Origin of the sequence: Bartonella sp. AP11XZML (genome assembly GCF_042196445.1) — a bacterium.
Lineage (GTDB): Bacteria > Pseudomonadota > Alphaproteobacteria > Rhizobiales > Rhizobiaceae > Bartonella.
In genome coordinates this window covers 173,014-230,684 of the sequence record NZ_JBHIQF010000077.1, presented here as the reverse complement: position 1 = coordinate 230,684, position 57,671 = coordinate 173,014, and the positions used below count along the sequence as shown (strand labels likewise).

At 37.8% G+C, this 57,671-nt stretch carries 48 protein-coding genes and 1 pseudogene (2 of these 49 only partly in view); 26 read left to right on the top strand and 23 right to left on the bottom strand.

What is annotated here, in order from left to right; all coding sequences use genetic code 11:
• The 3 genes from ACFIMG_RS08215 to ACFIMG_RS08205 all read left to right on the top strand — a co-directional run.
• A protein-coding gene (locus tag ACFIMG_RS08215; protein WP_375678795.1) for a formate--tetrahydrofolate ligase crosses the window boundary here: on the top strand, positions 1–1,611 show its 3' portion. It extends 63 nt beyond the left edge of the window; only the last 1,611 of its 1,674 coding nucleotides appear in the window; the start codon falls outside the window, past its left edge; it ends in the stop codon at positions 1,609–1,611.
• Positions 1,612–1,796: 185 nt separating this feature from the next.
• Complete coding sequence (gene rpsU, locus ACFIMG_RS08210; RefSeq protein ID WP_012754552.1) at positions 1,797–2,030, top strand: 30S ribosomal protein S21; 234 nt, start codon at positions 1,797–1,799, stop codon at positions 2,028–2,030.
• A gap of 1,618 nt (positions 2,031–3,648) precedes the next feature.
• Positions 3,649–4,209 carry an SH3 domain-containing protein gene (locus tag ACFIMG_RS08205; protein ID WP_375652410.1) on the top strand — a complete coding sequence of 187 codons (561 nt, stop codon included), beginning with the start codon at positions 3,649–3,651 and terminating at the stop codon, positions 4,207–4,209.
• Between the two features lie 46 nt (positions 4,210–4,255).
• Here the strand turns inward: ACFIMG_RS08205 and irrA are convergent, their stop codons facing one another.
• Positions 4,256–4,768, bottom strand: coding sequence for an iron response transcriptional regulator IrrA (irrA, locus tag ACFIMG_RS08200; protein WP_375678796.1), 513 nt, complete (start codon positions 4,766–4,768; stop codon positions 4,256–4,258).
• Between the two features lie 231 nt (positions 4,769–4,999).
• Between irrA and fabA the strand changes: the two genes are divergently transcribed.
• Genes fabA through fabI form a run of 3 tightly spaced genes read left to right on the top strand, consistent with a single transcriptional unit; the run spans position 5,000 to position 7,654 of the window.
• Positions 5,000–5,509, top strand: a complete 510-nt coding sequence (gene fabA / locus ACFIMG_RS08195) for a 3-hydroxyacyl-[acyl-carrier-protein] dehydratase FabA (protein ID WP_273722474.1) — start codon at positions 5,000–5,002, stop codon at positions 5,507–5,509.
• Positions 5,510–5,566: 57 nt separating this feature from the next.
• Positions 5,567–6,787 (top strand): beta-ketoacyl-ACP synthase I, encoded by a 1,221-nt coding sequence (gene fabB, locus ACFIMG_RS08190; RefSeq protein ID WP_375678797.1) that lies wholly within the window; start codon positions 5,567–5,569, stop codon positions 6,785–6,787.
• Positions 6,788–6,835: 48 nt separating this feature from the next.
• Positions 6,836–7,654, top strand: coding sequence for an enoyl-ACP reductase FabI (fabI, locus tag ACFIMG_RS08185; protein ID WP_375610038.1), 819 nt, complete (start codon positions 6,836–6,838; stop codon positions 7,652–7,654).
• Between the two features lie 1,845 nt (positions 7,655–9,499).
• Here fabI and gpsA read toward each other — a convergent pair.
• The 11 genes from gpsA to acnA form a co-directional block, all read right to left on the bottom strand.
• Positions 9,500–10,507 carry an NAD(P)H-dependent glycerol-3-phosphate dehydrogenase gene (gpsA, locus tag ACFIMG_RS08180; protein ID WP_375652409.1) on the bottom strand — a complete coding sequence of 336 codons (1,008 nt, stop codon included), beginning with the start codon at positions 10,505–10,507 and terminating at the stop codon, positions 9,500–9,502.
• 231 nt (positions 10,508–10,738) lie between these two features.
• A complete protein-coding gene (gene cyoD / locus ACFIMG_RS08175) occupies positions 10,739–11,407 on the bottom strand; it encodes a cytochrome o ubiquinol oxidase subunit IV (RefSeq protein WP_375678798.1) in 669 nt (222 codons plus the stop codon).
• The gene (locus ACFIMG_RS08170) at positions 11,407–12,075 is read right to left on the bottom strand and encodes a cytochrome (ubi)quinol oxidase subunit III (RefSeq protein ID WP_375678799.1); all 669 of its coding nucleotides are present in this window, start codon (positions 12,073–12,075) and stop codon (positions 11,407–11,409) included. Before ACFIMG_RS08170 ends, cyoD begins: the two co-directional genes overlap by 1 nt.
• Positions 12,072–14,090 carry a cytochrome o ubiquinol oxidase subunit I gene (cyoB, locus tag ACFIMG_RS08165; RefSeq protein ID WP_375611433.1) on the bottom strand — a complete coding sequence of 673 codons (2,019 nt, stop codon included), beginning with the start codon at positions 14,088–14,090 and terminating at the stop codon, positions 12,072–12,074. Before cyoB ends, ACFIMG_RS08170 begins: the two co-directional genes overlap by 4 nt.
• A 76-nt stretch (positions 14,091–14,166) precedes the next feature.
• A complete protein-coding gene (gene cyoA / locus ACFIMG_RS08160; protein ID WP_375611432.1) occupies positions 14,167–15,138 on the bottom strand; it encodes a ubiquinol oxidase subunit II in 972 nt (323 codons plus the stop codon).
• Positions 15,139–15,268: 130 nt separating this feature from the next.
• Positions 15,269–15,721 (bottom strand): type II 3-dehydroquinate dehydratase, encoded by a 453-nt coding sequence (gene aroQ, locus ACFIMG_RS08155; RefSeq protein ID WP_375611431.1) that lies wholly within the window; start codon positions 15,719–15,721, stop codon positions 15,269–15,271.
• 53 nt (positions 15,722–15,774) lie between these two features.
• A complete protein-coding gene (recF, locus tag ACFIMG_RS08150; protein WP_375678800.1) occupies positions 15,775–16,908 on the bottom strand; it encodes a DNA replication/repair protein RecF in 1,134 nt (377 codons plus the stop codon).
• 20 nt (positions 16,909–16,928) lie between these two features.
• Positions 16,929–18,050 (bottom strand): DNA polymerase III subunit beta, encoded by a 1,122-nt coding sequence (gene dnaN / locus ACFIMG_RS08145; protein ID WP_375678801.1) that lies wholly within the window; start codon positions 18,048–18,050, stop codon positions 16,929–16,931.
• A gap of 186 nt (positions 18,051–18,236) precedes the next feature.
• Positions 18,237–19,808 carry a chromosomal replication initiator protein DnaA gene (gene dnaA / locus ACFIMG_RS08140; protein ID WP_375648581.1) on the bottom strand — a complete coding sequence of 524 codons (1,572 nt, stop codon included), beginning with the start codon at positions 19,806–19,808 and terminating at the stop codon, positions 18,237–18,239.
• Positions 19,809–20,509: 701 nt separating this feature from the next.
• A complete protein-coding gene (rpsT, locus tag ACFIMG_RS08135; RefSeq protein WP_273790272.1) occupies positions 20,510–20,776 on the bottom strand; it encodes a 30S ribosomal protein S20 in 267 nt (88 codons plus the stop codon).
• 237 nt (positions 20,777–21,013) lie between these two features.
• Complete coding sequence (gene acnA / locus ACFIMG_RS08130) at positions 21,014–23,701, bottom strand: aconitate hydratase AcnA (RefSeq protein ID WP_375678802.1); 2,688 nt, start codon at positions 23,699–23,701, stop codon at positions 21,014–21,016.
• Positions 23,702–23,996: 295 nt separating this feature from the next.
• Between acnA and ccmA the strand changes: the two genes are divergently transcribed.
• From ccmA to ACFIMG_RS08105, 5 genes are read left to right on the top strand one after another with little or no spacing between them, the layout of a single operon-like run.
• On the top strand, positions 23,997–24,608 hold the full coding sequence (gene ccmA, locus ACFIMG_RS08125) for a heme ABC exporter ATP-binding protein CcmA (protein ID WP_375678803.1): 612 nt from the start codon (positions 23,997–23,999) through the stop codon (positions 24,606–24,608).
• An 11-nt stretch (positions 24,609–24,619) separates the two neighbouring features.
• Complete coding sequence (ccmB, locus tag ACFIMG_RS08120) at positions 24,620–25,285, top strand: heme exporter protein CcmB (RefSeq protein ID WP_375678804.1); 666 nt, start codon at positions 24,620–24,622, stop codon at positions 25,283–25,285.
• A gap of 46 nt (positions 25,286–25,331) precedes the next feature.
• Entirely contained in the window at positions 25,332–26,111 is a 780-nt protein-coding gene (locus tag ACFIMG_RS08115; RefSeq protein WP_375611426.1) for a heme ABC transporter permease, read from the top strand.
• A complete protein-coding gene (locus ACFIMG_RS08110; RefSeq protein WP_375628439.1) occupies positions 26,099–26,350 on the top strand; it encodes a hypothetical protein in 252 nt (83 codons plus the stop codon). Before ACFIMG_RS08115 ends, ACFIMG_RS08110 begins: the two co-directional genes overlap by 13 nt.
• Positions 26,325–26,918 (top strand): DsbE family thiol:disulfide interchange protein, encoded by a 594-nt coding sequence (locus ACFIMG_RS08105; protein WP_375628441.1) that lies wholly within the window; start codon positions 26,325–26,327, stop codon positions 26,916–26,918. The genes ACFIMG_RS08110 and ACFIMG_RS08105 overlap by 26 nt, the downstream gene beginning before the upstream one ends.
• Before the next feature lie 911 nt (positions 26,919–27,829).
• Here the strand turns inward: ACFIMG_RS08105 and ACFIMG_RS08100 are convergent.
• Genes ACFIMG_RS08100 through ACFIMG_RS08090 form a run of 3 tightly spaced genes read right to left on the bottom strand, consistent with a single transcriptional unit; the run spans position 27,830 to position 31,014 of the window.
• The gene (locus tag ACFIMG_RS08100; RefSeq protein WP_375678806.1) at positions 27,830–28,831 is read right to left on the bottom strand and encodes an Hsp33 family molecular chaperone; all 1,002 of its coding nucleotides are present in this window, start codon (positions 28,829–28,831) and stop codon (positions 27,830–27,832) included.
• Between the two features lie 36 nt (positions 28,832–28,867).
• On the bottom strand, positions 28,868–29,803 hold the full coding sequence (gene argF, locus ACFIMG_RS08095; protein ID WP_375678807.1) for an ornithine carbamoyltransferase: 936 nt from the start codon (positions 29,801–29,803) through the stop codon (positions 28,868–28,870).
• Positions 29,800–31,014 (bottom strand): aspartate aminotransferase family protein, encoded by a 1,215-nt coding sequence (locus tag ACFIMG_RS08090; RefSeq protein ID WP_375678886.1) that lies wholly within the window; start codon positions 31,012–31,014, stop codon positions 29,800–29,802. Before ACFIMG_RS08090 ends, argF begins: the two co-directional genes overlap by 4 nt.
• A 486-nt stretch (positions 31,015–31,500) precedes the next feature.
• On the opposite strand from ACFIMG_RS08090, the gene ACFIMG_RS08085 reads away from it, so the two are divergent.
• Positions 31,501–32,037 carry a GcrA family cell cycle regulator gene (locus ACFIMG_RS08085; RefSeq protein WP_375617530.1) on the top strand — a complete coding sequence of 179 codons (537 nt, stop codon included), beginning with the start codon at positions 31,501–31,503 and terminating at the stop codon, positions 32,035–32,037.
• A 529-nt stretch (positions 32,038–32,566) separates the two neighbouring features.
• Positions 32,567–32,816 (top strand): annotated as a pseudogene (locus tag ACFIMG_RS08080) (Arm DNA-binding domain-containing protein); the annotation flags it as partial.
• A 135-nt stretch (positions 32,817–32,951) separates the two neighbouring features.
• Here the strand turns inward: ACFIMG_RS08080 and ACFIMG_RS08075 are convergent.
• Both ACFIMG_RS08075 and ACFIMG_RS08070 read right to left on the bottom strand, forming a co-directional pair.
• Complete coding sequence (locus ACFIMG_RS08075; protein WP_375678808.1) at positions 32,952–33,542, bottom strand: Smr/MutS family protein; 591 nt, start codon at positions 33,540–33,542, stop codon at positions 32,952–32,954.
• A gap of 52 nt (positions 33,543–33,594) precedes the next feature.
• Positions 33,595–34,287: a Tim44/TimA family putative adaptor protein gene (locus ACFIMG_RS08070; RefSeq protein WP_375612823.1), complete on the bottom strand. Its 693-nt coding sequence runs from the start codon at positions 34,285–34,287 to the stop codon at positions 33,595–33,597.
• Between the two features lie 174 nt (positions 34,288–34,461).
• On the opposite strand from ACFIMG_RS08070, the gene ACFIMG_RS08065 reads away from it, so the two are divergent.
• Positions 34,462–34,956 (top strand): FxsA family protein, encoded by a 495-nt coding sequence (locus ACFIMG_RS08065; RefSeq protein ID WP_375612822.1) that lies wholly within the window; start codon positions 34,462–34,464, stop codon positions 34,954–34,956.
• Between the two features lie 142 nt (positions 34,957–35,098).
• Complete coding sequence (gene secB / locus ACFIMG_RS08060) at positions 35,099–35,575, top strand: protein-export chaperone SecB (RefSeq protein WP_375611417.1); 477 nt, start codon at positions 35,099–35,101, stop codon at positions 35,573–35,575.
• A gap of 68 nt (positions 35,576–35,643) precedes the next feature.
• Here the strand turns inward: secB and ACFIMG_RS08055 are convergent, their stop codons facing one another.
• Positions 35,644–37,944, bottom strand: a complete 2,301-nt coding sequence (locus tag ACFIMG_RS08055; RefSeq protein WP_375678809.1) for an NADP-dependent malic enzyme — start codon at positions 37,942–37,944, stop codon at positions 35,644–35,646.
• A gap of 195 nt (positions 37,945–38,139) precedes the next feature.
• On the opposite strand from ACFIMG_RS08055, the gene mutS reads away from it, so the two are divergent.
• Complete coding sequence (gene mutS / locus ACFIMG_RS08050; protein ID WP_375678810.1) at positions 38,140–40,884, top strand: DNA mismatch repair protein MutS; 2,745 nt, start codon at positions 38,140–38,142, stop codon at positions 40,882–40,884.
• A 1,029-nt stretch (positions 40,885–41,913) separates the two neighbouring features.
• Here mutS and ilvD read toward each other — a convergent pair.
• The 4 genes from ilvD to ACFIMG_RS08030 all read right to left on the bottom strand — a co-directional run bounded on the left by ilvD (position 41,914) and on the right by ACFIMG_RS08030 (position 45,432).
• On the bottom strand, positions 41,914–43,752 hold the full coding sequence (gene ilvD, locus ACFIMG_RS08045) for a dihydroxy-acid dehydratase (RefSeq protein ID WP_375678811.1): 1,839 nt from the start codon (positions 43,750–43,752) through the stop codon (positions 41,914–41,916).
• Between the two features lie 170 nt (positions 43,753–43,922).
• Positions 43,923–44,102 (bottom strand): hypothetical protein, encoded by a 180-nt coding sequence (locus ACFIMG_RS08040; RefSeq protein WP_375652402.1) that lies wholly within the window; start codon positions 44,100–44,102, stop codon positions 43,923–43,925.
• Between the two features lie 620 nt (positions 44,103–44,722).
• Positions 44,723–44,974: a DUF1150 domain-containing protein gene (locus tag ACFIMG_RS08035; protein ID WP_012754519.1), complete on the bottom strand. Its 252-nt coding sequence runs from the start codon at positions 44,972–44,974 to the stop codon at positions 44,723–44,725.
• A 26-nt stretch (positions 44,975–45,000) separates the two neighbouring features.
• Entirely contained in the window at positions 45,001–45,432 is a 432-nt protein-coding gene (locus ACFIMG_RS08030) for an Hsp20 family protein (RefSeq protein WP_375612819.1), read from the bottom strand.
• A gap of 120 nt (positions 45,433–45,552) precedes the next feature.
• Between ACFIMG_RS08030 and nth the strand changes: the two genes are divergently transcribed.
• The 10 genes from nth to ACFIMG_RS07980 all read left to right on the top strand — a co-directional run bounded on the left by nth (position 45,553) and on the right by ACFIMG_RS07980 (position 55,298).
• Positions 45,553–46,293: an endonuclease III gene (gene nth / locus ACFIMG_RS08025; RefSeq protein ID WP_375678812.1), complete on the top strand. Its 741-nt coding sequence runs from the start codon at positions 45,553–45,555 to the stop codon at positions 46,291–46,293.
• A 155-nt stretch (positions 46,294–46,448) separates the two neighbouring features.
• Complete coding sequence (gene rpmI / locus ACFIMG_RS08020) at positions 46,449–46,652, top strand: 50S ribosomal protein L35 (protein ID WP_183193590.1); 204 nt, start codon at positions 46,449–46,451, stop codon at positions 46,650–46,652.
• Positions 46,653–46,685: 33 nt separating this feature from the next.
• The gene (gene rplT, locus ACFIMG_RS08015) at positions 46,686–47,087 is read left to right on the top strand and encodes a 50S ribosomal protein L20 (RefSeq protein WP_375678813.1); all 402 of its coding nucleotides are present in this window, start codon (positions 46,686–46,688) and stop codon (positions 47,085–47,087) included.
• 94 nt (positions 47,088–47,181) lie between these two features.
• Positions 47,182–48,264, top strand: coding sequence for a phenylalanine--tRNA ligase subunit alpha (gene pheS / locus ACFIMG_RS08010; protein WP_375678814.1), 1,083 nt, complete (start codon positions 47,182–47,184; stop codon positions 48,262–48,264).
• Positions 48,265–48,296: 32 nt separating this feature from the next.
• Positions 48,297–50,711 (top strand): phenylalanine--tRNA ligase subunit beta, encoded by a 2,415-nt coding sequence (gene pheT / locus ACFIMG_RS08005; protein WP_375678815.1) that lies wholly within the window; start codon positions 48,297–48,299, stop codon positions 50,709–50,711.
• 290 nt (positions 50,712–51,001) lie between these two features.
• Complete coding sequence (locus ACFIMG_RS08000) at positions 51,002–51,910, top strand: metal ABC transporter substrate-binding protein (RefSeq protein ID WP_375611408.1); 909 nt, start codon at positions 51,002–51,004, stop codon at positions 51,908–51,910.
• Positions 51,907–52,737 carry a manganese/iron ABC transporter ATP-binding protein gene (locus ACFIMG_RS07995; RefSeq protein ID WP_273790252.1) on the top strand — a complete coding sequence of 277 codons (831 nt, stop codon included), beginning with the start codon at positions 51,907–51,909 and terminating at the stop codon, positions 52,735–52,737. Before ACFIMG_RS08000 ends, ACFIMG_RS07995 begins: the two co-directional genes overlap by 4 nt.
• On the top strand, positions 52,734–53,600 hold the full coding sequence (locus tag ACFIMG_RS07990) for a metal ABC transporter permease (protein ID WP_375611406.1): 867 nt from the start codon (positions 52,734–52,736) through the stop codon (positions 53,598–53,600). Before ACFIMG_RS07995 ends, ACFIMG_RS07990 begins: the two co-directional genes overlap by 4 nt.
• Positions 53,597–54,502 carry a metal ABC transporter permease gene (locus tag ACFIMG_RS07985; RefSeq protein WP_375678816.1) on the top strand — a complete coding sequence of 302 codons (906 nt, stop codon included), beginning with the start codon at positions 53,597–53,599 and terminating at the stop codon, positions 54,500–54,502. The genes ACFIMG_RS07990 and ACFIMG_RS07985 overlap by 4 nt, the downstream gene beginning before the upstream one ends.
• A gap of 409 nt (positions 54,503–54,911) precedes the next feature.
• Entirely contained in the window at positions 54,912–55,298 is a 387-nt protein-coding gene (locus ACFIMG_RS07980; RefSeq protein ID WP_375678817.1) for a YbaN family protein, read from the top strand.
• A gap of 1,465 nt (positions 55,299–56,763) precedes the next feature.
• Here the strand turns inward: ACFIMG_RS07980 and pncB are convergent.
• Positions 56,764–57,671, bottom strand: the 3' portion of a protein-coding gene (pncB, locus tag ACFIMG_RS07975) for a nicotinate phosphoribosyltransferase (RefSeq protein WP_375678818.1). It continues 397 nt past the right edge of the window; only the last 908 of its 1,305 coding nucleotides appear in the window; the start codon falls outside the window, past its right edge — the gene reads right to left on this strand; its stop codon occupies positions 56,764–56,766.

The window sequence follows — 57,671 nt, the reverse complement described above, 5'->3', positions numbered from 1 at the left end:
CAAAAAATTGGTATTTCACATGAAAATCTCATTCCCTATGGTCATGATAAAGCTAAAATTTCTTCTGAATACATAAAATCGCTTAATAAAAATCCAGATGGTAAACTTATCCTTGTCACAGCTATCAATCCCACACCTGCCGGAGAAGGCAAAACAACAACAACAGTTGGACTAAGTGATGCTCTTAATCTTATTGGTAAAAAAACAATAGCTACCTTGAGAGAACCATCTTTAGGTCCCTGTTTTGGTGTAAAAGGTGGTGCTGCTGGTGGTGGTTATGCGCAAGTCATTCCAATGGATGACCTTAATTTACATTTTACCGGTGATTTTCATGCTATTACAGCTGCTCATAATCTTCTTGCCGCAATGATAGATAATCATCTTTATTGGGGAAATACTCTAAACATTGATCCACGTCGCATTGTTTGGAAACGCGTTCTTGATATGAATGACCGTGTATTGCGCGATATTGTCATTTCATTGGGGGGCATAACAAATGGTTTTCCACGTCAAACAGGTTTTGATATTACTGTTGCATCAGAAATTATGGCGCTTCTTTGTCTCTCTGAAAATTTAGAAAACCTTACACAAAGACTCAAAAAAATTATTGTTGCTTATCGTTATGATAAAACGCCCATCACCGTTGCTGATCTCAATGCGGAAGGTGCAATGGCAGTTCTTCTCAAAGATGCTATACAACCCAATCTCGTACAGACAATTGAAAATAATCCTGTTCTCGTTCATGGAGGACCTTTTGCCAACATTGCTCATGGTTGCAATTCAGTTATAGCAACAAAAACTGCTTTAAAACTTGCTGATTATGTTGTCACAGAAGCAGGGTTTGGAGCAGATCTTGGAGCAGAAAAGTTCTTCAATATCAAATGTAGGCAAGCAGGTATTGTACCAAATGCTACAGTGATCGTCGCAACTATTCGTGCATTAAAAATGAATGGTGGTCTGGATAAAAATAACCTGACAGAAGAAAATATCACCGCTTTAGAAAAAGGAGCTGCCAATCTTTTACGACACATAGAAAATATGAAGCACTACGGTATTTCTTGTGTTGTGGCTATCAATCATTTTGACAGCGATAGCGATGCTGAAATAAAAACATTACAAAAAATAGTTGCAACAACTGGACACAAAGCTATTATCTGTAAGCATTGGGAACAAGGTGGAAAAGGCGCTATAGAACTTGCACAAGAACTCGTTACCTTGATTGAAAAGCACGATTCTGATTTTAAAGTTCTCTATCAAGATGATATTCCCCTCGTTCAAAAAATTAATTGTATTATAACAAAGCTATACGGTGGACGTGGTGCCATTATCTCAGCCCCTATTCTCAAACAACTTGAAACTTGGGAAAAAGAAGGTTTTGGCGTCTACCCTATTTGTATGGCAAAAACACCTTATTCTTTTTCTTCTGATCCCAAGCAATACGGTGCTCCTGTTGATTTTGAAATTCCCATACGAGAAGTTCATCTCTGTGCAGGAGCCGGTTTTATTGTTGTCATTTGTGGAGATGTTATGACCATGCCGGGACTACCCCATTATCCCACGGCTGAAAAAATTCATCTTGACGAAAATGATCAAATACAAGGACTTTCATAAGTTTATAATCATGAAATCTATCATTCATTATAAAAAGCATTTTATTACAAAAAAAATAGAATTTTTAAAAGCGATATAGACAAATGTCTTATTTATATGATATAAGTTTCTGTCCTTTTGGATATGCCTTTAAAAGGACGTAGGTTTTCCTATTATTTGTGACACTGAAAAAAGCAGGATAAATAGTGCAAGTACTCGTTCGTGATAATAATGTTGATCAAGCGCTCCGCGCGTTGAAAAAAAAGATGCAGCGTGAAGGTATCTTCCGTGAAATGAAAATGCGTAGTTATTATGAGAAGCCATCTGAGAAGCGTGCTCGTGAAAAAGCTGAAGCTATTCGTCGTACACGCAAGCTTGCTCGTAAGCGTGCACAAAGAGAAGGTTTTGTTAGTAACGGACGAACTGTTGCGGTAAAGTAATATACTTTATGATATTATATAATTGCATAAGCAATAGATAGTAAGCTACTAGAAAATTTTATCTTCATAGGCAATTGCGATGAATTGCTTGTGTAGGTTTTTATGTACAATGTTATCTAATATGTTAGTTATTTGAAAATAATAAGGTTTCTATCATAGAGGTGGTTTTTATTTCACTCTTATATTTTAAAAATAGATAACAAACTACACTTGAGATATTTAAGCGACTTTTTCCTATGTAAATTGAGTGCGGGGTGTTTTATTATCACTTTTCGCTATAATTTTCTCCTTCTGGATATCTCTTACATCACTGCTTCTTATGTGCAAATTTCATGATGAATTTCTTTTTGTCATTAAATATTCTACATCTTTCGATCATCCTAGGTCTGATTACAAAACAAAAATAACTATCGCAATATGCGATTGTGTGTAAAATATAATATCAAATTCATAATCCTCTTTCCCTTCAGTTATGTAACGAAACGATATAATTCCATAACTTTTTATATCTCTTGATTCTGTCTCTCTAAAGGATGACGAATTTCAACCACTGCACTATAGATTCTTTTTTCTTGATAAATTTCTTCTATTCATCACTTATGTAATTACCCTCATCAGTGTATCGAATAAGCCTTTCTATTTCATTCAACTTTCTTCTATACTGAGTTAGAGAAAAAGAAAATTGACAATAAACAGAGAAAACACTGTGTTTTAATATGGATGAATGTGCCTTTTATTACCATTTTTGATGGAAATGTTTTTAAAATTTAAATAACGAGTTAAGGTTTTTAACGCGGAGATTTGTTATTATAAGTAATCGTTTTTCATATTAAGTAATAATTCTGAATAACGTAAAGTTTCTCAACACTTTCTCATATTGAATCAATCAAGATTATCTTCTTGTACATCATAAGCGGGATTCGTACGCAAATAGAATAAAAGCTATTTAAGAAAAAACAAAAATGCTTCTTATGAATACCATAAATAATAGGAACTGCATAACATTGAAAGCTGGTAAATAGAACGATGAAGCCAGCTTATCTACCATACGGATAAGCATTATCATGGCGTAAGATTAGAGTGTAGAAAATTTTATAAATGAATTATCACGAAAAAGTGTCCTGTTAAAATTAGCCCTTCATATATCAATCTACTCTATAATGTTGCTCATATTTTTACGCTTAAATGTTTTATTTATCGTATTATTTTGTTCATTCAAAACTTCTTTTCAAGCCACACAATAATCCCTTTCTGAACAGCTCTTTGTTCATAGTATGCATACATGCACTTTTACTTTGAGAAACAAACTCAAAAAAGAGATGCAATACTTTAGCCCTAATTTCCTGTACAAAAACTGCCTATGGCTCCAATATACTTTACTGTTTTATCACGCTTACAGCTACATAAAAATCTAATGTTTATTTATATCTACCCCCTCATAAACAAGATAAGCACTAAGAAATACAAACCTTTTGTTTTCCTTATTTTGATATTTTTGTAGCAATTTTTTCATCGTTTAGATCTCTTTAACGAGCAATGTGTCATACTTTTTATCAGTTTCCAGTCTTATCTTTCAGATTTTAAATTTCCAATATATGACGAAATAAAGGAGTTCGGTGTGCAAAATTCTCGTTGGTTTCGCGTTTCAATACTCATATCATGTATCTTAATAGCAACAGTCATTGTATTGGGTTCACCTCATTTGTTGCATGCACAAACATTTAATCAAAATTTAGGGCCCAGTGGTTTACCACTTCCGCGATTTGCTTCGATTAAACCCACCAGCGTTAATGTACGCGTCGGACCAGGAAGCAACTATTCTATCATTTTCACCTACAAAAAGAAGGGCTTACCTATTGAAATCATTCAAGAATATGATCAATGGCGCAAAATTCGTGATGCAGAAGGCGATGAGGGATGGGTGTATCAATCGCTTTTATCGGGAAAGCGAACTGCTATAACTATTCCATGGCAAAAAGATAAAACAAAAAGGCTGATGCTACGAAAAAACCCCACCGACAACGCAGAACTTGTGGCGGAAGTAGAACCTAACGTCATTGGTAACATCCGCCAATGTGATGGACAATGGTGCGAACTAAACATTAATAATACGCGCGGATGGCTTCAGCAACCCCAGTTATGGGGAATCTATCCTGATGAAAAAGTAAAAGGTTGGTGAATACTCAAACTCAACAAGTTTAATTTTTATTCCTCATTAAATATCCTCACTGCCTATCACAAGATTGATTTTTTGGTTTCAATCGCACGATTAAATCAACATGTGAAATTTCCATACCTTCTGGTGGCTTAGGCAAATTTTTAATAATGGGAGCTTCTTCCAAATTATAAGGAATATCAAGAATACGATTTTCGCCTTCTATATAAAAATGGTAGTGATCAGAGGTATTGGTATCAAACCAAGTTTTTGAGCCTTCTACGGCAATAATCCGTAATAATCCCGCTTCCGTAAATTGATGAAGCGTATTATAAACCGTTGCTAAAGATACAGGTACACCTACCCTCACCGCTTCCTCATAGAGCTCTTCAGCAGTAATATGACGATTTCCTTGAGAAAAAATCATATGTGCAAGTTCCAACCGCTGACGTGTTGGACGCAGACCATTTTGACGCAAACGTTTTTCTAACATAGAAATGGAATAATATTGCACAATTTTTCCACACTCTTTTGTGAACTGCTGCTCTTCATTCATATCTAAATTGTCTGCACTCACTGACATATTACAAACCCAAATATATTCCTACTAAATAAGATCAAAATACAAAAAAATGGGAATAGTATGGTGTAATCTTGTATTCCATTTTTAAATAATTACCTATGTAGAATACATAAAAAAAGGCTTTTGTCATTAAAAATGATATAAAATCATTTCCCTCTCTTTAAAATTTGCTCTAAAAGTAGGTTGGGAAAAGCGCAGAAATAAAGATATATGCAAATAAATGGAGTAACAATGGCTGAACAAAAGTCTCGCTACACTTATGAAGAGCTTCTAAGCTGCGCTCGCGGCGAAATGTTTGGTAGAGGTAATGCGCAATTGCCAGCACCGCCAATGTTAATGATTCATCGAATCACTCAAATTAGTGAAACTGATGGTAAATACGATAAAGGAATGGTTCGCGCCGAATTTGACATTACACCAGACATGTGGTTCTTTAATTGTCACTTTATAGGCGATCCCGTCATGCCAGGATGTCTCGGACTGGATGGTATGTGGCAATTAACAGGTTTTTTTCTTGGTTGGCTAGGCGAACCAGGCAAAGGAAGAGCAATATCAACAGGTGAAGTAAAGTTATCAGGGATGGTAACTCCACAAACCAAAATTCTTGAATATGAAATAGATTTTAAGCGTATTCGACGTGGAAATTTAGTCTTAGGAATAGCTGATGGGTGGCTAAAAGCAGATGGAGAGACTATTTATAAGGCGAACGATTTACGCGTTGCTTTATTCAAAGAAGATTGAACGTTATTTCCGTCAGAAAGAACTTTTCACTATTCTGTATGGAACGAGGAGGTATGAATGCGTCGAGTTGTTGTAACCGGAATGGGAATTGTCTCCGCAATTGGAAATAACCCTGGAGCTGTTTTAACCAGTTTACGTGAAGCAAAATCCGGAATTTCTTACGCACCTCAATATGCTGAATTAGGCTTTCGTAGCAGAGTTTATGGCAAGCCCGATATTAATATAGAAGAACTCGTAGATCGACGTGCTCTACGTTTTCATGGGCGTGGAACAGCATGGAATCACATCGCCATGGATCAAGCAATTGCTGATGCGGGTCTAGAACCGCATGAAGTATCGAACGAACACACGGGTATTATTATGGGTTCTGGAGGTGCTTCAACACATTCAATCGTAGAAGCTGCTGACATTACACGCCAAAAAGGTCCAAAACGTGTTGGACCTTTTGTTGTCCCTAAAGCGATGAGTTCCACAGCATCTGCAACATTAGCAACTTTCTTTAAAATAAAGGGGATCAATTATTCAATCTCTTCAGCTTGTGCTACCTCCAATCATTGTATTGGTAATGCTTACGAAATGATACAATATGGTAAACAGAAGCGCATCTTTGCCGGTGGCTGCGAAGATTTGGATTGGACACTATCTGTTTTATTCGATGCCATGGGCGCTATGTCCAGCAGATATAATGACATTCCTCACAAAGCTTCACGTGCTTATGATATTAATCGTGATGGTTTTGTCATTGCTGGAGGTGCTGGCGTTTTAGTCCTTGAAGATTTAGAACTTGCTAAAGCACGTGGTGCAAAAATCTACGGAGAAATCGTTGGATACGGTGCGACATCCGATGGACATGATATGGTTGCCCCATCAGGAGAGGGAGCAGAACGATGCATGCGCATGGCCCTTGCAACAGTCGATAATAAAATTGATTATATCAATCCCCATGCGACAGCAACTCCTGTTGGTGATCCTCCTGAGATAGAAGCTATCCGTCGTGTCTTTGGAGCAGGTGATCAATGCCCCCCCATTTCCGCTACCAAGTCTCTAACAGGACATTCCTTGGGAGCAGCAGGTGTTCACGAAGCAATCTATACATTGTTAATGATGAATCATAATTTTATTTGTGAAAGTGCCCATATTGAAGAACTTGATCCAGCTTTTGCTGATATACCAATCGTTCGTGAACGACGTGATCATCAACAACTGAATACCGTATTGTCGAATACTTTTGGCTTTGGCGGTACCAATGCAACGCTTGTTTTCCAACGTTATGTATAAACAAAAGCTCTTAGTAATTGAAAAAAGTACGGTCTTACGGAGAATAATATGAAAGGTTTGATGGAGGGCAAACGCGGCCTTATTATGGGAATTGCGAATGACCATTCAATTGCTTGGGGCATTGCCTGTCAGCTCGCACAAGCAGGAGCGGAATTAGCGTTGACTTATCAAGGAAATGCTTTTGGAAAACGTGTTCATCCCCTAGCAGATAAACTTGGCTGCAAATTAGTGCTAGAGTGTGACGTTGAAAAAAGTGAAAATATTGATTACGTCTTTGAGCAACTTGAAAAAGAATGGAAAACAATTGATTTTATTGTCCATGCCATTGGTTTTTCAGATAAAACTCAGCTAAAAGGGCGTTACGTTGATGTTACAACACGTGAAAACTTTCAACGCACGATGGTTATTTCAGCTTATTCCTTTACTGAAATTGCCCAGCGCGCGGGTAAGCTTATGCCCAATGGAGGAACACTTTTAACTCTTACCTATGGTGCTTCACAGCAAGTTGTGCCTAATTATAACATCATGGGTGTTGCTAAAGCAGCTTTAGAAGCTATGGTACGTTATTTAGCAGCGGACTTTGGTCCTCAAAATATTCGTGTCAATGCGATTTCCGCTGGTCCTGTTAGAACTTTAGCAGGTAATGGTATTGCAGCTGCACGGGCAATATTTTCACATCAACGCCGTAATGCCCCATTACGGCGTACCGTAGATATTCATGAAATTGGAAAATCTGCTCTTTATCTACTCTCTGACTTATCATCAGGTGTTACAGGTGAAATCCATTATGTTGATTCAGGCTATAACATCATGTCTATGCCAATACTTGAAGAACTGAAAAAAAGTGACGATTCCCAAGAAGAATAAAATTTGTTTCATTGCACTAAAAAAGAAAATCAATCATGTACATAGTGCTTTAATCGGGTATTGAGTACTTTCTCAGCTATATAATAGTGTATTGACTTATAATAATATGACGTAAGGAATATGTGCAAATGTTTGTAAGAATAAGTCAATACAAAACCAGATGTACGATGCCTTGTTTCGCAAAATATTTTATAAAAGCCGGAATATTTCTTCAATCCATGGTTGATAAAGTGTGTATTTTATGACGTTATTTACCTTACTAAAGCATACGCTTTTGCCATTGCTTATAAATCAATATCCAACCCTCATGCCACCGCAGTTTGAAACAGAGATTAGAGAATTATTAAAACCCTTAGTTTCAGCTTTTGTGTAGCAAATTGAAAAAATATTCCTACCGTTTGATTTATTCTTGAAACGCAAATACAATCTAATTTAGGATGAATATGAAGGCGTAAAGAAATCAATCATTAATCTTACTATTGTTCTTTAATGAAAGCATTGCTCTGATGTGTCAGGTAAAATAGAACACCCAAAAACACTATAGCTGTTTCTCCTTCATGCATTTTTTAAAGATATCTCTCAATGCACGCCATTCCATTTCACAATGGTACCTGTAGAACGTATAAAAAATCCTTGTGAAGTACATAAAATCCTTTTTTTACCACCATTTTAATGTTTATACAGATGACAAACCGACACCGTCATTTTACTTGCCATGTTCTAATATTGAAACAACCCTTGACACTTGAGATGATTCATTAGAAGTATCTTTAATAATTTTTATCCACATACTAACCCGCTTGTGACAAGCAAACATATATTTTTAATTAACTCAATACAAAAATAAAATGAATCATTTATATAAATCAATTTTTTATCTTTATAATCACATTATTTTTCAGTTTAAATGACAGCCATAAACAAGTACAATAACATTTTTTCAATCTTAGACTTTCAAAGTTATAATTCCAAAAATCATTTCTTGCATATAAAAAACAGAATTGACATGTGAGAAAATAAAAGGCTTAAATATCTCTACTGAACAGCTTCAAGTGCCAAGAGCTGTCTCACAACATTTGGGGGTGTAATGATGCTCGTCTTCCTCCTTCATAAACATAAAGATGGGGATGTGCACAATAGCTTTATCGGTTACACTATTCACGGTCACCGTCGCAAATTGGACTTAGGATTTTTAAGAGAGGTCTCTTTAAAACAAGCACGTGAATATATAACAGCAATCGTGTTTTTTGGGACGTTCTATTTTACCTGACACATCAGAGAAATGCTTTCATTAGAAAATGAGAAAAATAAAGGTGTGAGATAATCTCCATTATTTAAAAGATATTGCTTTAGATAGCGTAAAACTGAATTTAAAAATGATTGTAGAAATGGGAACAGATTTTCAGCTTTAAAATTTCATCTTCTTCCCAAATTAGATTCTCTTCTTGTTTTAAAGAATTACAAAAACAGAGATTCACAATATCCCTGCCCCGATATTCTTAGCTTATACGTTACATAAATAAGATGCTTCTACCTAATGAGTCTTGTACTATTCTGTTTGCAAATATCATTGTGAGATGAATTTAAGAGACAATAAAAATATCTTGTTCATTACATTACATAAACATGTGTAAGTGGAAACGATAATTTATCTTCAAAGAGATAGCTCTGAGACAAAAGCCAAAACTTTTATATTTCAGCCATGTTTCATAAAGAATCGAATGATATGAATCTATAATTTTCTGGAATATGACCGCCTTATACAACCATCAATAAAATCTATTTTATATGTCTATCATAACATGTTTCTATTTTTTACGATTGGAATTATTAAAAAACAGGATATCATTGAATTTCGTCCTTGAGGGCGCGGCTTAGTAATGTGTTTGCCGCTTCAGTTATATTTTTACCACAATAGAGAATTTGATAAATTTGTTCTACAATGGGCATTTCTACCCCAATACGCTGCGCCAACGTATATACTTCCTTGGTATTTAAGTATCCTTCCACAACCTGACCAATTTGTTTTTCTGCTTCTTTTATATCTATTCCTTTACCAAGAAGTATTCCAAAACGGCGATTACGCGACTGATTATCAGTACATGTCAAAACCAGATCACCTAAGCCTGTCATTCCCATAAATGTGGAAAGCTCAGCACCCATAGCCCCCCCTAAACGACTGATTTCAGCTAGTCCTCGTGTGATAAGAGCTATTCGTGCATTTGCCCCAAAACCTATGCCATCTGATATTCCTGCACCAATAGCAATAACATTTTTGACTGCCCCCCCTAATTGAACACCAATCATATCTGAACTTTTATAAACTCTAAAAGTTTTGTCACAATGAAAAAGTTGCTGCAATTCTTTACCAAACTCAACATCAGAAGCTGCTATCGTCATTGCAGTAGGCCAACCAATAGCTAGTTCTTGCGCAAAAGTTGGTCCAGAAAAAACAGCTAAAGGAATTTTTTCACCTAAAATCTCACGAGCAACCTCTTGTAAGAAACGTCCAGTACCATGTTCTAAACCTTTTGTAGCCCAAATAACGCGTGAATGCTGATCTAAATAAGGCTGAATATTATACAAAACTTGATGAAATACATGGCTTGGAACAGCGATTAATATATTGTGACTTGCCGTTATTGCAGTTTCAAGGGAAGCTTCAAGTAATAAATTTTCAGGAAATCGAACATCGGGTAAATATACTTGATTACAACGTTGTTCCTGTAATTCTTTGATATGTTGAGGACTATATCCCCAAAGTAAAACATTATGACCATTACGGGCAAGAGCTATCGCTAATGCAGTACCAAAAGAACCAGCACCTATAACTGTCATTGCAACGGTTTTCATTAAATTTTCTGATTATTCTCTAAATTTTTGATTTCAATTGCATATTATTATTACAAATAATTTTAATGCTATACTAAATACCCCACGGACTTTCTCTTTTAAATTAAAAGTATATTCAAAATAATGATACTCATTCCACTGATATCTTGTACTTATCCCTGCTTTATATCCTACGAATTTCTTCTACGAAGCTGATACATGCCGCATCAGCTCCGTAGATATTTCTAACAACTACTCCACAGGAAACTGCGTATTTGGATCTTGCTCCATGGGCATTTCTGAACCAGGTGCTTGATCTACAGGAGTTTGCGTACTTAGACCCTGCCCCATAGGCATTTCTGAACCAGGTGCTTGATCTACAGGAGTTTGCGTACTTAGACCCTGCCCCATAGGCATTTCTGAACCAGGTGCTTGATCTACAGGAGTTTGCGTACTTGCACCTTGCTCCATCGAAACCTCTGAGCCCTGTATCTTTTCTGGCTGTTTTCTTACGGATATATCTTTGTTTGATAACTGCTCAGACACTGAAGAATCATCTCTACTTGATATTTCCGGTTCAATAACACGTCCTGAACCACCCATCATATTATAATTCAAATGAGAAATAGCCCACCAAGTTCCCCCAATAATAACAAAAACGCAAATAGCAGCAAACCACAACGCGCTTAAATTCCACTTGGCGTCTGGACCAGAATTCAAGTGCAAAAAGAAAACAATTTGTACTATAATCTGAATAATCGCCATCCCAATAAGATACGCAACCTTTGTACTAATTGCCCAACTTTCCATCATTCCATACATCACAGGAATAAAAGAACCCAAAGTGAAAAATACAGCCAGAATAAAACCAACCAAATAGGAACCAGTACTGGGACCATGTGTTTCATTTTGCACGCTCATCACAACGCTCCTAATAGATAAACCATGGTGAAAACACCAATCCATACAATATCAAGTAAATGCCAAAAAATGGAAAGACATGCTAAACGTGTTTTATTGTTCTGATCCAAGCCATTACGACGAAGATGAAAAAACATCACAACCATCCAAAGAAGGCCAACACTTACGTGAAGTCCATGAGTGCCAACCAAAGCAAAAAATGCTGACCAATAAGCAGAGAGAATTTCCCGTCCAAAAAGCTGTAAACCTGTTGCAGGATCAATACCCGCATAAGCATTTGGATCGAAATAAAAAACCTTACTCAAAAGTTCATGAAATTCGTAAAGTTCCATACCAATGAAGCAACATCCCAATACAAAGGTAATAGCCATCCATAAACGCACACCACTGATGTTATTTTTATGTGCTTGTGCCATTGCAAAGCCATAAGTGACGGACGAAAACAACAAGAAAGCAGTCTCAACCAAAACAAACTTTAAATCTATAAACTCACTGCCCGCTTTACCACCACCATAAGAAGCAGAAAATACAGCAAAACTTGAAAACAGTGTCGAAAACAGGATTAAGTCTGAAAGAATATAGACCCAAAAACCAAACGTCATTACCGAGCTACTATCGTGGTGAAGTTCATCTATAGTACTCGCGTTATTCATTGTTACAGCACTCATACTGTCACTCCTTGTTCTTTAAGAACAGCCGTAAAGGCATCTTCAGTTTTTTGCACTTCTTCAGCTGGAATATAGTAACCATGATGATCACCTGTTAATGAATGACACACAAGCGTTGCAATAAAACCAACCAGTCCAACCGCAACAAGCCACCAAATATGCCAAACAAGCGCAAAACCAACAACTAATGAGAAGAAGCCAGCAATAATTCCAGCCGATGTATTCGATGGCATATGAATTTTTGTAAATCCACTTGTCGGCCGTTGATAACCACTTTTCTTCATATTCCAATAAGCATCATCAGACTGTATCTTTGGAAGGAGGGCAAAATTATAAGAAGGAGGCGGTGAAGAGGTAAACCATTCAAGTGTACGTGCATCACCCCAAGAATCATTTAATGTTACCGGTAAGTGCCCTTTATGCTTAATACCGTACCAAATCGCCAAAACAACCTGTAGCACAAAACAAAGGATACCAAGTAAGATAATACAAGCACCCAATGCAGCAATAATAAACATCGGCTGCCAACTAGGTTCCATGTAATGCTGCAGACGACGCGTCGCCCCCATTAAACCAAGCGCATAAACGGGGAAAAAGGCAAGGTAAAAACCAATAAACCAACACCAAAAAGATGTAATACCTAGTATGCGATTTGGTTTATAACCAAAAACTTTTGGAAACCAAAATGCAATCCCCGCTAAGTACGCAAAAACCACACCTCCAATAATTGTATGATGGAAATGTGCTATCAAAAAGAGCGAATTATGAAACTGCCAATCAGCAGGAACAATAGATAATAAAACACCTGTTAATCCACCACCAACAAATGTAAAGATCATACCCATGCACCAAAGCATAGGAGGCTCAAAGCGAATCCGACCTCTATACATCGTAAGCAGCCAATTAAAAACTTTTACACCGGTTGGAACTGCAATAATCATCGTAGCAATACTAAAGAAGGTATTTACAGCTTCACCCCCACCCATTGTGAAGAAATGATGGCCCCAAACAAGAAGCGAAAGAATCAAAATAACCAACATGGCCCATATCATTGAAGTATAACCAAAGAGGCGTTTTGAAGAAAAAGTTGATACAACTTCAGAAACAATTCCAAAAGCAGGAACAACCAAAACATAAACCTCAGGATGACCAAAAACCCAAACATAGTTAATCCATACCATCGGATTTCCGCCACCAACATTGGTAAAGAAATTCATGTTCAAATAACGATCACATGCCAAGAGTGCAAATGCTACAGCCAAAACAGGATAAATGACTACAATAAGAACATTGCTGACAAAAGCACTCCAACAAAAAATAGGCATTCTCATCATTGTCATTCCAGGAGCACGCATTTTAATCATCGTTGCAATAAAATTCACTGATCCCATTGTTGTTGCAATACCAGAAAGCTGAAGTGACCATAAATAATAATCTACCCCTGTATCTGGACTCGTTTGCAATTCTGTAAAAGGTGGATACATCAACCAACCACCACGACCAAAATTCCCAACACCTAGGGATATGTTAATCAATATCGCCCCTGCAGCCGTAATCCAAAAACCTAGATTATTTGCAAAGGGAAAAGCAACATCACGCGCACCAATTTGAAGTGGTATAAGATAATTAAAAAGACCAAATAAAATAGGCGTGGCCATGAAAAAAATCATGATCGTACCATGCGCCGAAAAAATTTGATCAAAATGCTCAGGGGGCAAATAACCTGCTGTTTCACTCCCAAGAGCTAAAGCTTGATGCGTTCGCATCATAAGTGCATCCGCAAAACCGCGAACAAGCATAATAATTCCAAGAACGATGTACATAATACCTATGCGTTTATGGTCAACCGTTGTAATCCAATTTCGCCATAGAATCCCCCACCACCCAAGTACTGTTAGAGCAATAACAGCAATTAAACCAACCAAAACAATCGCAATACATGTATACAAAACGATCGGTTCATGTGCAAGCGCATGAAAAGCACCTGCCGTAGGATCTGTAAGTCTTCCAAACATTTCTCAACCCATTTCAAATGAAATTCAAGTTTAAAAGAAACCTTTGTTAAAAGGGCTCTTTACTTTATTGACTCTGTTAAATAACATCAGGATCAAATACTGAACATAGTGCACCCCATAGCGTCTGAGCAGCAGCACGTTTCATTAAATCTTCATTACATACCGTCTTTTCATCGACACATCGATTAACAACACGATAGTAAAGCCGCTTCTCAACAGGTGCAAAATAACGAACTTCAGCATCTTTTTCCTTCGCAGCAATATCACCCATACGAGGCGCAATAGAAAGTTGACGATAAGATGAACGATCAAGTACTCGACCATTAGCCCGAGCTTTTACAATCCAATCCTCAAAATCCTGCAAAGACACAGAATGCCACTTAAACCGCATACCCGAAAAACCATCACCACTATAATTTGCTGAGGCCCCTTTGAATACTCCTTGCTCTTCAGCGACCAAATGCAACTTAGCATTCATCTGCGGCATAGCGTAAAGAACTGTACCCAATTTGGGAACCCAAAAAGCATTGACAGAATTCTCTGACGTCAATTGCAATAAAACTTGACGTCCTTCAGGCGCATAAATCTCATTAATCGATGCAACACCGTATTCAGGATAAATAAAAAGCCATTTCCAATCAAGAGCAACAGCATCAATCTGTAATGGCTTTCCTTCACCTACAACTTCCACTGGAAGAGGATTTGTAGGTTCAAGCTTATAGGTATAATAAGCTGTTAATGAACCTAAAACCATTACAATTACAACTGGAATACCCCACATCAATGCTTCAATTTTATTTGAATGTGCCCAATCAGGAGAATAGTCCGCTTTCATATTCGATGCACGATATTTTATAGCTAAAAATACCACACTCACCATAACTGGGATAACAATACAAAGCATCACCACCACACAAACAACGATCAAAATGAGCTGTTGACGTGCAACATAACCTGATGGCTGCATAACATCAATTTTACAACCAGACAAAAGCAGTGCTCCCCCTAAAATCACAAGCATTTCTAATTGTCTAACAAAGCTTTTCATCTCTATTTACCCCCGTCATACGCACTAAAAACTGTCATAAATATATACCTCACATTGTACAGATTTGAAAATAATTATCAAGAGAATTAAATGCCTATATTACTCTTATTAAACGCTTACTCTTTACCTATCACAATTTAATTGTTTTGCTTAATTGTTTTGCAATATACTCAAGTGCAAACCGATATCCATCACCTCCACACCCAGTTATGATAGCGTCTACACCTGCAGATGTATAAGAATGGTGACGAAAAGCTTCACGCTGATAAATATGAGATAAATGAACTTCTACTTTCGGCCCTGAAAACATTTTTAGGGCATCAAGAAGTGCAACAGATGTATGACTGTAAGCCGCTGGGTTAATGATCAATCCAGAACTTGCCTCTATTGCTTCTTGTATCCATGCCACTAATTGCCCTTCATAGTTACTTTGATAAAAATTTATTATAATATCATTTTTTTTTGCCCATTCTCTGCATCTTTTTTCAATATCTTCTAGAGTTTCAGTTCCATAAATTTCTGGCTCACGTTGACCTAGAAAATTTAAATTAGGACCATTTAAAATCGTTATTATCTCTGACATAGCAAGCCTTTTCTTTCAGACCTATCACTTATTAAAAAATATTTAGCATGTTTTTACGGCAATAAAGCTCCATCCTTAATCTCAAAGAATTCTGCGCGTCCTTTTAAGTCATCAAATAAAAGACGATCTGTTCCTGTCATAAATGTTTGTACAGCTAAATCATCAAGAATATCAAATAGAGCAGCACGTCGATGCGAATCAAGATGGGCAGCCATTTCATCAAGAAGAAGAATGGGAGATCTTTCCGACATCATACCTGTTAGACGTGCATGACACAAAACTAAACCTGTTAGCAGCGCTTTTTGTTCACCTGTTGAACAAGATGTTGCTGCTCTATTTTTATCAGCATAAAAAACCTGCAAATCTGCACGATGTGGTCCTTCTAACGTCCGACCAGCAGCACGATCCATTGCGCGATTATGCCGCAATCGATCACAAAATTGTTCTTCAACTTCAGTTGCTGATATTTCACTAAGAGCTGTTTCTAAAAAACCATCAATTTGCAAAAAAGCTCGTGGAAAAGGTATCTGTGAGGGCATTTGTGTAAACATGTCATTTAAAAGACGAATAACATCAACACGCGCCGCAGAAATAGCTGTCGCCAATTCTGCCATTTGCTTTTCTAAAGCATCAAACCAAGCACAATCTTCATTTCCATCTAAAAACAAACGATTACGTGCGCGCATAGCTCTATCATAATCGGCTATGCGGCGCCTATGCAAGGGATCAATCGCCAAAACCATACGGTCCAAAAAACTACGGCGCTCAAGTGAAGGACCTGTAAAAAGACCATCCATAGACGGTGTTAGGACACTAATATGACAATAATCTGTTAGGCAATCACTCGACTCATTCACACCATTAATATGGACCTTTCGACTGTTATCGCTAACCTCAAAAGCTGTACCAATCTTTACTTCACCATAAAGAGCGCATTCAAGACGCGCAAATACAACAAATCCTCCACCATCACCATCTACAAAGCTAACGTCAGAATAAACAGCACGCCGCAAACCACGACCAGGAGAAAGAAAAGATAACGCCTCTAAAAGGTTCGTCTTACCAGCACCATTATGGCCAGTAAAAACCACATGCTGACCAGAAAAATGAATATTGAAAAAAGAATAATTGCGATAACGTAAAAGCTTCAGCTGCCTCACTGCCACTTTGTGCACATGACTGGCCATGCATTGCAAAACAACTGCCCCTAAACGCGAATAGGCATCAGTACATAGAGCACATCCGCATCATCATTATCACGAATCAGAGCTGGTGCTCCAGCCTCAGCCAACATAAAAACCATCTCATCACTTGAAAGCTGCCCAGCAATATCCAAAAGATAACGTGAATTAAATCCTATCTCAAGCGGTTCAGATGCATAAGTTACTGATAATTGATCTTCTGCACTGCCCGAATCTGGGCTATTAACAACAAGCCTTAACTGTCCATGCTCAATCGTTAATTTAACTGCACGCCCCCGATCACTTGAAATCGTTGAAACACGATCAACTGCAGAAGAAAAGTCCTGCCTATTAACAATTAATTCTTTATCATTTCCAAGAGGGATAACACGTTGATAATCTGGAAATGTTCCATCAATTAATTTTGATGTAAAAATCACAGAGCCTATAGAAAAACGAATTTTTGTCTCCGAAAGCTCTATACATACATCGCTATCATTTTCTTCTGAAAGAAGTTTTTGCAATTCTCCTACAGCTTTACGGGGAACAATAACACCAGGCATTCCCTCAACTCCCGAAGGAGCTTCCATCTCAACTTGTGCCAAACGATGACCATCAGTTGCAACCAAACGCAATTTCAAAACACCATCATTAATAATATGGAAATAAATACCATTAAGATAATAACGGGTTTCTTCAGTAGAAATGGCAAATTGTGTACAATCAAGTAAATGTTTTAAGCCTGATGCCGATAAAGAAAAACGATAACCAAATTGCCCAGGAAGCGACTCTGGAAAGTCTGACTTCGGAAGACATTGAAGCTGAAAATGTGCACAACCCGAAACAACGGACATTGTACCTGCTTGATTCTCATCGAGGGATAATACAACTTCATTGCTATCAGGAAGTTTTCGAATGATATCATAGAGCAAATGTGCCGGAACAGTTGTTGCTCCAGCTTGTTTAACATTAACTGCAAAAGATTCCATAACCTCTAAATCAAGGTCTGTTGCTTTTAACTGTACACGGCCATTTTCTGCATCAATCAACACATTCGATAAAATAGGAACAGTATTACGGCGCTCTACCACACGGTGAACCCGACCAAGAGACTTGAGAAATTGACTGCGATCAACTGTAATACGCATAAAAGCCCCGTATGATTTACTAAAAACTATAAGAATTCCTTAGAATTAAAGAATAGATCCCTTTAGAGAATCGCCTGCTAGAGTTTATTAAACCTCTCTTAAAATGGCAAGTCACTCCTGCATAAGAAAAAATAAATCTTTTCATTAAATTCTTTAAAGTCTCTCCAAAGAAAGAAACGATAAACACTATACAGCCTGTTCTCCAATCAACCGCTTAAGCAACTCAAGTTCCTTAGCCAAGGTCTGATCACCACAAACCAAATCTTCAATTTTACGCACAGCGTGTAAAACTGTTGTATGATCACGCCCACCAAAACGGCGCCCAATTTCTGGTAATGAGCGAGGAGTTAATACTTTTGCTAAATACATTGCAACTTGCCGTGGCTTCACAACCGTACGTGTTCGACGATTAGATAACAAGTCCTGTTTAGAAACATTATAATGGCGTGCTACCGTACGCTGAATTTCTTCAATCCGAATACGCTTAGGTTCACCAGGACGTGTCAAATGACCTAATAACTCATCAATCCGCTCTAAAGATAAATCAGACTCAAAAGATTGACGAAACAAGAGCTGATTAAACGCACCTTCAATATCACGCCCCGACCCTAAAACCGTTTTCGCAATATATTCCAAGATATCATCAGAAATTGATACCATGCCATCATCTTGTTGTGCCACCTTCAACCGCTGGCGCAACATTTGCAAACGCATTTCATAATCTGGTGCTTCAATTTCAAGAGCTACCCCTCCCTGAAGACGAGAGCGAACGCGAAGATCAAGCGATTCTAATTCTGCTGGTGGACGATCTGCAGCGACAACAACCTGTTTTGCACTATCAAGCAACATATTAAGCAAATGGCAAAACTCATGTTGTATCGACTTACCCTGCAAAAACTGCATATCATCAATAATCAAAAGGTCGATATCACGAAGCTGTTCTTTAAAAGAAAGAGCATCATTATCACGAATAGCTGTTGCAAAACGCCACATAAAATATTCAGCAGTTAAATAAATAACGCGCGCAGACGTTAAACGCTTCAATGCAGAAGCAGCAATCGCTTGAAGCAAATGTGTTTTTCCTAAGCCAACAGATGCGTGAATAAAAAGAGGATTAAAACGCAAAGCACTTTTATGCCCCTCTGCAATGGAACGCGCAGCTGCTAAAGCAACACGATTAGAAGCCCCCTCAACAAAACTTTCAAAAGTATAGCGAGAATCAAGTGGAGATCCAAAAACTCCCGTTTGAGAACTCTTAACTGAATGCTCTGCACAACTTTCAACAAAAGATGAAGTCGCTTGCTCCTCTAGCACAGCAGAAGGAACACTTCTTTTACAAACGACGTCTCTTGAAACGCGTTCCATACCACGAACAATAACTTCAACACGAAGAATTGCTGAATTCTCTTGTTTCCATAAATGAGTCAAAAGAGAACCATAGTGATTATTAATCCATGAACGTAAAAAAGCTGTAGGAACAGAAAGCTTTACAAGAGTATGGCTATATTCAGCAAGCTTCACACGTCCAAACCAACTGGTATAAGCCTCAACACCAACCTGCACCTTTAATTGCGCCATAACACGTATAAAAGCCGCCGCACTTTCCTCCTCTGAAACAATAGAATGCCCTATAGAAGCATTTCTACAAACGTCCTCATCACTCTCTGTCATCCTATTCTTTATTATGTTCTCTGCCGACAGGATATTCACCGAAACCCTTTTAAAGGAACTAGCTTTAGAGTTCAATTTATCCACCATCTTCCATCCTGATAAAAATAAAATTTTGTCCTGCCAAACAACTAAAATAAATCTAGCGAAGGCAAAACGCCCTACCCCAAATAAGATTACTCACCCTCCCCTAGGATAGCCTCATCACAACCCCACTAACAAAGATGACCAATAAGATTTACTTGCACTCATGATATGACCCACCCTTCTAAAATGGTAAACATATCCATTAAGAAAACTAAAAAACCGTCAGAAAACCTCTCCAACACAAAAGTTTCGAAAAGCCTAAATCAAAACATCTTGTATTCAACAAAATACAGAATAATGCGCTGATGTGACCCCTTCATGCTTCTTAGTCTTCATAAGAACCATACAAAACAGCAGAGGTAAAATGCAAGAGGTCAAAATAAAATCAAAAAACCCGAAAAAAATGCTTATATTAATGAGGACTGAAAAAAATATTGATTCAATTCATTTTTTTTCTCTAAATTTACCAATAATTAAAGAATCTCTTCAGATTTAAAAAAAAAAATAAAATGCTTGACAAAAAAGACTCTGTACAAATCCACAAAGCTTGTGGATAACCATACCTCCCCCTATAAACTTTCTCTCCTTTTTCAAGTGGAGAATCATTATCGATTCTTATTTTCAATAGAAACTTTTTGAAATAATAAACAAAAAGCCAGCATCCTCATGGATACTGGCTTTGTTCTCAATTAAAGGAGAAAAGCTTAAACGCTGAGAGCCTTCAAACGTTTAGCTAAACGCGATACTTTCCTCGCAGCAGCATTTTTATGAAAAACCCCTTTAGAAACTGCACGCATAATTTCAGGCTCAAAATTCTTAAATGCAATCTCTGCAGATGCCTTATCGCCACCCGCTAAAGCATCATCAAACTTACGTATAAAAGTACGAACGCGTGAACGGCGGGCCTTATTAACCTGTGTGCGCGCCGCAACCTTGCGCACCGCTTTTCGAGCAGAAGGTGTATTCGCCATAAATATAATCTCTCTTTCAACACCTTGGTAAAATAAGTCTCAATAACAACTCTACCAATATAAATAAATCCAACCCAAGCAAAACTATAAAGCTGCCTATAACCGTGTGGGTTATAGCGCAATCCTAAAGCTAACGTCAATTAGATTTTCAAAGATAGCCATAAAAAAACGAAGCCAAACTCTTTGATCCGCAACTTTATAGCTTAATAATAGATATTCCTTAACAAACAAAAGAATTTAAACGGCTAACTTACGCAAGACATATTGCAAAATTCCACCATGATGCAAATAATCTAGCTCATCTTCAGTATCAACACGGCATAATAATGGAACGGTTTTTACCGTACCATCAGAAAAAGTAATTTTCGCTACAGTCTTTTGACGAGGTTTCAAGTTATGAATCCCTTCAATTGTCACCTTTTCATCTCCCTTTAAGCCTAAAGATTTCCAACTTAGCCCCTCCTCAAAAACAAAAGGGACAATGCCCATACCAACAAGATTAGAGCGATGAATCCTTTCAAAAGACTGCACAATCACTGCTTTGACACCAAGAAGATTGGTCCCCTTGGCAGCCCAATCGCGAGATGATCCATTACCATATTCAATACCTGCAAAAACAACGAGTGGAATACCTTCTTGTTTATACGCCATTGCTGCATCGTAAATGGTTTGTTCTGCCGCTGACGGATAATGAACCGTATAACCTCCTTCTCGACCATTTTCCCCTAACATGAAATTACGAATGCGAATATTGGCAAAGGTCCCACGCACCATAACTTCATGATTCCCACGACGCGTTCCATACTGATTAAAATCAGCCACTTTAACACCATGATCCATTAAATATTTTCCGGCAGGAGAAGCTGCTTTAATAGAACCAGCAGGAGAAATATGATCCGTCGTGATTTTATCACCAAATAAACCTAAAATCCGTGCATCTTTAATATCTGGTAAGATATCAGGTGTTTTCTGCATATCATCGAAATAAGGTGGATTGCGTACATAGGTGGATTGCTCATCCCAAGAATAGGTAGAACCCGTAGGAATCTGAACTTTTTGCCAATTTTCATCTCCCTTAAAAACATCTGCATACTTTTCGGCAAAAACCTTCCGCGTGACATTTTTTTCGATAAACTCCTGTATTTCTTGAGAAGTTGGCCAAATATCTCTCAAATAAATGGGGTGGCCATTTGAATCTTCACCTAGAGGCTCCTTGGTTAAATCTTTACACACCGTCCCGATGAGCGCATGTGCAACAACTAACGGTGGTGAAGCTAAATAATTCGCTTGCACATCAGGGGAAACACGCCCTTCAAAATTACGATTTCCTGAAAGAACCGCAGATGCAATTATACCATTGTCATTAATCGTTTTGGAAATAGCTGGATGCAAAGGACCAGAATTACCAATACATGTTGTGCACCCAAATCCTACTAAGTTAAATCCTAATGCATCTAAATCTTTTTGCAGACCCGAATTTTGAAGGTAAGCTTCAACGACTTGTGAACCAGGTGCAAGAGAAGTTTTTACCCATGGCTTACTCTTAAGACCCTTTGCCACAGCATTTCGTGCCAAAAGACCCGCTGCAATAAGAACACTTGGATTCGATGTATTCGTACACGACGTAATCGCAGCGATCACCACATCACCGTGACCAAGCGTATATTCTTCACCCTCAACCTGATAACGCTTATCTTGTCCAGAAGTCTTCTTATAGTCTTCGACCAATGCCTTCTCAAAACCCTGCCCAACATTTTCCAATGCAATACGTCCTTCAGGACGTTTAGGACCAGCCATAGAAGGGACAACGGTTCCCATATCTAATTCAATTGTATCACTAAAAATGGGATGAGCCACCATTTCATCATGCCACATCCCTTGTGCTTTGGTGTAAGCCTCCACTAAGGCAATCCGACTTTCATCACGCCCTGTCATATTGAGATAACGCACTGTCTCCTTATCAATTGGGAAAAAACCACACGTTGCTCCATATTCAGGTGCCATATTTCCAATCGTTGCCCGATCAGCAAGCGTCATATGCTCCAAACCAGGACCAAAAAACTCAACAAATTTACCGACAACACCCTTCCGACGTAGCATTTGGGTCACCGTTAATACGAGATCGGTGGCTGTTACACCTTCCTTAAGTTTACCTGTTAGACGAAAACCAATCACTTCAGGTAACAACATAGAAACAGGTTGGCCTAACATTGCTGCTTCTGCTTCAATACCACCAACACCCCAACCTAAAACCCCTAAACCATTTACCATAGTCGTATGCGAATCAGTTCCCACACAGGTGTCAGGATAAATCGTCTCACAGCCCTCTTCATTCTTCATCCATACACATTGTGCTAAATATTCTAAGTTAACCTGATGACAAATCCCTGTTCCTGGAGGAACAACGCGAAAATTTTGAAAGGCTTGTTGCCCCCATTTAAGGAAACGATAGCGTTCACCATTGCGTTCATATTCATGCTCAACGTTTTCCTTAAAAGCCATGGAATTGCCAAAAGCATCAACAATAACTGAGTGATCAATGATGAGATCAACGGGAATGAGAGGATTGATTTTTTCAGCGTTACCGCCAAGTTTAACCATAGCATCACGCATTGCAGAAAGATCAACAACTGCTGGAACACCTGTAAAATCCTGCATAAGAACACGTGCAGGACGGTAAGCAATTTCTGCCCCAGCGCTCCCTTTGTCGTTTAACCACTTAGCAACATTGAAGATATCCTCTTTTTTAACTGTGCGACCATCTTCGAATCGCAATAAATTTTCGAGAATAACTTTCATCGAAAACGGTAAACGAGAAACACCTTCAAGTCCGTTCTTCTCCGCTTCAATCAAGCTATAATAAGTATATTCTTTGCCACCAACATTTAATACTCTACGACAATTAAAGCTATCAATTTGAGTCATGACTGTCCACCCTCATACTATAACCACCCAATTTCCAGGAATGAACAACACAAACTACGAGTCAAGGTCGCAGCTTGAGCGCAGACGCAATTACCTCCGCCATCCATTTCCCCTCCACCCTCTAGGCATAATGCGGAAATCAGCGCCAGAAACCATTTTACACCAGATATTGATGTAAGGTATCCCTTATAGAACTATTTCTAGAACTATTCTAGGTACAATTGCATAAAAAATGTGTTTTTTATTCTATAATGCAATTAAAGAATATGAAAATAAAAACAAAATAGGCAATCACATGGTGTTATCAGGAAAAGATTTAGCCGCTTACAGAAACGAGGAAATTCTGTTTCAAGGTCTTTCTTTTTGTTTATTTTCACAGCAACTTATGACAATCACCGGTCCTAATGGTATCGGAAAGTCTACATTACTCCGAATCATTGTCGGTCTTCTTGAAGCTGCTGAAGGTCATATAATACTTAAAGACCATGATCAAATATACCCTGTTGCAACTGCTTGTCATTATCTTGGTCCTCAAAATGCTATGAAACCTCTCTTATCTGTCATTGATAATTTGCAATTTTGGGCAGATTTTTACGGTCAACATTTACGTTTTGCGCATGAAGCTCTTGCCGATATTGGTCTTTCTAACCTTGAACATTTACCCTTTAAGGCTCTGTCAACTGGACAACAAAGACGCGTAGCTATTGCGCGCCTTTTGCTCTCCTATCGTCCTCTTTGGATTTTAGATGAACCAATATCTGGGCTTGATAACCATGCTCAAAAACTCCTTGCTCGTATTTTCCAGCGTCATCTCAATCAAGGAGGTATGATTATCGCTGTAACTCATAATTCCATAGGCATTCCAGAAAACCATAAAATCGCTCTGGAAAAATTTTTACCTCTCTAGGAGAGAATAAAATGAAAGCACTGTTCTGGCGTGATCTTAAACTATTATTAGCGCTACAAGCCACTTCACTAACAGGATTATTGTTTTTTATCGCTGTTGTTGTCATAACCCCCTTTGCCATTGGACCAGATCCCAAAACTCTTGCACAAATAGGACCAGGTATATTGTGGTTTGGAGCCCTTCTTGCAGGACTCCTCAATCTGAACAAACTTTTCCAAATCGATCGCGATGATGGTAATCTCGACCAATTTATCCTTTCAGGAAAAAGACACAGTTTTACACTAATTGTCTTTACAAAATGTCTTGCCCATTGGGTAGGAACAATGCTTCCTCTTATTTTTGCCACACCTATTTTAGCCCTCATGCTCCATTTAGATGTAGTAATAACTTTTACAACAATACTTACCCTTTTATGCGGAACACCAGCTATTATTTTTATTGGTGCTATAGGCGCTGCACTCGCAACCTCATTGTTGCACAGTACTTTGCTTATTTTTATCATTATCTTGCCGTGGATCATTCCAATTATGATTTTTGGTGTTTCCGCTGCTACAGCCCCAATAAACCCAAATACCTCTTTTCTCACTTCTCTAGCTCTTCTCAGCGCTTTTTCACTTCTTTTGAGTCTCTTTAGCTCTTTTGTTGCTGCGATAACGCTTAAACTTTTATCAGAATAATAAAAGATGATTGCCGCATAGCAAAACTCTGCCTATTATGAATTTTATGAATAAACTATCTCGTACATATAAAATCAGGTTACTCCCTGCAAGTTTCACCCTTTTCATGAAAATAAGCAGAGTCGTCTTACCTTGGTTGGCTGGCATAACATTGTGTTTCCTTATCTTAGGGCTTATTCTAGTGATGCATTCCCCTGATGACTATCAACAAGGCATTACTGTTAAAATTATGTACCTTCATGTACCCTTTGCGTGGTTGTCTACATTCTGCTATGTAACGATGAGTGCAGCGGCTTTAGGAAATCTGATTTGGAAATATCATCTTGCTGATGTAGCACTTAAATGTGGAGCGCCTATTGGGGCAATTTTTACCGCCTTGGCTCTCATGACAGGAGCGCTTTGGGGGCGACCTACATGGGGAACATGGTGGGTCTGGGATGCACGATTAACATCAGTTTTAATTCTGCTTTTTATCTATCTCTCCATTATCCTGCTTGGGCGTGCTTTTGACAACCAAGTAAAAGCCGCTCGTGCTACTGCAATTCTTACACTTGTTGGATTTGTTAATATCCCTGTTATTAAATTTTCCGTTAATTGGTGGAATACATTGCATCAACCAGCATCATTGTTACGTGCTGGAGGATCAACAATCGACAATGCTATGTTATGGCCCCTTATAACAATGCTCTTTTGTTTCATCTTTATGTTTATTGCTCTTTATTTGATGGCTATGCGAAATGAAATCAATCGTCATTATATCCGAATACTTCAGATTAAAAAATCCCGTCGTGCACAACAACAGGACGCTTCATCATGCTCGACCTAAATGGCATCCACGGCGGACTTTTAGGAAATCTATCTCAGAAAATTGATTTTTTCCTGAGCACCCTTAAACACGAGCAAATTGTTGTTTTAAGCTATGTGCTTTCTGCAATATGCCTCTTATGTCTTATTGGATATATTCTTTGCAAAGCCCTATACCAAAAAAAAATTCTCCAACAGCTAAACAAAAAAGAGCTGTCCCAAAAAGAAAAGTATAATGAAAAACATCCCTCCAAAACTTAAAAAAAATATATCTTTACCTGTTCTGCTTGTTTTTTTGGGACCATTTGTGCTTTTTCTTCTTCTCATGATGTTTTTTTTCAACTTTATGGGTAAAAAATACCTTCAAGATTCTTCTCTTCTCCCAAATGCATTGGCTGAAAAACCTGCCCCCAATATTCATCTTCCTCTTCTTGATAAAGAAAGTTATCTCAATTCAAAACAGTTTAAAGGACGTGTTACATTGGTCAATTTTTGGGGCTCTTGGTGTTTGCCCTGTCGCGAAGAGCATCCTATTCTTATGCAAATTGCACAAGATAAACGTTTTGATCTGATTGGTATTAATTACAAAGACAATAAAACAAACGCCCTGCGCTTTTTAAACAGTTTTGGTAATCCTTTTAAATTTATTGGCTTTGATGATTCAGGATATACAGCCATTGATTGGGGAATATATGGACCTCCAGAAACCTTTCTCTTGAATAAAGAGAGCATCATTATTGCCAAACATGTTGGTCCCTTAACATGGCAAATTTATCAAAAAAAAATTCTACCAAAAATTGAACAAGCGATTATGACAGAAGAAAAATAATGCAGGTTTGTAAAAACATAACGTTTTATCATGCTATGTATGCTATTTTATTTATACGGCCACGTATTCCTCTCAGAAAAATTTGACAAGAGTATTATCATTGTTGATTCAAAAACATGTGTAAAGAAATATCTGTAGAACAAACCTCCAAAATATGACAAAAATTTTAAGTAGTTTTCATTTTTCTTTAGAGATTAAATATCTGTTTGGGAGCTTTATTTTTGATTATTTGAACAAAACAATATTGCTATAGAACCATCGTTAGCTTAGTGACAGCAACCAACTATTGTTTTCAAAATCATATAGTATTTTTTCTCCGCTTTTTTATCTGAAATACACATTGTTATGAGGGGACTTCACCACTATTCTCATCTTTATAAAATAATAAATCTGCTCTTTTGCAGCGTCATTGTTATATTTATTCCCATTACACTTATCTGTTCGTAATAGACTCCATAAAGTCTATATTGAATCTATACATTCTTATTCTCTCGATAATTTCCCTTATGGTTATAACTAATAAGCTTGATTGAGTCTTAATAAGATAAATTCGAGTAAGAAAATATGGCTACAATCAAAAAGTCTCATTTAACAGAGAAGATAAGTTATGAGTACATAATCAATTTATCAATGAACATTATAAAAGAATTCATTGTAAGAAATAAACTTTTGAGATGTAAAAAGTACACAAGAAGCTTTTTCGAGAGGAGAAAATATATTTTACAGAGAACTCTTTTTTAAGCACTCTATGACGTAATTACTGATCTCAACAGAACGATCACTCGTATACACTAAAAAAACTCTAAGACAAGAAATATTCTAGAAGTTCATATGAGCTTATACGTAAACTTTTATGACGCAAATAAAATAGGCTTTTGTTGCAATCATCATTTTTTATGAAAAATATTTGATTATGTTTTTTCTTCTAAAAATTCTTGCGGTGTAAAACAATATGTTTTTGAGCAAAATTCACATGTGACTGAAATATATTTATTTTTAACCATTTTATTGCGTTCATCAATAGAAAAGCCTTCTAGAATTCCTTTAATTTTTTCGTGTGAACAAGAACATTGATCGACAAGAGAAAAAGGGTTAAAAACTCTAATACCTTGTTCATGAAAAAGACGGAACAAGAGCTGTTTACTACCGACTTGGGGATCTGTTAATTCTGAACTTTCAATCGTTGCCATGAGTATTTTAGCTTCCTGCCATTGGTTATCCAATTGGGTATGAGTTTTCGTTTCTTCTCGCTTTTGATGAGGGGCATCTATTTTATGATGAGACGATTCTTGGGGTAAAAGTTGGATCAAAATACCTCCAGCTCTCCAGCTTTTCTGCTGTTTTCCTTGTTGGTCACGATTAATTAATATAGCAACAGCCAGACGGATATCGGTAGGAATTTGTTCTGATTGATCAAAATAAATACGAGAAGCTTCTTGTAAATTTGATCCATCTAATGCAACTATCCCTTGATAGGGTTGCATATGGGGACCTTGATCAATTGTGAAAGCTAAAGTGCCTTTTCCTAAAAGTGTTTCTGAAGAGGTTTGACCATTGTCTATGGCTTGTTTAAGCTGTTCTTTATCAAAACGAGCGTATCCACGTAAACTTGAAGGAGGCAAAAAATCGCTCACCAACATATTAACTGGTCCATCGGAATGAGTTTGTAAAATAAATTTTCCCGTAAGTTTTAGAGAAGTTCCAAACAGAACCGTTAAAAGTAAAGCTTCTGCTAGAAGATAAGAAACCGGTTCAGGGTATTGATGTCTTGTGAGAATAGAATTTAAAGTTTCCCCAAGTTGTACGGCACGTCCACGGATATCAAGTTCTTCAACTTGAAAGGGAATAACACTATCATCTTCATGCAAGAAGTTGTTGTTGAGAGAGGCTTCATCTTTAGCTTGTTCACTCATAGCTTTGCCTTTTTTATATAATTTGTTGTAGGGAGGCTATTGTGGAGAGAAAAACGCATCTTGTAAACACCAAGAAAGAATTGCTTTTTGAGCATGAAGACGATTTTCAGCCTCATCGAAAACAACGGAGTGCGGTCCATCAATCACAGAATCAACCACTTCTTCACCACGATGAGCAGGAAGACAATGCATAAAAAGAGCATCAGATTTTGCTAATTTCATGAGAGATTCATTGACTTGATAAGGCTGAAAAATAGAATGACTGCGAGCACGAAATTCTTGTCCCATGGAGACCCATGTATCGGTCATAATACAATCAGCATCTTGAGCCGCTTTTTGGGGATCATGGGTTAGCATAAGATGTGCTCCCCGCTCACGTGCCCAATGTACAAATTGTTCCCGTGGTTCACTGCCCTTTGGTGTGGCAATACGCAAATGAAAACCAAAAAGAGCTGCAGCTTCAATTAAGGAATGAAGCACATTATTACCATCCCCCATCCACGCAAATATTTTGCTAGCAATTGGCCCCCGATGCTCCTCATAGGTTAAGATATCTGCTAGAATTTGGCAAGGATGTGTATCATCTGTAAGGGCATTAATGACAGGAATTTGTGCATATTGTGCCAATTCGAGCATACGTTGGTGTTTCGTTGTTCGCAATATCACGATATCCACAAAACGGGATAAAACGCGCGCCGTATCAGCTATGGTTTCACTATGACCAAGTTGCATCTCTGAACCCGTGAGCATGATTGTATCTCCGCCAAGCTGGCGCATACTGATATCGAATGAAATACGGGTTCGTGTGGATGGTTTTTCAAAAATCATCGCAAGTGTTTTACCTATAAAAGGTTTTGAACCTTTTCCTGCTTTAAAAGATGCTTTAAGGATCTTTGCATAATCGATCAGTGCACGTGCTATTGCTGGCGTTAAAATGGATAAGTCCGTGAAATGACGAAGAGCATTTGTCATGTGTGTGATATTTGTCTTTCTTTGTTTACTTGTGAAAGATACGCTATTGCTTTTTCAATACGATGTAAACTTTCATCTATTTCTTCTTCCCTAATGATAAGAGGGGGCAATAAGCGCACAACGTTGTTGTTGGCTGCAACGCTTAAGAGATATTCATTTTCCAAAGCATTAACGACAAGATTTGAAGGTACAATACACTGAATACCCAACATAAGCCCCATCCCCTGAACTGCGCAGATAATATCAGGATAGATATTGAGAATGTGCAAAAGTCCACTTTTTAGTTTATCCCCCATACGCTGAACATGGTTAAGAAAACTTGGCTCTAACAAAACATCAAGAACACTATTTCCTACAGCCATTCCAAGAAGATTTCCTCCAAAGGTTGAGCCATGTGTCCCAAGTGTCATGCTTTTTGCAACTTTATCCGTTGCAAGGCAAGCACCTAATGGAAATCCCCCTCCTAATCCTTTTGCGAGGGTAAGAATATCAGGCGTGATATCACTCCATTCATAAGCAAAAAGCTTTCCTGTTCGTCCTATACCCGTTTGGACTTCATCTAAAATCAATAACAGACCATTATCATCGCATATTTTGCGCAAAAATCTTAAATATTCATGAGGGACCGTTCGTATTCCTCCTTCTCCTTGAATAGGTTCAATAAGAATAGCGGCGGTATTTTTATTAATAGCGTTACGCAAAGCGACTTCATCACAAAAAGGTACTTGAATAAATCCACCAGCTTTAGGTCCAAAGCCTTCAAGATATTTTTCATGCCCAGTCGCAGCAAGTGCAGCAAGTGTACGTCCATGAAATGCCCCTTCAAAAGTAATTATTTCAATGCGTTCTGAATGACCAGCAGCATAATAATAATGGCGTGCCGTTTTGAATGCGCACTCCAATGCTTCAGTACCTGAATTGCAGAAAAAAACCTTATCCGCAAAACTATTTGCACAAAGCCGCGTGGCAAAAGATGCTTGTTCAGGAGATTGAAAAATATTAGAAACATGCCAAAGTTTTTCAGCTTGTATTTTGAGCGTATCAACCAATTTTGGATGTGAATACCCTAATGCGTTAACAGCAATACCAGATGTGAAATCAAGATAATGTTCTCCTTTATCGGAAATAAGCCATACACCATGCCCTTGTTCAAAATGCAAATTTCGTCGTGCGAAGCATTCATAAAGTGGTTGTATAGAGACGACATCCATCATAATTCCCTTTATATTTTAGTCTTTTCAATATATATACAAAGCAACACTACAAATAAAACAGCATGGTATATTTCGTTACGGTGCTTTCAACATTTCATTACGATTAGTGATTACACCTATAGAATAGATCATTACACCAATTGAAAAAAAGTCAATGAAGGTTCTACAAATAAGCATTTTGGGAAAAAGCCTTAAACAAAAGTGAAAGTTTAACCTATGATTGATTTGCAAGTTGGGGAAAACATTCTAAATAAACTCTTCAAGAGGTAAAGACTCTTGTCATAGAGTGAGTGCATATTGTAATTTACAATATAATAAGCAAGATGATGTGTTTTGATTTGTAAATCCACAGGTTGGATGATTTTTTTATGCTCACGTAGAGTGTAAAGTTCTTTCATTCAGCGTAATGAAAACATTATTTAAACATTTGAAGATGCAACGGGGGAGAGCATCTTAGTGACGTAATCGGAATGGAGTGCTGGTATGGGTTGGACATGTGAACGCGTTGAGCTTCTTAAAAAGCTTTGGAGTGAAGGGTTAAGTGCAAGTCAAATTGCTGCTCAATTAGGTGGGGTCAGCAGAAATGCAGTCATCGGCAAAGTACATCGATTAAAGTTACCAGGACGTGGTAAGACAGCACAAGGAAGCACGCGTGCGCAAAAAACTCCCGTGGGAAGCAGCAGCCCATCATCTCCACGTGTGCGTCGCAACACATCCACGGTATCGCCAATAAACACATCATCTGTAAGTATTGAAGAAACAGCTTTAAAGACAGAATTTGTAGTGGAAGATGTAAAAGAAGTTGATATGTCCACAAAATCCAATGTCGTTGTGCCTATATCACGTCAACTTAATCTTCTACAATTGAGTGAAAATACATGTAGATGGCCGGTTGGCGATCCATTATCAGCAGATTTTCATTTTTGTGGTGCAGATTCTGATGAAAATAGCCCCTATTGTGCCTTTCATGCTAAGCTAGCATTTCAACCAATATCTGAAAGACGTCGGATAAGAGTGTAATATCCTCAATTGAATCTCGTATTCTACGCCTTCTGCGCTTCGCTATTAAATTTTAATTATCGAATTATTATGAGAAAGAAATTTAATGGAGCTTTTAATAAATGAAAAAATTTCTTCATGAAACTATTCAACGAAACTGTATCTTTTGGTGCTATTGCGCAGCTGTGTGTTGTAAAGTTATATTCCTGTTTATTTTCACAATTTTCTTTAATTTAGTTGTACTGCTTTTAACACTATCCATAGCGACATCTTTTGAATGAGCTAGTTTCTCAATTTCTCATGTTTTTATGCTTCGTGTATTTATATAGAGTAATGCTGTGGTTTATAAAAATAATTTATCGCTTTGCAACCTGAATGAGATCCATTTATATCTCTCTCATTTTAAGTCCTCTTATATTGAAACAATCAAAATCTTTTGTTTGGGCGTCACGAGCGAGATGAGAACTGTGGAGAGTTAAAAACACTTAAAGAAAAGCATGCCTCTTATAAATGCTTTCAAGTGCCAAGGACTTAAAGGGTTGTTGCAACATTGGGAGATGGCAAAGTGTATAATGATGCCAGATTGCTCTTTTATTAAGTATAAAGATAGGGGGGTGCTTCATGGATTTATCGTTATACCCTTCACGGATGCCGTCGCAAAATAGGCTTGGGAGCGTTGAGAGATGTTTCTTTAAAACAAGCCTGTGAATACATGCAATTCAATGTTATTCTGTTTTGCGTGAGGGATGTGCCCCGTTAAAGAATGCGATAAACAAAAGCGTGAAGCAATACGTAGAATGTAAAATAATATCTTTATAATTTTTTATAAAAAATTATAAAGAAGGGAATATTGTATTCAAGGCTCTTACGAAATATACAAAAACAATAAATTATAAGTATAAATAAATATAAAATTTAGAGCGACCACAATAACATCACTTTCCTTCTCCCGACACAAAACGGCGTAACCAAACATAAAGCGCGCCTTCTCCGCCATGCTGACGCGCTGCTTGTTCAAACGCGTGGACATAATATCGAAAAGCTGGTGTTGATAACCAATACGGAACAAATCTATACAAAGCTCCATCGCTCCCAACGGATCGTCCTTTTCCTGTAATCACAAGGACATAACGCAATCCTCTCTGCTGAGAGGACTGTAGAAATTTTTTTAAGAAAAAATAAGCTTCTTCCTGCATATAACCATGGAGATCAAGACGCGCCTCAAGAGGACAACGACCTTGGGAAATTTTACGATATGCAACATGATCAAAGAAATGAATCTTTTGTTCTTGTGTAACTGACCTCTTTTCTCTTTTAATAATTGTCGAGGGTTGTTGATTTTCCTGAGACAATGAGGAGATTTGAGTTACAGGCTGTTTTTTATCATTAATATTTGCAATAGTTTCTGAAGTAGAAGAGAGCATCTTACCGTGAAGCGGTGTTATCGTACGACAAACCATCTCCCATAAAAGACGATCTTGTGGAGCCAATAAATCTCTTTTTTGTCTCCATTTACTTGAGGACATTTTAATTTCTCATAAATCATTGAATGCTTATGGAAGAAAAACAAAAAGTATTTTAATTTTCATTTTCTGTAGCAAAAAGCTTCCAGTTGGGATCTGACGATAAACTATTGCGAACAAAAGTCCAAATATCCCTGATTTCTACAATAGCATCAGGATCACCGTCTATACGCTCGCCCTGTTCATTATAAGTAACAGAAATCATTTCACTGACAATACGTATCGTTAAAAGTTCATCTTTTTCTTGTATTGCCGCCGCAACAAATTCGGCCTTATTAATTCCAACAAAAGTGAATTCTATTCTTTCTTTATTTTTTTCTCGTTGCTCAATAGCCATACAAAAGCTCTCAAAAACATCCTGACAAAGCAAGCTTTTAAGTTGATTGCGATCACCTTTGGCAAAAGCTGTTACAATCATTTCATACGCAATTTGTGCACCTTTTATAAAAAGTTGAGGAGAAAAATGAGGATCAATTCTATGAAATTCCCGCAAATTTTTATTCAAAACACTCCCCTCCGGTGAAATTTTATCAATTTCACTAAAGTCGTCTTTTTGTGAATTTTTCTGATGAGGGAACGAAACAATATTATCAGCCGTTTCTGCTTCAACTTGTTTTTTAGAACGTCGTGAATAAGGATCAAAGGGTGGCTTTTCAAACCCAATTCGTTTCCCTAATACATTACGGAGTTGCACAAAAATAACAACCATAACAACAAGAGCTATGACAAGTATAACGTCAAATTCCATAGGCGCTGTCAATCTCCAAAGCTTAAGTCTCTAATAAACATTGCAGTCAATACCATTTATCAATAAATATGTAAAATAAGGAATCTTATCATTCAAATATTTTTATAGATTTTGTATTTAAACGGAGTTCTCTTAAGAATTTCTCCCCCTACTCATCTAGAAGGAAACTTTCATGTGATAAAACTTTATTCTATAAATCCTCGTTTTTTTGTTGTTATCTTTCTTTGCATTCTTTTAATCGAGATTGCTGGTTTTATCTTTGTTGGTCAAGAAATTGGTATTTTGGCAACCTTGAGCTTGGTTATTCTCACAACCATAGTTGGGGTTGTTTTATTGCGAATTCAAGGGATTAGCCTCTTAAAAAATATACAAAATGAACTTATCCAAGGACGCACATTAGAGAATAATATTATTAATGATGCTTTCATCATGTTTAGTGCAATTTTACTTATTCTTCCCGGCTTTGTAACTGACCTCTTGGGAATATTACTTCTTATTAAACCAATTCGCTCTGTTGCTTGGCATTTCTTTGCATCATTAAAAAACAAAATGAATCCCAATACTAAAAGAAAAAATGACTCTGAAAAAATAATTGATCTAAAAGCAGAAGATTACACAATTCATGATACGACAGAATCTCCATGGCGCAAAAATGATGATAACCATTGAAATGCCTAAAAAATCTGTAACAAACTAAAAAAATATTCAAGATAAAGAGCGCATTTCTTGCAACCTTTTGCAAGGCGTGATAACCAATCTGGTCTTTAGATCTAAAATAAATATACATATTATAATGGAAGAGGTTTGTCGTATGGCCGAAGATGAAATGAATAACAGTGGTGGAGAGCCGGTTTTTGCTGTATTAACTCAATATTTAAAAGATTTATCATTCGAAAACCCTGGTGCTCCTCGTTCATTACGTGCACGTGAAAAATCACCACAAATTGATATCAATATTAACGTCAATGCTAACCCAATTGGTGATGACAATTATGATGTCGTTTTGTCTCTCTCCGTCAAAGCCAATGATGAAACTGAAACCTTATTTCATGTAGAACTTATTTACGGTGGTGTTTTTCACCTTAAAAACATTCCACAAGAACATGTTATGCCACTGGTCTTTATTGAATGTCCCCGTCTTTTATTTCCATTTGCTCGCCAAATTATATCTGATGCTACTCAAAGTGGTGGTTTTCCACCTTTGTGGATTGATCCTATTGATTTTGCAGCACTCTTCCAAAAGCGTCTTTCTGAAGAGCAAAAAGACAATCAAATACAGCCCTCTTAAAAAATTTATTTTTTTTGCTATCAAAAAGCCCCTTGATATATTATTGGTATATTAGGGGCTTTTTTCCTTTAGACGACTTTTGCGGCATGATAAGCCGCAAGCATTGCAATATTGACAACATCTGTATCGCTCCCACTAAACGGTACAATTTGGACAGATTTTTCCAATCCAATTAAAATAGGACCAATGATAGTTGCTTCACCGAGTTCTTGTAACATTTTGCTTGCAATGGAAGATGCGTGATATCCAGGCATAACCAAAATGTTAGCAGGCTCCGTTAATCCCATAAATGGATATTGCTGCATCAATTTGGAATTGAGTGCCACATCAGCACTCATTTCTCCATCAAACTCAAAATCAACTTTGCGTTCATGCAAAATATTAATCGCATCCTGAATTTGCTGCGTCGTCTTCCCTTTCATATAACCAAATGTAGAAAATGCTAAAAATGCTACCCGTGGTTGATATCCAAATCCTCGCACAAATGAAGCTGCTTGTTCAGCTATATCTGCAAGTTCTTCAGCATTAGGATTTTCATAAACGGCTGTATCCGTAATAAACACAATTCGTCCACGGCAAATAGCCATTGAAATACCAATCAATCGTTCTTTTGGTTTTTCATCAATTGCACGACGTATATCGATCAACGCTGTTTCATAATTGCGTGTCACCCCTGTAACCATTGCATCAGCATCTCCTAGTGCCACCATACACGCAGCAAAATAATTGCGATCATTGTTGATACGACGATGACAATCACGCAACAGCCAACCTTGACGCTGCATCTTTTTATAAAGATAATTCGCATAAGCATCTGTACGGCAAGAAAGCTTAGCATTCATAATAGAAATACCTTCACGCTCCAGATCAATTCCAGCGATAACAGCCGCTTCTCTTACTTGCTCTTCACGACCAACCAAAATAGCTTGTCCTAATTTTTGATGAACATAGGAAACGGCTGCTCGCATAACTTGCTCTTCTTCACCTTCTGCAAAGACAATTTGTTTTGGTGCTTGACGAACATGGTTATAAACTCCACGCATCATCGAGGAAGTAGGATCACGTCTCGCATTCAAATCGCGCTCATAGGCCTCTAAATCATCTATGTTCTTTTGCGCAACACCGCTTTCCATTGCTGCTTTTGCTACCGCTATTGAAACAACCGTAAATAAACGCGGATCAAAAGGAACAGGGATGATATAGTTAGGACCAAACTTTAATCGCTTTCCATAATAAGCTTCTGCAACGCTGTCAGGCACTTCTTCATGCGCTAAATTAGCAAGAGCCTTTGCCGCAGCAATCTTCATGTCTTCATTAATAACTCTTGCACGCACATCAAGCGCACCACGAAATATATAAGGAAAACAAAGAACATTATTAATCTGATTTGGATAATCGGAACGTCCTGTTGCGACAATGGCATCATGACGCACTTGCATAACCTCTTCCGGCGTAATTTCTGGATCGGGATTAGCCATAGCAAAAATAATCGGCTGGGGTGCCATGGATCTTACCATTTCAGGAGTAAGAGCACCTTTAGCAGAAACCCCAAAAAATATATCTGCACCTTCCATTGCTTCCATAAGCGTACGTTTATCTGTTTGAATAGCATGCGCAGATTTCCACTGATTCATTCCCTCTTTGCGGCCTTCATAGACCACACCCTTTGTGTCACATAATATGATATTTTCGGAACGAAAGCCCATCGCTTTAATCAATTCAATACAAGCAATCCCTGCAGAACCAGCACCATTACAGACTAACCGCGTATTTTGCATATCGCGCCCTGTTAAAGTCAAAGCATTGAGAACACCCGCAGCAACAATAATCGCTGTACCGTGTTGATCATCGTGAAAAACAGGTATATTCATCACCTCGCGTAGGCGGCTTTCAATCATAAAGCACTCTGGCGCCTTAATGTCTTCAAGATTAATTCCACCAAAAGAAGGTTCTAAATGGCGCACCAAATTGATAAAACTTTCTGTATCGTTTATATCAATTTCTAAATCAATGGAATCAATATCCGCAAAACGCTTAAACAACACTGCTTTGCCTTCCATGACCGGCTTAGAGGCAAGTGCCCCTAAGTTGCCTAACCCTAAAATAGCGGTTCCATTTGAAATAACAGCAACAAGATTACCTTTTGCTGTATAATCATAAGCTAGCGCTGGATTTTGAGCAATTGCCTTAACTGGAACTGCAACACCTGGTGAATAAGCAAGTGCTAAATCATGCTGTGTTGCCATAGACTTTGTTGCAATAATCTCAAGCTTTCCTGGTCGACCACGACTATGAAAATCTAGAGCTTCTCTTTCGCTCGCACTGTAAACAGTTTGAGACATTTTCTGATCCTGCTCGCTCTTTTTCATCTCACTTTATTTTCTCCAAAAACAGTGTAAATTTTGCTTGATAATGCGTATAGTCATTAAATTTGATTCATATATTAGAAATCGCTATTCTTGCCTTAGCAAATCTGATGATGCGTTGCAATTTAGAGATAAATAGATATTGAAGTAAACAAAAAAGAGTAAAAACTTCACTTAAAGGAAACAGGCCTCGTACAAATGGATAAAAAAAACAATCATAAAAATAATTTAATTCCACAGCCTGCCTCCCCATCTGCTTCCTCTCAAGAACGTCTTACACCTATGATGGAGCAGTACATAGAAATCAAAGCCGTCCATCATGATTCCCTTCTCTTTTACCGAATGGGGGATTTTTATGAATTATTTTTTAATGATGCGATTGAAGCTGCTCAGGCTTTAGGAATCACACTCACAGCACGCGGAAAACATTTAGGACAAGATATTCCTATGTGTGGTGTTCCCGTTCATGCTGCAGATGATTATTTACAAAAACTGATTGCTTGTGGTTATCGCGTTGCTGTTTGTGAACAAATAGAAGATCCTGCTGAGGCAAAAAAACGGGGCTCAAAATCTGTTGTTCGGCGTGATGTTGTTCGCCTTGTAACCCCTGGAACGATAACAGAAGAAAAACTCCTTGATCCAACACGCGCAAACTATTTGATGACACTCTCCCGTATAAAAACCGGAGATGGAGAAGAATTTGCCCTTTCTTGGATTGATATTTCAACAGGTATATTTCGTGTAACAGAAAGCCGCCAAGAAAAACTTTTAGCAGATATTATGCGTGTGGATCCACAAGAAATCATTGTTTCTGATTCATTTTTTCATGATAAATCTCACAAGTCACTTTTTAGTGTTCTTGCTCGTATCGTTTCACCTCAACCTGCTTGTCTCTTTGAGACACTCACCGCTGAACGCGATATTTGCAATTATTTTAAACTCTCAACTCTTGAAGGCGTTGCCGATTATTCACGCTGTGAACTCTCTGCAATTGTAGCTGCTATTCGTTATATCGAAAAAACACAAATCACGCATCGCCCTCCCCTCATGCAGCCTGAACGCCAAAATGAAAGTGCAACTCTTTTTATTGATGCCGCAACCAGACTAAGCCTTGAACTTATTCGAACGACATCAGGTCAACGGGATGGAAGTTTATTAAAAGCTATTGATCGCACTGTAACAGGAGGAGGATCACGCCTTCTTATTGACCGCCTTATTGCTCCCCTCACCACTCCTTCAGCTATTGATACGCGTTTGGATTCTATCGATTTTTTTCTACGTAATCCTTCTCTTGCAGAAGCGATAAAGCTTATTTTAAAGGGGGGACCAGATATGCCCCGCGCCGTTTCACGTTTGGCTCTTGGACGAGGAGGTCCCCGTGATATGGCGACAATCCAGCGTGGCTTTGAAATCATTCGTGAATTGCATCAACTTCTTGATAATGAGCTTCTTCCTCAAGAAATAAGTGATGTACAACAGGTGTTCTCAAACTTACCCACAGCGTTATACTTTCATTTAGAACAAGCATTAGCTGATGATCTCCCACTCCTTAAACGTGATGGTGGTTTTATTCGTTCCAATTATCATAAAGAGCTCGATGAAATGCGTGCTTTACGTGATGAATCTCGCCGTGTCATTGCTGAACTTCAAGCGCAATATGCCCAAAAAACAGATATTAAGACGCTTAAAATAAAGCATAATAATATTCTAGGTTATTTCATTGAAGTAACCAGTACACAAGCATCTGCTCTTACAAATAATCCAGAAGCTAAAGCACGTTTTATTCATCGGCAAACAATGGCAAACGCTATGCGTTTTACGACAACAGAGCTTGCTGACCTTGAAAGCCGTATTGCCCATGCTGCCAATCACGCATTGACACTTGAACTAGAGATTTTTGATATTCTCGTTCAGGAAATTACCGAACAAGTTGACTTTATTCGTAAAGCCTCTGAAGCACTTGCTATTTTAGATGTCTCTGTCGCTTTAGCATATCTTGCTGAAGAACAAGGATATTGCCGCCCTAAAATTGATCTTTCACTTACCTTTCATATCACAGCAGGACGCCACCCTGTCGTTGAGCAAGCACTCCGCAAACAAGCAGCAGAACCTTTTATTGCCAATAATTGTGATCTCTCTGTGCAAGAAAATCAGCAATATGCAGCAATCTGGCTGTTGACAGGGCCTAATATGGGAGGAAAATCAACTTTTTTGCGGCAAAATGCTCTTATTGCTATTATGGCGCAAATGGGGTCCTTCGTTCCAGCAACTTCAGCACATATTGGTGTCGTTGATCGCCTATTTAGTCGCGTTGGGGCTTCCGATGATCTTGCACGAGGGCGCTCAACCTTTATGATGGAAATGGTTGAAACAGCAACGATTCTCAATCATGCTAGCCACCATTCCCTTGTTATTCTTGATGAAATAGGACGTGGAACATCAACCTTTGATGGACTTTCTATTGCTTGGGCTGCTGTTGAATATCTCCATGAAGTTAACCATTGTCGTGCTATTCTTGCTACCCATTTTCATGAAATGACTGCACTTACCGAAAAACTTGACAGACTGCATAATGTAACCATGAAAGTCAAAAACTGGGATGGTGATGTAGTTTTTCTTCATGAAATCACACCAGGAGCTGCTGACCGTTCCTATGGTGTACAAGTCGCAAAGCTTGCTGGACTTCCCCCAGCCGTTATTACACGAGCAACAGATGTACTCCATCAATTAGAACAAAGCGAAATGGCTGGAAAAGGACATAAACTCATTGATGATTTACCACTCTTTTCTCTTAAAACAACATCTCCCGTCAATGAAGCAAAAAACAAACATTGTATACTTCACGAAGCTTTAAAAAATATTCATCCCGATGAACTCTCTCCTAAACAAGCTTTAGAAGCAATTTACCACCTCAAACAGCTTGAAAAGAGTAACCCTTTATAGAAAACAGATGTTATTTTTTATTAAAAAACCTTCTTAATAGGAGATAACGTAACCATTTTTGATATACCACAGCATAAACAGTTATTTATCGTATTCCCATCGCTTTTCTACATAATATATTTTGATAAGTGTAATTGCCTATAGGCAAAACCCTATGCATTATATTTCATATTTCCTTAGATTAATATTGGCTCTTATACAAAAAATTGGACAAGATCGACTATTTTTACAAGATAGTCGTTTTTTGTAAAGATTGTCATGAAATCTCCTCCACCTTGCAAATACGCCATATTTAGTGAATTATGCTTTTTCACGATCGATATTATTGTTATCATAGCAACATTTCTAGTTTAAAGCTGTTGGTGTTGGAATGCCATCCCATTTTGCATAATAAATTCATGGATAATGGGTCTCGTATTTTCTTCACATTTTAAGTTATAAAGAGCTCTTTTACTGTTTTCATATGAAACATATAATCAGATATATCACAGCTGTACTTTATTTTCATAAACATCCTTCAACTCCTTCCCACACCTTAATGGATAAGGATTTTCATTCGAATCAAGTCTGCAAATAGTCCAGCTTCTAACGGATTTTCCTTGACTTCCTAATCATGTGCTTCTCTTAAACTCAAAGCTTTACAAACAAGTCTAAGAATATTCACCACACACTAAAAACACACTTAATATTTAAGGAAGATGCCGTATATCACAGTCCTAAATGACAGTGTTTTACGGTACAACAAGATAATGCCACCAGTACAATAAATATCTTTCATAAATATGAGTAATAAGAAATCATAATCTCATATAAGATTGGAATATGATATGAAAAGTAATTATACTGTATCTGTTTTACATAGCTGCTAAAATAAGCAATCTACCGCAGTTTTTAGTTGTATTGATAGCTTTTTAATCATACTCATCATGACTCGAAATATTCTGATAAGTTCATAAACTCATAAAATAATTAGCTTAGAATATCGTGCAAAAGATGCAAAAAATCAGAACACTATCTCTATTCAACTCATCAAATATTACGTACTGCACCCTTTGCAGCAGATGTGGTCATCGCTGCATAGGCTTTGAGAGTCTTTGAAACTTTACGCTGACGCTTCTCAATCGGTTGCCAAGCGCCTTTTCCTTTTGCTTCCATCTTAGAACGGCGCTGCTTCATCTCAACGTCATCCACCAACATATGAATTCTACGATTTGGAATATCAATTTCTATGATATCCCCCTCTTCCACCAACGCAATTTCTCCTCCTTCAGCAGCTTCTGGTGAAATATGTCCTATTGAGAGCCCTGAACTTCCCCCTGAAAAACGTCCATCTGTAACAAGTGCACAAACCTTGCCTAATCCTTTAGATTTGAGATAACTCGTTGGATAAAGCATTTCTTGCATTCCAGGTCCACCACGTGGGCCTTCATAACGGATTAAAACAATTTCACCTGTTTTAATCTTATCAGTTAATATAGCTGAAACAGCTGAATCTTGGCTTTCAAAAATTCTTGCTGGACCTTTAAAGGTTAAAATTGACTGATCAACACCTGCTGTTTTTACAATACAGCCATCTTTTGCAAGATTTCCATAAAGAACTGCCAATCCTCCATCTTGTGAATATGCATGTTCCCTATCGCGAATCACACCTTTTTCACGATCAAGATCAAGGCTCTCATAGCGACAAGATTGGCTAAAAGCTGTCTGTGTTGGAATACCACCTGGAGCGGCACGATAAAATGCATGAACTGTTGGCTCATTAGTTTGCTTTACATCCCAGCGATAAAGAGCTTCTTTCATTGTTTTTGCGTGAACCGTATAAGTCGATGTATCAATGAGTCCCGCCGCATCCAGTTCGCCTAGAAGCCCCATAATACCACCAGCGCGATGAACATCTTCCATATGTACATTTGCAACAGCAGGAGCAACCTTACATAAAACAGGAACACGACGTGAAAGATGATCAATATCCGTCATGGTAAAATCCACCTCACCTTCTTGCGCCGCGGCTAAAAGATGCAGTACTGTATTGGTTGATCCCCCCATGGCAATATCAACGGTCATTGCATTTTCAAAAGCCTTGCGTGAAGCAATAGAGCGCGGCAAAACTGTTTCATCATCTTCTTCATAATAACGTTTAACCAATGCAACAATCTGTTTTCCAGCTTCTTCAAAAAGCATTCGTCGATCTGAATGTGTTGCTAACATTGATCCATTTCCAGGAAGCGAAAGCCCCAATGCTTCCGTTAAGCAATTCATAGAGTTGGCCGTAAACATCCCTGAACAAGAACCACATGTAGGACAAGCTGCACGCTCCATTTCAGCAACTTCTTCTTCTGAATTTTGTTCTGAAGCTGCTGCAACCATGGCATCGACCAAATCAACCGTTAGATCTTGATCCTTCCATTTAATCTTACCTGCTTCCATAGGACCGCCTGAAACAAAGATTGTCGGAATATTCAACCGTAAAGCAGCCATTAACATACCAGGCGTAATTTTGTCACAATTAGAAATACAGACAAGTGCATCCGCACAATGTGCGTTAACCATATACTCTACAGAATCAGCAATGATTTCGCGTGAAGGCAAAGAATAAAGCATTCCATCGTGCCCCATCGCAATTCCATCATCTACAGCAATGGTATTAAATTCTTTCGCAACACCACCGGCAACGGCTATCTGTTGTGCGACTAATTGCCCAAGATCTTTTAAATGGACATGCCCTGGTACAAATTGTGTAAAAGAATTCGCAATCGCAATAATGGGTTTACCAAAATCTGCATCTTTCATCCCTGTTGCACGCCAAAGACCGCGGGCTCCTGCCATATTGCGCCCGTGAGTCGATATTCTTGAACGGTAAGAAGGCATTATTTTTTCCCCTCAAATAATTCCATTTTGCTTGTTGTGCTGTAACTTCATTATAAAAACAAGAGCTTTAATATTCAAAAGAGAAAAATACCTTGTACTGCGGCATTTGAAGCACAAAATTAAAAGCTCTGCATAAACTTTTTCATAAAGCCTTTGTTTTTTATTACCTGTTAATCAACATCTAATCCCTGTGCAAGTCCACGTTTGAGACAAATATCAAAACGCTTCAGTATGACACGAACTGTTCCAGATTTTTGTATGCCAGATTTGGTTAGCATATTGCATCTATCTGTTTGCGTAATTTCTGGAATTGGAAAGAATATAAAGAAATCGTGATAAAAATCTATCATCTCCTTATAATTCAGCTTTACACCTTTCAAACGCATTCATAAAAATATCTTTTAAATAATGATGACGCATTATCTCATGCTTTTGTTTTTACACTCTTCAATAGAGCTACTCCCCTCAGGAAGAACAAAACACACCAAACAAAATACACTTGTATAGCCTTTATACTCATTTTAAAGAGACATCTTTCAATGCACTCGAGCCCATTTCACGATAGCGCCTATGAATGGTATAACAGCCCCCGTGAATAATATAAATCTATAAGGGACATCTTCACACTTATGAAGAAGAAAACTGACACCATCATACATTTTTTTATCCCCATATCGTGAACGTCCTTGGTAATTGAGACAATTAAAAAGAGATATTTTTATTCCTTTCTTCAAGTGTTTTTATCCACATGGCTCTCCCTGCTTATGACATCAAGCAAGTGACTTTAATTGTTTCAATATAAGAAGATCTCAAATGAGAGAACCTTATGATATTCGGGACTCTCATTCCAGTTGTAAAAAATTAATTATGAATATAAATCAATACTTAATCTAATTATAACTCACATTACACACTTTACGAAAAAACAGATAGAATTTATAAAGAGTACAGCTTTTTCTCGTAAGGTAATCTAGTGCAGAGTTACAATTTGTAGTTCATGCTCATTGGCTCCAGCAAGGGCGATAGAACGCTCATCGGATAAAATGATAGGATAACCTGTTTCACCAAAGAGAGCCCATATCGTAATGCCTGGGGTCATCGGTGGAAGATCTGGAAAGTTTTTAGCCAGATCATCTGTACAAACTTTTTTTAAATAGGCAATCTGTCCCGCATCAGAGTAGGATGTGTTCTGAAACGACAAGTTTTGTTTGTGTTCTCCCATTTCACTGTTCCTTTACGCCTTAACTTTTATGACTCACCACTACTGACTTTAATTGGAATCTGTTTTATTTCTTTTTTTAATTTTGGTTGATACAGATTAATTGATAAAAGACCATTTTTCAACTCTGCATTTGTAACATGCATCCCTTCCGCGAGAACAAAGGTTCGCTGGAATTGTCGCGCAGCTATACCGCGATATAAATATTGATGATTTTGGTTGTCTGTTTGTTTACCATGAATAACCAATTGATTATCATCGAGTAAAATATTAAGATGGTTAATCTTAAATCCAGCAACAGCCAAAGTTATCCGGATATGATTTGCATCATCACTTTTATGCAAACGTTCAATATTATAGGCTGGGTAAGCCTCATCAGCTTTACCGATACGTTGCAATATTTTTTCTACGGTTTCAAACCCTAAAAGAAAAGGATTGGAGAAAGGCGTCACATGTGTCATTCATGAGTATCCTCTTTAAAACGGCTTTACTTGACCAAACTCTATAAAAGTGTTCGCTGCACTCCTCTCATATGGCGAGCGTGAATGATAACTTCAAGAGAGAAGATTTAAGAGAGTTCAATGCCTCAAAGTAACATAAAATTATCAAAGGTGCGAAATTTATTTAGTATATTGTATAATAAAGATGAAATTGCGGAAATATTTCGCCGTTTTTCTGTGCAACGCCCAACACCTAAGAGTGATCTTAACTACATAAATACTTTTACACTTTTAGTTGCCGTTGTGCTTTCGGCTCAAGCGACAGATGTAAGCGTTAATAAAGCGACAAAAGAATTATTTTGCCTTGCTGATCAACCGGAAAAAATGGTTGCATTAGGGGAAGAAGAAATAGCAAATCATATCCGTTCAATTGGCCTTTGGCGTGCAAAAGCACGTAATGTTTATGCGCTTTGCAACTGTTTAATTGATTATTATGGCGGTCAAGTACCCGATACGCGTGAAGCACTCATGGCCCTTCCTGGAGTGGGGCGCAAAACGGCTAATGTGGTCTTGAATGTTGCTTTTGGTCAGCCTACATTGGCAGTAGATACACATATTTTTCGCTTAAGCAATCGTCTTGGTTTGGCGCCTGGCAAAACACCAGAAATTGTTGAGAAAAAATTATTAAAGATTATACCGGTTCATTATATTCGCCATGCGCATCATTGGCTGATTTTACATGGTCGCTATATTTGTCAAGCCCGTAAACCACAATGTACGCAATGCATTATTGCCGATTTATGTAAAGCAGCCATCAAAACAAATGCAATTCCAGCACCTTTGGTTGAGCTTCAAGGCAATGGAGCGCCGATTTTTTTGTAATACGGTCTTGCTATTTTGTGTATACTAGCTTATGAAAACGTCTTTAAGAGCCGCCCGGCAGGGCATGCCGTGGCTGTTTAAATGCTTGTTCAAGCGTTGGTCCGCTTGAGTGAATAAAATGTTTGATTGAATAAATTAATGTACGGAGTAGCAAAATGCCCAAGATGAAGACCAAATCATCCGCTAAAAAGCGGTTTAAAATCACTGCGTCAGGCAAAATTAAAGTAGCAGCTGCCGGTAAGCGCCACGGCATGATTAAGCGTTCGAATAAATTTATTCGCGATGCACGTGGAACAATGGTTTTGTGTGAACAAGATGCTAAAAAAGTCATTCAGCATTATTTGCCGAATGGTATTTAAACCTTACGCTTTTGATTTTGAGGAGATTATAATATGGCTCGTGTGAAAAGAGGTGTGACAGCACACGCTAAGCACAAAAAAGTTCTTAAACAGGCTGAAGGTTTTTACGGTCGTCGTAAAAATACCATTCGTGCAGCTAAAGCAGCGGTTGATCGTTCAAAGCAATACGCTTATCGTGATCGCAAAAATAGGAAACGTACTTTCCGTGCTTTGTGGATTCAGAGAATTAATGCGGCTGTTCGCGCAGAAGGTTTAACTTATGGACGTTTTATTGATGGCTTATCAAAAGCCGGTATTGAGGTTGATCGTAAGGTTCTTTCAGATATAGCAATCCATGAGGCAGAAGCATTTTCTGCTTTAGTTGATTCGGCAAAAAAAGCTTTAGAATATTTAAAAGATACGACACCTAATGCTTTCGAAGGCGCTGTCAAATAAGCCAGTCGTGTTCTCTTAAAGCATTCATTTATTCGAGGTCCCGTGCTGGCTATTGCGAGTGCGGGTTTTTCTTTATTAAAAAATAGGCAAAAATATGAATGATATTGAGCGTCTGGAACAAGAAATTTGTTTAGCCTTAGAGGCAGCAGGTGATGAACAAGCACTTGAAGAAGTGCGTATTGCAGCATTGGGTAAAAAAGGTAGTATCTCTGAAAAATTAAAAGAATTAGGAAAAATGGATGCTGGCGAGCGCCATAAAGTTGGACCAGTTCTTAATGGATTAAAAAATCGCATTTTAGAATTATGGGCACAAAAGCGTGATCTTCTGAAAAGACAGGCAATGGATGCCCGTCTTTCTCGTGAAACAGTTGATGTTACCTTGCCTGTTCGCTCTTCACCTATAGAACGGGGACGCATTCATCCTATTTCACAAGTGATTGAGGAAATTATTGCCATTTATACAAAGTTGGGTTTTTCTCTTGCAGAGGGACCTGATATTGAAACAGATTATTATAATTTTACAGCATTGAATTTTCCTGAAGGGCATCCAGCGCGTGAAATGCATGATACCTTCTTTTTTGATGTTGATAAAATGGGAGAACGAAAATTATTGCGAACCCATACATCACCCGTACAAATTCGCACACTAGAAAAACAAAAAGCACCGATACGAATCATTATTCCTGGAAAAACTTACCGCATGGATTCGGATGCAACACATTCTCCCATGTTCCATCAGGTAGAAGGTCTTGTCATCGATAAAACCTCCACCATAGCCCATATGATGTGGCTACATGAAACCTTTTGTAAAGCATTTTTTGAAGTTCCCTCTGTAAAAATGCGTTTTCGTCCCTCTTTTTTCCCTTTTACCGAACCATCTATGGAGGTAGATATTCAATGTGATCGTTCTGGTTCAGACGTAAAGTTCGGAGAAGGACAGGATTGGTTGGAAATTTTAGGATGCGGAATGGTGCATCCCCAAGTGTTGAAAAATGTTGGTTTAGATCCAGATGAATATCAAGGTTTTGCATGGGGCATGGGCATTGATCGTATTACCATGTTGAAATACGGTATGCCTGATTTGCGGGCTTTTTTTGATGCTGATCTGCGTTGGTTAGACCATTATGGCTTTCGTTGCTTTGATATGCCTGCTTTTTTTCCTAATAGAAATGTGTGATCTTAGTCATCGCTTTCATGTGAGGTTTTAAAATGAAGTTTACATTGTCCTGGTTAAAAGATCACTTAGAAACAAATGCATCTTTGAATGAAATTTGTGAAAAATTAACCGCTATAGGTCTTGAGGTTGATTACGTTGATGATCGGTCTTCTTTAAAAGGTTTTGTGATTGCAAAAGTTTTAACAGCAATAAAGCATCCTGATGCAGATAAACTTCAAATTTTATCAGTCGATACAGGGACTTCCACACCTGTTCAAGTTGTCTGTGGAGCACCAAATGCACGCGCAGGTCTTGTTGGTGTTCTGGCACTACCAGGCACTTATATTCCAGGACTTGATGTAACATTATCTGTAGGAAAAATCCGAGGTGTTGAAAGTTTTGGGATGATGTGTTCACAAGCGGAGCTTGAATTATCAAATGAGCATGATGGGATTATTGAACTTCCAGAAGATAGTCCTATTGGAGGTTCATTTGCAGCTTATGCTGGTTTAGATGATCCGGTTATTGATATTGGTTTGACCCCTAATCGTTCCGATTGCACAGGTGTTCGTGGTATTGCACGTGATCTTGCTGCCGCTGGAATGGGAAAATTAAAAGAATTATCCCTGTCAAAATTTGATCCTTCCTTTGAAACACCTCTCGATGTTTCATTAGATTTTTCGCAAGATTCATCATTATGTTTAGGTTTTGCTTGGCGTGAAGTGCGCAATGTTCAAAATGGTGCATCACCACAGTGGATGCAACAGCGTTTGAATGCAATTGGTCTGAGACCGATTAATGCGCTTGTTGATATGACCAATTACATCAGTTTTGACCTTGGTCGTCCACTCCATGTTTTTGATGCAGATAAAATTAAAGGTAATTTGTGTGTACGTTGCGCGCGTGAAGGAGAGCAGCTTCAAGCACTGAACGGAAAAATCTATCATCTTGACCCTAAGAATTGTGTCATTGCAGACGACGAGGGGGTTGTTTCGATTGCCGGTATCATGGGCGGAGAAAGAACGAGTTGTGATGAAACAACACATCGCGTTATTATTGAATCGGCGCTTTGGGATGCGCGAAGCATTGCACAAACAGGAAGAGCATTAGGTCTTATCAGTGATGCACGTTATCGATTTGAACGAGGTGTTGATCCGGCTTTTATAGACACAGGACTTGAGATTGCAACAGAATTGGTCTTACCTCTTTGTAGTGGTGAAGTATCTAAAAAGAGGATCATTGGCTATCAGCAACAAGAAATCAAACAGATCGCTTTTCCTTTTTCTGAAATTAAACGTTTAACAAATTTGGAAATAGAACCTGAAAAAGTCATCTCTATTTTAACAAAACTTGGATTTTTTGTTGAAGGAAAAGGAGAAATCGTTACGGTAAAAGTACCATCATGGCGCCCTGATATTATGGGTAAAGCCGATTTGGTGGAAGAGGTTATGAGAATTTATGGGTTAGATAAAATTAAACCTATTCCTTTGGAAAACTTTGCAGAAGGAAAAGATCAAATTTTAACATGCGCACAAATTCGTTCACGTGCTACACGTTTGGCTCTAGTGCAACGTGGTATGAAAGAAGCGGTGACATGGTCTTTTATTTCTGAAAATCAAGCTCTTGCTTTTGGAGGAGGTCAAGAAGAGCTTAAATTAGTTAATCCTATTGCTGCTGATATGTCAATGATGCGTCCTTCCCTTTTACCTGGCTTGATTATGGCGGCACAAAGAAATGCTGATCGTGGTTTTTCCGATCTTGCTTTGTTTGAAGTTTCAAGTATTTATGAGGGCGACACCCCTGATAAACAACACCGTGTTGTTAGTGGAATTCGTCGCGGAACAGAGCAATTTAAAGGGGCTGGGCGTTTTTGGAATGGAAATGCAACCGTCGTTGATGTTTTTGATGCCAAAGCAGATGCTTTAGCTATTTTAGAAGCATGCGATATGGATGTTGGGAAAGTGCAGATTGAAGTTGGAGCACCGGATTGGTATCATCCTGGTCGTTCAGGTGCCATAAAACTTGGATCAAAGATTATTCTTGGTTTTTTTGGTGTTTTTCATCCTGCTACATTAGAAAAGTTAGATGTCAGTGGCCCTTTATGCGGCTTTGAAATTTTTCTAGATCGAATTCCAGAATCAAAGAAAAAAACGACCAAAAGCCGTCCTCCTTTGAAACTCTCACCTTTTCAAATGGTGCGGCGTGATTTTGCCTTTATAGCGGATAAAACTGTTGCCTCTTCTCTTATTATTCGGGCGGCAAGTGGAGCCGATAAAAAACTTATTCATTCAGTGCAGGTTTTTGATATTTTTGAAGATTTAAGCTTTGGTGAAGATAAAAAATCTGTTGCAATTGAAGTAACTATTCAGCCCATAGAACGGACTCTAACAGATGAAGATTTAGAAAAGCTTGCCTCAAAGATCGTGGATAATGTTACCAAAATGACAGGTGCATATTTACGCTACTGAATATTCTCATTTTTTATGAGATATTTTACATGAAGTGGGAGCTTGTTTGAGTACTCCCTTTTTGTTTAGCACTCAAGAGCTATAGAGCTTCTTGAAAGGGGATCTTATTACCAAAACAAGCTGCTTAAATCATCAGTTTTTTCAATATGAAAAAACTGTTTTTAAACATCTTGAAAAGTTATTTTTTCTCTTAATCCTTCATTGCAAATGTAAAAGATAACTGCTATTGCTAAATGATAATGCAAATTATTTGCAATAAAAAGAAGGCATATAAAGAAAAGAGAGAATCAATGAACGTAAGAACGTTTTTCACCATAGTTTTTGGAAGTGTTATTTTTTTTACACCCAATTTTGCTTTGTGTGCTGGTAAATTTAAAGCTGTTACGACATTCACTATCATTGCTGATATGGCACGCAATGTAGCAGGTGATGCCGCTGATGTTGAATCCATTACAAAACCAGGTGCGGAAATTCATGAATACCAACCCACCCCACGCGATCTTATGCGTGCTCAGGGAGCTAACCTTGTATTGTGGAATGGTTTAGAGTTAGAGCTTTGGTTTGAAAAGTTTTTTCAAAATATCAAGGATGTTCCAAGTGTTGTTGTTTCAAAAGGTATTGTACCCATTAAAATTGGTGAGGGCCCCTTTAGCGGTAAACCCAATCCTCATGCGTGGATGTCACCGACCTCTGCTTTGATTTACGTTGATAATATTCGCGATGCTTTTGTAAAATATGATCCTGAACATGCTGAAATTTATAAACAGAATGCTGAAATTTATAAACAGAAAATTCGTGCAACGATTGATCCAATTAGGGCTGAATTAGAAGCTGTACCGCAAGATAAACGTTGGCTTGTAACCAGTGAGGGGGCTTTTAGCTATTTGGCGCGTGATTTTGATCTAAAAGAACTTTATTTATGGCCCATCAATGCTGACCAACAAGGAACACCACAGCAGGTCAAGCATGTTATTGATATGGTTCGCAAATACAATATTCATGCAGTTTTTTCTGAAAGCACTATTTCCCCTGCGCCTGCTAAGCAGGTTGCCAGAGAAACAGGAGCTAAATACGGTGGTGTTCTTTATGTTGATTCTTTAAGTGAGAAAAATGGTGAGGTACCCACTTATATTGATTTATTACGTGTCACGAGTGGGCGTATTAGCAATGCTTTAGTAGAGGGAGTAAAAAACCAATGACGGAATGTGGAATTTTTGCCCAAGGAGTAACGGTAACATATCGTAATGGACATACAGCTTTACGCGAAGTGAATTTTGAAAGTCCAAAGGGTTCTATTACGGCATTGGTTGGTGTTAATGGATCCGGTAAGTCAACGTTATTTAAAGCGATTATGGGGTTTGTACGCCCCTCAAAGGGAAAAATTCGTATGTTTGATTTGCCCGTTGATATAGCTTTGAAAAAAAATCTTATTGCTTATGTTCCTCAAAGTGAAGATGTTGATTGGAATTTTCCTGTCTTGGTTGAAGATGTTGTATTGATGGGGCGGTACGGTCATATGAATTTCTTTCGCTATGCCCGTACACAAGATTATGAAGCCGTTCGTATTGCCTTAGAACGCGTTGATATGTTGGCTTTTGCCAAGCGCCAAATTGGAGAACTTTCTGGTGGACAGAAAAAGCGTGTTTTCCTAGCGCGCGCTCTTGCACAGAAAGCAAAAGCTATTTTATTAGATGAGCCGTTTACAGGGGTTGACGTTACAACAGAAGATAAAATCATTGCTTTGTTACAAGATCTCCGTAAAGAAGGAGCAGTGATCTTGGTTTCAACTCACAATTTGGGTTCTGTTCGCGAATTTTGTGATCATACAGTTTTAATAAAAGGTACTGTTTTAGCTTCTGGGTTAACAGAAAAAATCTTTACAAAGGAAAATCTGGAGAAAACTTTTGGTGGGTCTTTGCATCACCATATTTTTGATCTTCAAACCACAAAAAAAAATGATGTTTTCATGGGAAGAAAGCAGTCTGCCGTTTGTGAAGATATTGAAAGAGTGGAGCACGTTGCATGATTTCTTGGTTGCTTGAGCCACTGAGCTATCAATATATGGTGAATGCAATGTGGGTTTCTGGGTTAGTTGGGTGTGTTTGTGCCTTTCTTTCAGCTTTTTTGATGTTAAAAGGTTGGTCATTGATTGGTGATGCACTTTCCCATTCGATTGTTCCTGGTGTAGCAGGAGCTTACCTTTTAGGGTTACCTTTTTCACTCGGCGCTTTTTTTTCTGGTGGTCTTGCAGCAGCAGCAATGCTCTTTTTTAACCACCGGACAAAGCTTAAAGAAGATACCATTATTGGGCTCATTTTTTCTTCCTTTTTTGCCTTTGGGTTGTTTCTCAAATCATTAAAACCAATGGCTGTTAATATTGATACGATTGTTTTGGGAAATATTTTAGCAGTGAGTTCAACAGATATTCTACAATTGGCTTTTATCGGCTTTGTTTCGTTGCTTATATTGCTTTTGAAATGGAAAGATCTTCTTGTTTCATTATTTGATGAAACGCATGCGCATGCCATTGGATTAAACGTAAAATTTTTAAAGATTCTCTTTTTCACATTGCTTGCCGCTTGTACCGTTGCTGCGATGCAAACCGTTGGAGCGTTCTTAGTCATTTGTCTTGTTGTGACACCTGGGGCAACGGCCTATCTTTTAAGTGATCGTTTCGTAAACATCTTGGTTATTGCAGTTGTAATTGGAACCTTCACAAGTGTCTTGGGTGTTTATGTGAGTTATTTTTTGAATGCACAAACGGGGGGGGTTGTAGTGCTTTTTCAAGCATCTTTATTTGTTTTGGCTTTTATTTTTGCTCCTAAACATGGGTTTATTGCTGCGCGCTTACGCATAAATGCGGCAAAAAAGGGTGTAATATTATCATGATTGATCAATTACTGCTTCCGTTTCAGTTTTCTTTTATGCTTAAGGGTATGCTTATTGTCATGATTCTTTCTATTCCCATGGCGATGCTTTCCTGTTTTCTTATTTTGAAAGGATGGGCGCTGTTAGGCGATGCCATTTCTCATGCAGTTTTTCCAGGTGTTGTTGTTGGTTATATGACAACACCATGGGTAATCGCATTTTTAACTTCTTTGCCATTTGCTTGGTTTCAGCATATACGTCCAGAGAATATTACAATGACTTTGATTACTTGCGGTGCTTTTGTTGCAGGAATGGTGTGTGCACTATTAACGGGTTTTTTAGGGAGCAATAGCCGTATCAAACAGGACACGGTGATGGGTGTGGTCTTTTCTTCAATGTTTGGTTTGGGGCTTGTTTTAGCCACGTCTATTTATAGTAGCTTAGATTTGAATCATATTCTATTTGGTAATCTCTTGGGTGTTAACTGGCTTGATATAACGCAGACGGCAATCATTTCTGCTGTTGTCACTTTTATTTTAGCAGCAAAATGGCGCGACTTTATGCTGTATATTTTTGACACAGTTCAAGGACGTGCAATGGGGTTACCAATATCTCTACTCCACTATACCCTGCTAACGATGATTTCTCTTACAATTGTTGCGGCTTTGAAAGCTGTAGGTATCGTACTCGTTATTTCTTTACTGATAGCACCAGGAGCAATTGCCTATCTTGTCACAAAGCGGTTTTCTTTTATGTTAATGATCGCGATACTTGTTGCAGCTTTTTCTGGTTTTTTAGGGATTTATCTCAGCTTATTTATCGGCTCTGATTCTGCTTCCACAATTGTGTTGATCTTGACGTTGATTTTTATGGCTATTTTCATGATGATTTTCTTTCGTCGAAACACAGTTCAAGAGACTTGAAAGTGTTAAAATTCATGCATATCAGCCATGCATTTTTATATATTGTTTCTCATTTTTATTTTAATTAGAGTCCGGGGTGCTAGATTATTTTTCCTCCTAATATCTAGCAGGTGAATGCAGTAAATTTTCTCCCCCCCCAACACTGCATTCTTAATTAAGAGGCTGCATTGATTTCTTCTGCAGCCTTTTTATTTTTTTGTTTTTCTAAAATCTCTCCTCTTTTCTTGAAATCATTTAAAATGATTATAATATTGTGTAAGCTATTCGGTATTTTCAAGGAACTTATAACAGCAAAGACACTTACGCATGAAGGGATAGAGCGTAATTGTACACTCAGACATGTAAACAGAAAAAAACAGATACAATGTTTTTGTATAGGGTTTTGCGTAGAGGAAAATAGTACGAGAAAATGAAAAAAGATTTGAAGATATCGCACCCTTTACGTATCTGCTATTATATAGCAGGGTGGGCGATGGTTATATTAGGTATTATCGGTGTCGTATTACCTATTATGCCAACTGTGCCTTTTTTATTGGTTGCCTCATGGTGTTTTACGCGTTCTTCTCCACGTTTTCATCAATGGTTGAATAATCATCGTATTTTTGGTCCCCCTATTAAGCGATGGGAAGAAAAAAAAGCAATCTCTCCATTCGTTAAAGTTTTTGCAATGATGAGTATGACAGGAGGATTTTTATCCTTTTTTGTAATGCTACACCCTCCTTTGTGGATTTCTTTACTTGTTGCGGTTATATTATTGCTGATTGCCATTTATATTATAACACGTCCATCTTCCTAATGATAAAAAAGGCTTTATGGGATACTCTTTTTAGCTTCAACTTATTTGTAAAAACTATGAGAACTTTTAAGTTTTGAATATAAGCTCTCCATTTCCAAAATGCATATGAAATAGCAAGCTTTTTGAACGCAATTAATTAATAATATGTTTGTGAAATAATTTTTATGAACACTCAAAATGTTCTCACTTGGTAAACAATGATAAATCACATTCATGGAAGAGAGTCATTATTTTTGTAAAGCATGTTTGTATGAATCTCTACATATACATCATTAAAAAGTCATTGATATGATAGTCATTTCTTTCTAAAAGACATTTCGTTTATTTTCATATCTCTTAATGAGGATATAATACAAAGCTTACTAAACACCATCATTTTTATACTTATACAGTTAAGAAGCCGGTCTATTATATCAATCTTTAATGTTACATCTGTTATTAACTTAAGAATAATTCATAAGAAACAACAGAGTTTTTCAAATGGTTTTATATATACACGCATTCTTATTATAATATGCGAATAAATAATTTCTCTGTCTTTGTATAAAGCTTATTCGAAATAAAAATATTATTGCATTCTCTGTTTTTTAATGAAGTCATGCCCCTCACGTAAAACAAAAGGTCTCCAAAATCATGTTATTTACACATTTATTTTTAATGAAACATTTCTCAACGCTTTACTCATTTCATAATAGCAGACTATACATGGATAAAGTAAAATCTCCTGTAACATGTATAAAATCTATTTGAGCACCATCATCCTTGCCTTTCAAAATGCACACCAATAGTCACCATGCTATTTGTCATCCTCCAATGTTGCCTTAGTAATTCCTAATGCTACAATTATAGCTTGTCATCTGGTTTTGTATATTTTGACACTAGATTTTGTACCAATTTATTTTTTTCAAAGAGTTTAAAGATGTTCTCAAAGGGTTTTGAAAGCCTTTTCTCATTTTTACTTATGGAAACGCACTTTTTTCTGATTTTCGGTAATTTTTGTAATTTTAGGTGTCAAAATCTATTTTGATAAAACGCGCATTGAATGGTCAAAATTGTACATAAAAACAACAAATTACCACGTATTCCTACTTAATCCAACCTCTTCCCACTTAGTATAAAACCTACTGTCAAACTACAACAATAACCCTTAGAACTTGAAAACCTTCATACATGCAAGGAGATGAGTGTGCTTGATTTAACAGGGTTAAAATGAGAAAATCTCCTTGGCTAAACTTCCTTGGCACGTTAAGTATTTTTTTAATGCGTCGTAAATATTTTTAAGTCTTATCTATCGCGCCTTATGTAAGTGAAGCGTATGCGTGGTAGGCCAAGTAGAATCTGCTCAAAAACAGCCGAACTGTTTACAGACCAGCAAAGGTTAAGAATCCTCGTCCTTAGGGTAGGACAAAAATCAATCTTATAAACAATATGATGGATCAATATACTTGTTTTAAAGAACCGGAAACTATGTCTTTATAGGTCTAGCAATTCGCTTTTTATTACCAAAAAAATTGAGATAACGTTGTACTTCTTTTGAATCACCGATCGTTTTTTCAGGATTATCTGAAAGTTTTACGGCTGGTTGACCATTGGCATAGGTCACCTTACAAACAAGGGAAAGAGCATCAAGAGTTTCGATTTCCTGAGGTGCACAGCCTGTAAAATCATTGGTAAGATCCGTGCCCCATCCAAAACTCATGCGCACTTTACCATGGAAATGATGATAGGTTTTTTCAATTGTATTGACATCAAGAGCATCAGAAAAAATTAAAAGTTTTTTGCGTGGATCTTTTCCTTTTTCTTTCCACCATTGAATAATACGTTCACCACCTTCAATAGGGGGCGCACTATCGGGTCTGAAACCCGTCCAATCAGCGACCCAATCTGGTGCATTGCGTAAAAATTCTTCTGTACCAAAGGTATCAGGTAATACAATGAGAAGATTTCCACCATAATAACGATTCCAATCTTGCAAGACTTGATACGGAGCTCTGCGTAATTCATCATCATTGTTGCTGAGAGCCGCAATAACCATAGGCAATTCGTGTGCATTGGTTCCAAGAGCTTCTAAATCCGTATCCATGGCAAGAAGAACATTAGAAGTTCCAGTAAAAGAATGACCAATGCCTTCTTTTAATGCTTCCACACACCAGCGCTGCCATAAAAAAGAATGGCGACGCCTTGTCCCAAAGTCAGATATTTTAATATCAGGCAATTTTTTGAGACGTTCAACTTTACTCCACATTTTTGCTTTAGCACGCGCATAAAGTACATCAAGAGCAAAACGATCCAGTTTTTTGAGAGCAGCACGTGAACGTAATTCACTAATAATAGCAAGGGCAGGAATTTCCCACATGGAACTATGGGCCCAGG

What these genes read in the sequence shown, in the direction of transcription:
- ACFIMG_RS08000 (WP_375611408.1), top strand. Translation starts at nt 51,002, where the DNA reads ATGAACGTAAGAACGTTTTTCACCATAGTTTTTGGAAGTGTTATTTTT.
- fabA (WP_273722474.1), top strand. Translation starts at nt 5,000, where the DNA reads ATGGCTGAACAAAAGTCTCGCTACACTTATGAAGAGCTTCTAAGCTGC.
- cyoD (WP_375678798.1), bottom strand. Translation starts at nt 11,407, where the DNA reads ATGAGCGTGCAAAATGAAACACATGGTCCCAGTACTGGTTCCTATTTG.
- ACFIMG_RS08100 (WP_375678806.1), bottom strand. Translation starts at nt 28,831, where the DNA reads ATGAGTGAACAAGCTAAAGATGAAGCCTCTCTCAACAACAACTTCTTG.
- pheT (WP_375678815.1), top strand. Translation starts at nt 48,297, where the DNA reads ATGAAGTTTACATTGTCCTGGTTAAAAGATCACTTAGAAACAAATGCA.
- recF (WP_375678800.1), bottom strand. Translation starts at nt 16,908, where the DNA reads ATGGCCAGTCATGTGCACAAAGTGGCAGTGAGGCAGCTGAAGCTTTTA.
- rplT (WP_375678813.1), top strand. Translation starts at nt 46,686, where the DNA reads ATGGCTCGTGTGAAAAGAGGTGTGACAGCACACGCTAAGCACAAAAAA.
- ACFIMG_RS07990 (WP_375611406.1), top strand. Translation starts at nt 52,734, where the DNA reads ATGATTTCTTGGTTGCTTGAGCCACTGAGCTATCAATATATGGTGAAT.
- ACFIMG_RS08110 (WP_375628439.1), top strand. Translation starts at nt 26,099, where the DNA reads ATGCTCGACCTAAATGGCATCCACGGCGGACTTTTAGGAAATCTATCT.
- ACFIMG_RS07995 (WP_273790252.1), top strand. Translation starts at nt 51,907, where the DNA reads ATGACGGAATGTGGAATTTTTGCCCAAGGAGTAACGGTAACATATCGT.
- dnaN (WP_375678801.1), bottom strand. Translation starts at nt 18,050, where the DNA reads ATGCGTATTACAGTTGATCGCAGTCAATTTCTCAAGTCTCTTGGTCGG.
- mutS (WP_375678810.1), top strand. Translation starts at nt 38,140, where the DNA reads ATGGATAAAAAAAACAATCATAAAAATAATTTAATTCCACAGCCTGCC.
- pheS (WP_375678814.1), top strand. Translation starts at nt 47,182, where the DNA reads ATGAATGATATTGAGCGTCTGGAACAAGAAATTTGTTTAGCCTTAGAG.
- irrA (WP_375678796.1), bottom strand. Translation starts at nt 4,768, where the DNA reads ATGTCAGTGAGTGCAGACAATTTAGATATGAATGAAGAGCAGCAGTTC.
- ACFIMG_RS08170 (WP_375678799.1), bottom strand. Translation starts at nt 12,075, where the DNA reads ATGAGTGCTGTAACAATGAATAACGCGAGTACTATAGATGAACTTCAC.
- ACFIMG_RS08085 (WP_375617530.1), top strand. Translation starts at nt 31,501, where the DNA reads ATGGGTTGGACATGTGAACGCGTTGAGCTTCTTAAAAAGCTTTGGAGT.
- ACFIMG_RS08035 (WP_012754519.1), bottom strand. Translation starts at nt 44,974, where the DNA reads ATGGGAGAACACAAACAAAACTTGTCGTTTCAGAACACATCCTACTCT.
- cyoA (WP_375611432.1), bottom strand. Translation starts at nt 15,138, where the DNA reads ATGAAAAGCTTTGTTAGACAATTAGAAATGCTTGTGATTTTAGGGGGA.
- ACFIMG_RS08090 (WP_375678886.1), bottom strand. Translation starts at nt 31,014, where the DNA reads ATGGATGTCGTCTCTATACAACCACTTTATGAATGCTTCGCACGACGA.
- fabB (WP_375678797.1), top strand. Translation starts at nt 5,567, where the DNA reads ATGCGTCGAGTTGTTGTAACCGGAATGGGAATTGTCTCCGCAATTGGA.
- argF (WP_375678807.1), bottom strand. Translation starts at nt 29,803, where the DNA reads ATGACAAATGCTCTTCGTCATTTCACGGACTTATCCATTTTAACGCCA.
- ACFIMG_RS08070 (WP_375612823.1), bottom strand. Translation starts at nt 34,287, where the DNA reads ATGGAATTTGACGTTATACTTGTCATAGCTCTTGTTGTTATGGTTGTT.
- ACFIMG_RS08075 (WP_375678808.1), bottom strand. Translation starts at nt 33,542, where the DNA reads ATGTCCTCAAGTAAATGGAGACAAAAAAGAGATTTATTGGCTCCACAA.
- ACFIMG_RS08105 (WP_375628441.1), top strand. Translation starts at nt 26,325, where the DNA reads ATGAAAAACATCCCTCCAAAACTTAAAAAAAATATATCTTTACCTGTT.
- ACFIMG_RS08055 (WP_375678809.1), bottom strand. Translation starts at nt 37,944, where the DNA reads ATGAAAAAGAGCGAGCAGGATCAGAAAATGTCTCAAACTGTTTACAGT.
- rpmI (WP_183193590.1), top strand. Translation starts at nt 46,449, where the DNA reads ATGCCCAAGATGAAGACCAAATCATCCGCTAAAAAGCGGTTTAAAATC.
- ACFIMG_RS08030 (WP_375612819.1), bottom strand. Translation starts at nt 45,432, where the DNA reads ATGACACATGTGACGCCTTTCTCCAATCCTTTTCTTTTAGGGTTTGAA.
- fabI (WP_375610038.1), top strand. Translation starts at nt 6,836, where the DNA reads ATGAAAGGTTTGATGGAGGGCAAACGCGGCCTTATTATGGGAATTGCG.
- ccmA (WP_375678803.1), top strand. Translation starts at nt 23,997, where the DNA reads ATGGTGTTATCAGGAAAAGATTTAGCCGCTTACAGAAACGAGGAAATT.
- ACFIMG_RS08040 (WP_375652402.1), bottom strand. Translation starts at nt 44,102, where the DNA reads ATGATAGATTTTTATCACGATTTCTTTATATTCTTTCCAATTCCAGAA.
- ACFIMG_RS07985 (WP_375678816.1), top strand. Translation starts at nt 53,597, where the DNA reads ATGATTGATCAATTACTGCTTCCGTTTCAGTTTTCTTTTATGCTTAAG.
- aroQ (WP_375611431.1), bottom strand. Translation starts at nt 15,721, where the DNA reads ATGTCAGAGATAATAACGATTTTAAATGGTCCTAATTTAAATTTTCTA.
- ACFIMG_RS07980 (WP_375678817.1), top strand. Translation starts at nt 54,912, where the DNA reads ATGAAAAAAGATTTGAAGATATCGCACCCTTTACGTATCTGCTATTAT.
- ccmB (WP_375678804.1), top strand. Translation starts at nt 24,620, where the DNA reads ATGAAAGCACTGTTCTGGCGTGATCTTAAACTATTATTAGCGCTACAA.
- cyoB (WP_375611433.1), bottom strand. Translation starts at nt 14,090, where the DNA reads ATGTTTGGAAGACTTACAGATCCTACGGCAGGTGCTTTTCATGCGCTT.
- rpsT (WP_273790272.1), bottom strand. Translation starts at nt 20,776, where the DNA reads ATGGCGAATACACCTTCTGCTCGAAAAGCGGTGCGCAAGGTTGCGGCG.
- gpsA (WP_375652409.1), bottom strand. Translation starts at nt 10,507, where the DNA reads ATGAAAACCGTTGCAATGACAGTTATAGGTGCTGGTTCTTTTGGTACT.
- ACFIMG_RS08115 (WP_375611426.1), top strand. Translation starts at nt 25,332, where the DNA reads ATGAATAAACTATCTCGTACATATAAAATCAGGTTACTCCCTGCAAGT.
- dnaA (WP_375648581.1), bottom strand. Translation starts at nt 19,808, where the DNA reads ATGGTGGATAAATTGAACTCTAAAGCTAGTTCCTTTAAAAGGGTTTCG.
- secB (WP_375611417.1), top strand. Translation starts at nt 35,099, where the DNA reads ATGGCCGAAGATGAAATGAATAACAGTGGTGGAGAGCCGGTTTTTGCT.
- ilvD (WP_375678811.1), bottom strand. Translation starts at nt 43,752, where the DNA reads ATGCCTTCTTACCGTTCAAGAATATCGACTCACGGGCGCAATATGGCA.
- nth (WP_375678812.1), top strand. Translation starts at nt 45,553, where the DNA reads ATGCCTCAAAGTAACATAAAATTATCAAAGGTGCGAAATTTATTTAGT.
- acnA (WP_375678802.1), bottom strand. Translation starts at nt 23,701, where the DNA reads ATGACTCAAATTGATAGCTTTAATTGTCGTAGAGTATTAAATGTTGGT.